64 protein-coding genes and 1 pseudogene (2 of these 65 cut by a window edge) are annotated in these 55,694 nt (G+C 51.5%); 43 read left to right on the forward strand and 22 right to left on the reverse strand.

Annotated features, from left to right (window positions below; all coding sequences use genetic code 11):
- The 7 genes in view from REH51_RS16420 to cobJ are tightly spaced (each overlapping or abutting the next) and all read left to right on the forward strand, a layout consistent with a single transcriptional unit that may run on beyond the window.
- Positions 1–1,044, forward strand: the 3' portion of a protein-coding gene (locus tag REH51_RS16420; protein WP_498936354.1) for a cobyrinic acid a,c-diamide synthase CobB. The gene continues 327 nt to the left of window position 1, outside the view; 1,044 of the gene's 1,371 nt are visible here — the last part of the coding sequence; its start codon lies beyond the left edge, outside the window; the stop codon is at positions 1,042–1,044.
- Positions 1,031–2,152, forward strand: coding sequence for a cobalamin biosynthesis protein CobW (gene cobW, locus REH51_RS16425; RefSeq protein WP_498936355.1), 1,122 nt, complete (start codon positions 1,031–1,033; stop codon positions 2,150–2,152). Before REH51_RS16420 ends, cobW begins: the two co-directional genes overlap by 14 nt.
- Entirely contained in the window at positions 2,152–5,991 is a 3,840-nt protein-coding gene (cobN, locus tag REH51_RS16430; RefSeq protein ID WP_498936357.1) for a cobaltochelatase subunit CobN, read from the forward strand. Before cobW ends, cobN begins: the two co-directional genes overlap by 1 nt.
- Positions 5,969–7,123, forward strand: a complete 1,155-nt coding sequence (locus tag REH51_RS16435) for a ferredoxin-like domain-containing protein (protein ID WP_009723626.1) — start codon at positions 5,969–5,971, stop codon at positions 7,121–7,123. Before cobN ends, REH51_RS16435 begins: the two co-directional genes overlap by 23 nt.
- Positions 7,107–7,736 (forward strand): precorrin-8X methylmutase, encoded by a 630-nt coding sequence (locus tag REH51_RS16440; RefSeq protein WP_498936359.1) that lies wholly within the window; start codon positions 7,107–7,109, stop codon positions 7,734–7,736. Before REH51_RS16435 ends, REH51_RS16440 begins: the two co-directional genes overlap by 17 nt.
- A complete protein-coding gene (cobI, locus tag REH51_RS16445; protein WP_009723624.1) occupies positions 7,733–8,458 on the forward strand; it encodes a precorrin-2 C(20)-methyltransferase in 726 nt (241 codons plus the stop codon). The genes REH51_RS16440 and cobI overlap by 4 nt, the downstream gene beginning before the upstream one ends.
- Positions 8,455–9,204, forward strand: coding sequence for a precorrin-3B C(17)-methyltransferase (cobJ, locus tag REH51_RS16450; protein ID WP_498936361.1), 750 nt, complete (start codon positions 8,455–8,457; stop codon positions 9,202–9,204). The genes cobI and cobJ overlap by 4 nt, the downstream gene beginning before the upstream one ends.
- Before the next feature lie 132 nt (positions 9,205–9,336).
- Here the strand turns inward: cobJ and REH51_RS16455 are convergent, their stop codons facing one another.
- Entirely contained in the window at positions 9,337–10,065 is a 729-nt protein-coding gene (locus REH51_RS16455) for a cobalt-precorrin-6A reductase (protein WP_498936362.1), read from the reverse strand.
- Between REH51_RS16455 and cbiE the strand changes: the two genes are divergently transcribed.
- The 9 genes from cbiE to rho all read left to right on the forward strand — a co-directional run bounded on the left by cbiE (position 10,064) and on the right by rho (position 20,909).
- A complete protein-coding gene (cbiE, locus tag REH51_RS16460; protein ID WP_498936364.1) occupies positions 10,064–11,272 on the forward strand; it encodes a precorrin-6y C5,15-methyltransferase (decarboxylating) subunit CbiE in 1,209 nt (402 codons plus the stop codon). The two genes, REH51_RS16455 and cbiE, sit on opposite strands and share 2 nt — an antisense overlap.
- Complete coding sequence (locus REH51_RS16465) at positions 11,269–11,682, forward strand: cobalamin biosynthesis protein (RefSeq protein ID WP_009723620.1); 414 nt, start codon at positions 11,269–11,271, stop codon at positions 11,680–11,682. Before cbiE ends, REH51_RS16465 begins: the two co-directional genes overlap by 4 nt.
- Positions 11,679–12,482 carry a precorrin-4 C(11)-methyltransferase gene (gene cobM, locus REH51_RS16470; RefSeq protein ID WP_009723619.1) on the forward strand — a complete coding sequence of 268 codons (804 nt, stop codon included), beginning with the start codon at positions 11,679–11,681 and terminating at the stop codon, positions 12,480–12,482. Before REH51_RS16465 ends, cobM begins: the two co-directional genes overlap by 4 nt.
- Positions 12,479–13,258, forward strand: a complete 780-nt coding sequence (gene cobF, locus REH51_RS16475; RefSeq protein WP_009723618.1) for a precorrin-6A synthase (deacetylating) — start codon at positions 12,479–12,481, stop codon at positions 13,256–13,258. Before cobM ends, cobF begins: the two co-directional genes overlap by 4 nt.
- A 75-nt stretch (positions 13,259–13,333) precedes the next feature.
- Entirely contained in the window at positions 13,334–13,774 is a 441-nt protein-coding gene (locus REH51_RS16480) for a YtoQ family protein (RefSeq protein WP_009723617.1), read from the forward strand.
- A gap of 520 nt (positions 13,775–14,294) precedes the next feature.
- Positions 14,295–14,558, forward strand: coding sequence for a hypothetical protein (locus REH51_RS16485; RefSeq protein WP_009723615.1), 264 nt, complete (start codon positions 14,295–14,297; stop codon positions 14,556–14,558).
- A complete protein-coding gene (locus tag REH51_RS16490; RefSeq protein WP_221927891.1) occupies positions 14,549–16,060 on the forward strand; it encodes a hypothetical protein in 1,512 nt (503 codons plus the stop codon). Before REH51_RS16485 ends, REH51_RS16490 begins: the two co-directional genes overlap by 10 nt.
- A 304-nt stretch (positions 16,061–16,364) precedes the next feature.
- Positions 16,365–19,007 (forward strand): AAA family ATPase, encoded by a 2,643-nt coding sequence (locus tag REH51_RS16495; RefSeq protein WP_009723613.1) that lies wholly within the window; start codon positions 16,365–16,367, stop codon positions 19,005–19,007.
- A gap of 948 nt (positions 19,008–19,955) precedes the next feature.
- A complete protein-coding gene (gene rho / locus REH51_RS16500; protein WP_009723612.1) occupies positions 19,956–20,909 on the forward strand; it encodes a transcription termination factor Rho in 954 nt (317 codons plus the stop codon).
- Between the two features lie 117 nt (positions 20,910–21,026).
- On the opposite strand, the gene REH51_RS16505 is transcribed toward rho, so the two are convergent.
- Positions 21,027–22,223, reverse strand: a complete 1,197-nt coding sequence (locus REH51_RS16505; RefSeq protein WP_009723611.1) for a DEAD/DEAH box helicase — start codon at positions 22,221–22,223, stop codon at positions 21,027–21,029.
- Between the two features lie 693 nt (positions 22,224–22,916).
- Here REH51_RS16505 and REH51_RS16510 point away from each other — a divergent pair.
- The 5 genes from REH51_RS16510 (at position 22,917) to REH51_RS16530 (ending at position 25,515) form a co-directional block, all read left to right on the forward strand.
- Complete coding sequence (locus REH51_RS16510) at positions 22,917–23,294, forward strand: DUF4440 domain-containing protein (protein ID WP_009723610.1); 378 nt, start codon at positions 22,917–22,919, stop codon at positions 23,292–23,294.
- A 66-nt stretch (positions 23,295–23,360) separates the two neighbouring features.
- Complete coding sequence (locus REH51_RS16515; protein WP_498936366.1) at positions 23,361–23,708, forward strand: GNAT family N-acetyltransferase; 348 nt, start codon at positions 23,361–23,363, stop codon at positions 23,706–23,708.
- A gap of 214 nt (positions 23,709–23,922) precedes the next feature.
- On the forward strand, positions 23,923–24,420 hold the full coding sequence (locus tag REH51_RS16520) for a nucleotidyltransferase family protein (protein ID WP_039869158.1): 498 nt from the start codon (positions 23,923–23,925) through the stop codon (positions 24,418–24,420).
- A gap of 24 nt (positions 24,421–24,444) precedes the next feature.
- Positions 24,445–24,915 (forward strand): pyridoxamine 5'-phosphate oxidase family protein, encoded by a 471-nt coding sequence (locus REH51_RS16525; protein WP_009723607.1) that lies wholly within the window; start codon positions 24,445–24,447, stop codon positions 24,913–24,915.
- 192 nt (positions 24,916–25,107) lie between these two features.
- A complete protein-coding gene (locus REH51_RS16530; RefSeq protein WP_009723606.1) occupies positions 25,108–25,515 on the forward strand; it encodes a hypothetical protein in 408 nt (135 codons plus the stop codon).
- A 163-nt stretch (positions 25,516–25,678) separates the two neighbouring features.
- On the opposite strand, the gene rlmF is transcribed toward REH51_RS16530, so the two are convergent.
- Positions 25,679–26,611, reverse strand: coding sequence for a 23S rRNA (adenine(1618)-N(6))-methyltransferase RlmF (rlmF, locus tag REH51_RS16535; protein ID WP_039869156.1), 933 nt, complete (start codon positions 26,609–26,611; stop codon positions 25,679–25,681).
- A gap of 123 nt (positions 26,612–26,734) precedes the next feature.
- Positions 26,735–27,211, reverse strand: coding sequence for a redox-sensitive transcriptional activator SoxR (gene soxR, locus REH51_RS16540; protein WP_039869153.1), 477 nt, complete (start codon positions 27,209–27,211; stop codon positions 26,735–26,737).
- A 103-nt stretch (positions 27,212–27,314) separates the two neighbouring features.
- On the opposite strand from soxR, the gene REH51_RS16545 reads away from it, so the two are divergent.
- The 10 genes from REH51_RS16545 (at position 27,315) to REH51_RS16590 (ending at position 32,709) form a co-directional block, all read left to right on the forward strand.
- A complete protein-coding gene (locus tag REH51_RS16545; RefSeq protein WP_009723603.1) occupies positions 27,315–27,737 on the forward strand; it encodes a VOC family protein in 423 nt (140 codons plus the stop codon).
- 145 nt (positions 27,738–27,882) lie between these two features.
- Positions 27,883–28,278, forward strand: coding sequence for a VOC family protein (locus tag REH51_RS16550; RefSeq protein WP_009723602.1), 396 nt, complete (start codon positions 27,883–27,885; stop codon positions 28,276–28,278).
- A gap of 48 nt (positions 28,279–28,326) precedes the next feature.
- Entirely contained in the window at positions 28,327–28,551 is a 225-nt protein-coding gene (locus tag REH51_RS16555) for a flavodoxin family protein (RefSeq protein ID WP_221927889.1), read from the forward strand.
- Positions 28,552–28,658: 107 nt separating this feature from the next.
- Complete coding sequence (locus REH51_RS16560; RefSeq protein ID WP_009723600.1) at positions 28,659–29,159, forward strand: GNAT family N-acetyltransferase; 501 nt, start codon at positions 28,659–28,661, stop codon at positions 29,157–29,159.
- Between the two features lie 131 nt (positions 29,160–29,290).
- Positions 29,291–29,755: an NUDIX hydrolase gene (locus tag REH51_RS16565; RefSeq protein WP_009723599.1), complete on the forward strand. Its 465-nt coding sequence runs from the start codon at positions 29,291–29,293 to the stop codon at positions 29,753–29,755.
- Positions 29,756–29,793: 38 nt separating this feature from the next.
- The gene (locus tag REH51_RS16570; protein ID WP_498936369.1) at positions 29,794–30,219 is read left to right on the forward strand and encodes an N-acetyltransferase; all 426 of its coding nucleotides are present in this window, start codon (positions 29,794–29,796) and stop codon (positions 30,217–30,219) included.
- 54 nt (positions 30,220–30,273) lie between these two features.
- Positions 30,274–30,705 (forward strand): GFA family protein, encoded by a 432-nt coding sequence (locus REH51_RS16575; RefSeq protein ID WP_009723597.1) that lies wholly within the window; start codon positions 30,274–30,276, stop codon positions 30,703–30,705.
- A 57-nt stretch (positions 30,706–30,762) separates the two neighbouring features.
- The gene (locus tag REH51_RS16580) at positions 30,763–31,305 is read left to right on the forward strand and encodes a nucleotidyltransferase family protein (protein ID WP_009723596.1); all 543 of its coding nucleotides are present in this window, start codon (positions 30,763–30,765) and stop codon (positions 31,303–31,305) included.
- A gap of 215 nt (positions 31,306–31,520) precedes the next feature.
- On the forward strand, positions 31,521–32,099 hold the full coding sequence (locus REH51_RS16585; protein ID WP_009723595.1) for a DJ-1/PfpI family protein: 579 nt from the start codon (positions 31,521–31,523) through the stop codon (positions 32,097–32,099).
- A 55-nt stretch (positions 32,100–32,154) separates the two neighbouring features.
- Complete coding sequence (locus REH51_RS16590) at positions 32,155–32,709, forward strand: GNAT family N-acetyltransferase (protein WP_009723594.1); 555 nt, start codon at positions 32,155–32,157, stop codon at positions 32,707–32,709.
- Between the two features lie 190 nt (positions 32,710–32,899).
- On the opposite strand, the gene REH51_RS16595 is transcribed toward REH51_RS16590, so the two are convergent.
- The 9 genes and pseudogenes from REH51_RS16595 to REH51_RS16635 form a co-directional block, all read right to left on the reverse strand.
- Entirely contained in the window at positions 32,900–33,049 is a 150-nt protein-coding gene (locus tag REH51_RS16595; protein WP_009723593.1) for a hypothetical protein, read from the reverse strand.
- A gap of 39 nt (positions 33,050–33,088) precedes the next feature.
- Positions 33,089–33,247: pseudogene (locus REH51_RS16600) on the reverse strand (DUF2931 family protein); the annotation flags it as partial.
- A 307-nt stretch (positions 33,248–33,554) separates the two neighbouring features.
- Positions 33,555–34,097: a DUF2931 family protein gene (locus REH51_RS16605; protein WP_498936371.1), complete on the reverse strand. Its 543-nt coding sequence runs from the start codon at positions 34,095–34,097 to the stop codon at positions 33,555–33,557.
- Positions 34,087–35,763: a type VI secretion system PAAR protein gene (locus REH51_RS16610; RefSeq protein WP_009723590.1), complete on the reverse strand. Its 1,677-nt coding sequence runs from the start codon at positions 35,761–35,763 to the stop codon at positions 34,087–34,089. Before REH51_RS16610 ends, REH51_RS16605 begins: the two co-directional genes overlap by 11 nt.
- A gap of 333 nt (positions 35,764–36,096) precedes the next feature.
- Positions 36,097–36,303 (reverse strand): YrhK family protein, encoded by a 207-nt coding sequence (locus REH51_RS16615; protein WP_009723589.1) that lies wholly within the window; start codon positions 36,301–36,303, stop codon positions 36,097–36,099.
- A 45-nt stretch (positions 36,304–36,348) separates the two neighbouring features.
- Complete coding sequence (locus tag REH51_RS16620) at positions 36,349–36,807, reverse strand: carboxymuconolactone decarboxylase family protein (protein WP_498936373.1); 459 nt, start codon at positions 36,805–36,807, stop codon at positions 36,349–36,351.
- Positions 36,808–36,859: 52 nt separating this feature from the next.
- A complete protein-coding gene (locus tag REH51_RS16625; RefSeq protein WP_234667804.1) occupies positions 36,860–37,663 on the reverse strand; it encodes a helix-turn-helix transcriptional regulator in 804 nt (267 codons plus the stop codon).
- A gap of 45 nt (positions 37,664–37,708) precedes the next feature.
- A complete protein-coding gene (locus REH51_RS16630; RefSeq protein WP_009723585.1) occupies positions 37,709–38,716 on the reverse strand; it encodes a GlxA family transcriptional regulator in 1,008 nt (335 codons plus the stop codon).
- Positions 38,709–39,275: an isochorismatase family protein gene (locus REH51_RS16635; protein WP_009723584.1), complete on the reverse strand. Its 567-nt coding sequence runs from the start codon at positions 39,273–39,275 to the stop codon at positions 38,709–38,711. Before REH51_RS16635 ends, REH51_RS16630 begins: the two co-directional genes overlap by 8 nt.
- A 312-nt stretch (positions 39,276–39,587) precedes the next feature.
- On the opposite strand from REH51_RS16635, the gene REH51_RS16640 reads away from it, so the two are divergent.
- Positions 39,588–40,010, forward strand: coding sequence for a hypothetical protein (locus REH51_RS16640; protein WP_009723582.1), 423 nt, complete (start codon positions 39,588–39,590; stop codon positions 40,008–40,010).
- Positions 40,011–40,020: 10 nt separating this feature from the next.
- Positions 40,021–40,506, forward strand: a complete 486-nt coding sequence (locus REH51_RS16645; RefSeq protein WP_009723581.1) for a YehS family protein — start codon at positions 40,021–40,023, stop codon at positions 40,504–40,506.
- Between the two features lie 84 nt (positions 40,507–40,590).
- Here the strand turns inward: REH51_RS16645 and REH51_RS16650 are convergent, their stop codons facing one another.
- Complete coding sequence (locus REH51_RS16650; RefSeq protein ID WP_009723580.1) at positions 40,591–41,334, reverse strand: class I SAM-dependent DNA methyltransferase; 744 nt, start codon at positions 41,332–41,334, stop codon at positions 40,591–40,593.
- 158 nt (positions 41,335–41,492) lie between these two features.
- Between REH51_RS16650 and REH51_RS16655 the strand changes: the two genes are divergently transcribed.
- Positions 41,493–41,900 (forward strand): DUF4019 domain-containing protein, encoded by a 408-nt coding sequence (locus REH51_RS16655; protein WP_009723579.1) that lies wholly within the window; start codon positions 41,493–41,495, stop codon positions 41,898–41,900.
- Between the two features lie 117 nt (positions 41,901–42,017).
- Entirely contained in the window at positions 42,018–42,335 is a 318-nt protein-coding gene (locus tag REH51_RS16660) for an antibiotic biosynthesis monooxygenase family protein (RefSeq protein ID WP_009723578.1), read from the forward strand.
- 40 nt (positions 42,336–42,375) lie between these two features.
- On the opposite strand, the gene REH51_RS16665 is transcribed toward REH51_RS16660, so the two are convergent.
- Positions 42,376–42,987 carry a LysE family translocator gene (locus tag REH51_RS16665; RefSeq protein WP_009723577.1) on the reverse strand — a complete coding sequence of 204 codons (612 nt, stop codon included), beginning with the start codon at positions 42,985–42,987 and terminating at the stop codon, positions 42,376–42,378.
- A 142-nt stretch (positions 42,988–43,129) separates the two neighbouring features.
- Between REH51_RS16665 and REH51_RS16670 the strand changes: the two genes are divergently transcribed.
- Both REH51_RS16670 and REH51_RS16675 read left to right on the forward strand, forming a co-directional pair.
- On the forward strand, positions 43,130–43,294 hold the full coding sequence (locus tag REH51_RS16670; protein WP_498936375.1) for an Lrp/AsnC family transcriptional regulator: 165 nt from the start codon (positions 43,130–43,132) through the stop codon (positions 43,292–43,294).
- A 42-nt stretch (positions 43,295–43,336) separates the two neighbouring features.
- Positions 43,337–43,615, forward strand: a complete 279-nt coding sequence (locus REH51_RS16675; protein ID WP_498936377.1) for an Lrp/AsnC ligand binding domain-containing protein — start codon at positions 43,337–43,339, stop codon at positions 43,613–43,615.
- 40 nt (positions 43,616–43,655) lie between these two features.
- Here REH51_RS16675 and REH51_RS16680 read toward each other — a convergent pair whose 3' ends face one another.
- Positions 43,656–44,261, reverse strand: a complete 606-nt coding sequence (locus REH51_RS16680; protein WP_498936379.1) for a YqaA family protein — start codon at positions 44,259–44,261, stop codon at positions 43,656–43,658.
- Between the two features lie 9 nt (positions 44,262–44,270).
- Positions 44,271–45,089, reverse strand: a complete 819-nt coding sequence (locus REH51_RS16685; protein ID WP_498936380.1) for a DUF1206 domain-containing protein — start codon at positions 45,087–45,089, stop codon at positions 44,271–44,273.
- Between the two features lie 155 nt (positions 45,090–45,244).
- Between REH51_RS16685 and REH51_RS16690 the strand changes: the two genes are divergently transcribed.
- Entirely contained in the window at positions 45,245–46,174 is a 930-nt protein-coding gene (locus REH51_RS16690) for an AraC family ligand binding domain-containing protein (RefSeq protein ID WP_498936382.1), read from the forward strand.
- Here the strand turns inward: REH51_RS16690 and REH51_RS16695 are convergent.
- Positions 46,139–46,732: a LysE family translocator gene (locus REH51_RS16695; RefSeq protein WP_009723572.1), complete on the reverse strand. Its 594-nt coding sequence runs from the start codon at positions 46,730–46,732 to the stop codon at positions 46,139–46,141. The two genes, REH51_RS16690 and REH51_RS16695, sit on opposite strands and share 36 nt — an antisense overlap.
- 193 nt (positions 46,733–46,925) lie before the next feature.
- On the opposite strand from REH51_RS16695, the gene REH51_RS16700 reads away from it, so the two are divergent.
- A complete protein-coding gene (locus REH51_RS16700; protein WP_009723571.1) occupies positions 46,926–47,786 on the forward strand; it encodes a bifunctional transcriptional activator/DNA repair enzyme AdaA in 861 nt (286 codons plus the stop codon).
- A 7-nt stretch (positions 47,787–47,793) separates the two neighbouring features.
- Here REH51_RS16700 and REH51_RS16705 read toward each other — a convergent pair whose 3' ends face one another.
- The gene (locus tag REH51_RS16705) at positions 47,794–48,714 is read right to left on the reverse strand and encodes a glutaminase (RefSeq protein WP_009723570.1); all 921 of its coding nucleotides are present in this window, start codon (positions 48,712–48,714) and stop codon (positions 47,794–47,796) included.
- 185 nt (positions 48,715–48,899) lie between these two features.
- Between REH51_RS16705 and REH51_RS16710 the strand changes: the two genes are divergently transcribed.
- Both REH51_RS16710 and REH51_RS16715 read left to right on the forward strand, forming a co-directional pair.
- The gene (locus tag REH51_RS16710) at positions 48,900–51,074 is read left to right on the forward strand and encodes a S8 family peptidase (protein ID WP_498936384.1); all 2,175 of its coding nucleotides are present in this window, start codon (positions 48,900–48,902) and stop codon (positions 51,072–51,074) included.
- A gap of 10 nt (positions 51,075–51,084) precedes the next feature.
- Positions 51,085–52,536 carry a cobyric acid synthase gene (locus REH51_RS16715; protein ID WP_498936386.1) on the forward strand — a complete coding sequence of 484 codons (1,452 nt, stop codon included), beginning with the start codon at positions 51,085–51,087 and terminating at the stop codon, positions 52,534–52,536.
- A 20-nt stretch (positions 52,537–52,556) separates the two neighbouring features.
- Here REH51_RS16715 and REH51_RS16720 read toward each other — a convergent pair whose 3' ends face one another.
- On the reverse strand, positions 52,557–52,949 hold the full coding sequence (locus tag REH51_RS16720; protein ID WP_009723567.1) for a RidA family protein: 393 nt from the start codon (positions 52,947–52,949) through the stop codon (positions 52,557–52,559).
- A gap of 170 nt (positions 52,950–53,119) precedes the next feature.
- On the opposite strand from REH51_RS16720, the gene REH51_RS16725 reads away from it, so the two are divergent.
- Both REH51_RS16725 and REH51_RS16730 read left to right on the forward strand, forming a co-directional pair.
- Positions 53,120–53,680: a hypothetical protein gene (locus REH51_RS16725; RefSeq protein WP_498936388.1), complete on the forward strand. Its 561-nt coding sequence runs from the start codon at positions 53,120–53,122 to the stop codon at positions 53,678–53,680.
- Between the two features lie 120 nt (positions 53,681–53,800).
- Positions 53,801–54,331, forward strand: coding sequence for a cytochrome b (locus REH51_RS16730; protein WP_009723565.1), 531 nt, complete (start codon positions 53,801–53,803; stop codon positions 54,329–54,331).
- Positions 54,332–54,443: 112 nt separating this feature from the next.
- Here the strand turns inward: REH51_RS16730 and REH51_RS16735 are convergent, their stop codons facing one another.
- Together REH51_RS16735 and REH51_RS16740 are read right to left on the reverse strand one after the other, a co-directional pair.
- Entirely contained in the window at positions 54,444–55,622 is a 1,179-nt protein-coding gene (locus REH51_RS16735; protein WP_009723564.1) for a vWA domain-containing protein, read from the reverse strand.
- A gap of 3 nt (positions 55,623–55,625) precedes the next feature.
- Positions 55,626–55,694: the 3' portion of an AAA family ATPase gene (locus tag REH51_RS16740; RefSeq protein ID WP_498936390.1), read on the reverse strand. Its footprint extends 786 nt past the window's final position; only the last 69 of its 855 coding nucleotides appear in the window; its start codon lies off the right edge, out of view — the gene reads right to left on this strand; its stop codon occupies positions 55,626–55,628.

Consider the following 55,694-nt stretch of genomic DNA (forward strand, 5'->3'; position numbering starts at 1 on the left):
GCCTTATTTGCTATTCCCATGGCAATTGTTATGGATGTAAAAGGCATGGCGCAGACCGCTGCCGCGCTAGTCTCAGGTTTGGCCAGCTTTCGTGATGATATTCATATCGCTGGATTAGTCGCCAATGCCTGCGGCTCGCAGCGCCACCGCGAGCTGATCGAATCAGCGCTGCCAGCGACGATTCCCCTGCTGGCCGCTGTGCCACGAGACCCTGATTTAGCGCTCCCCGAACGCCATCTTGGGCTGGTGCAAGCAGCGGAGATTCGCGAGGATTTGGAAGCCCGCTTTGAAGCGGGCGCCCAAGCGCTGGAAGCGGCAGGGGTGCTGGGGGCGCTCTCGGCGCTGCCGCCAGTGGCCTTTACCGCACCGCAAGAGCAGCTTGCGGCCGTCAAGCCTGCACTTAAAGGCCGCACTATTGGCGTAGCCCGTGACGCCGCCTTCAGCTTTATCTACCAGGCCAATCTGGATCTGCTGGAGCAGATGGGCGCCACGCTGCGCTTCTTCTCGCCGCTCACTGATAGCCGCCTGCCGGAATGCGATGCGCTGTGGTTGCCGGGAGGCTACCCGGAACTTCACGCCCAGCAACTGGCGAATAACTGCGCCATGCGTTTGGCCATTGAGGCTTTCTATCGCGCCGACCAGCCCATCTTGGCTGAGTGTGGCGGTCTGCTGTACTGCCTGGAAACCCTGACCGACTACGACGATACCATTTACCCCATGCTCGGCCTGTTGCCAGGGCAGGGGGCGATGCGCGGGCGGCGGGGCTGCCAGGGGATGCAAACCGCCGAGTTGCCAGAAGGCCCGGTTCGCGGCCATGCGCACCACCGCTCTATGGCAGAAGGCACCCCCGAGCCGATTGCTCATGGCCGTCGCCAGCGCCACCCCGCACCGGGGGAAGCGATTTACCGTCAGAATCGCTTAACGGCGACCTATTTACATCTGTTTTTCCCCAACAATCCTGACGCTGTGGCGAGGCTTTTTTCTGCCAGCCCGGCGCACTGCGAACTGCAGCACAGCGAGGCATTTACCCATGCAGCCCAGTAAAGTACAGCTGAATAAGATTCCCGCCACGGTCGTCACCGGTTTTCTCGGCAGCGGCAAAACCACGCTGTTGGCCAATATTCTGCGCCAAGTCACCGGCAAGCGGATCGCCGTGATCGTCAATGAGTTCGGCGAGCAGGATATCGACTCTAGCCTTTTGCGCAGCTGTGCGCTGGGGTGTGAAGAGGGTAGCGAAGGCGGGCAGCTAGACGGGGAAGACGGCAGCATCTATGAGCTGGCCAATGGCTGTATCTGCTGCACCGTGGAAGAAGAGTTTCTGCCGGTGATGAAGAAGTTGGTTGCCCGTCGCAATGATATCGACCACATTCTGATCGAAACCAGCGGCCTGGCATTGCCTAAGCCGCTGGTGCAGGCGTTTAACTGGCCCGACGTGCGTCAGCACTGCACTGTCGATGCGATTATTACCGTGATTGATGGCCCCGCGGTACCCGCCGGCCGTTATGCTAGCGATGTGGATAAGGTCGAAGCCCAGCGTCGCGCTGATGAAAGCCTGGATCACGACCCCAGCCTGCGCGAGCTACTGGATGACCAGCTAAGCGCGGCGGATCTGGTACTGGTCAGCAAGGCGGACCTGCTCAGCCCGGAAGAGCGCACGCAGGTTGAAGCGGTGATTCAGTCGCGGGTGAGCGAATCGGTAAAAACACTGTTTATCGATCAGACCCAGATCACCGACACCGCCCAGTTGGAAGCACTGATGGGCATTGGTGCGGCCAGCGAAGCGCATATTGATAGCATCACCAATCACCACGATAAGCACCACGCTGAAGGCGCTCATCACGACCATGCACACGATAACTTTGATTCCTGCGTGATTACCCTGGGTGAAGTGGATGGCGACCCCCTGGCCAATAAGCTGCAGCAGCTGCTGAAAAGCCACGAAATTTATCGCGCCAAAGGCTTTGCCGCGATTCCGGGCAAACCCATGCGCCGGGTTATTCAAGCGGTGGGCGAGCGCTTGGAAGGTTATTTCGACCGGCTTTGGACCCAAGACGAGGCGCGCCAAACCCAGCTGGTGATTATTGGCAAATCGCTGGATAGCGCTGCGCTGCGCGAAGCGCTAGTGGAAGCAGAGGTTCAAACGGCTAGCTAATGCACTTATTTGCCGCCAAGCCCGGGGGCTTTGTCGATGATGAAGGCATTATCGACCTGCAACAGAGCCCCGCCGAGGTCGTGATACTCTCCGCCGCCGATAGTAATCTGTCGGCGCTGGCCCAGGCGGGTGACCGCCTGGGTGAAGCGTACCCCTCGGTACGGCTAGCCAACTGGATGAATTTGGTAAAACCGGCGGCCTATGATCTCTATGAAGATCGGGTGCTGGAAAACGCCCAACTGGTCATCGTTTCGTTGCTGGGCGGCAAGGCCTACTGGCAGTACGGCCATGAACGCCTGTTGGCCTGGGCGGCAGCCAAACCTGAGCGCCAGCTGATTCTAGTGCCGGGCTGCGATGCCCCGGATGATGCGCTGCTGGAAGACTCCAGCATCGCGTTCGATGATGCGTACCGCGTTTGGCGCTACTTAAGAGAGGGCGGTGTGGATAACGCCGAGCAGCTGCTGCGCTTTATCGCCAGCGAATGTTTATCGCTTTCTCTGGCATGGCAGGGGCCGAAAGTTATTCCGGCCGCGGTGATTTATGCGTCGCAAGACCAGCAGGCGTCGAGCCTAAGCGAGTGGCGTGATCGTCAGGTGCCAGGGCGGCCGGGGTGCCTGCTGCTGTTTTATCGCAGCCACTTGCAGGGGGCGAATACCGCTGTCCCAGACGGATTGCTGGCAGCGCTGAGAGAAAAAGGGCTAGAGCCGCTAGCGGTTGCCGTGGCCTCCTTGAAAGAGGGGCCATGCATTGATTTTATCAACCACCTGATTGAGCAAACCGGCGCCATGCTGGTGATCAATACCACCAGCTTTGCGGTCAATCGCAACGCCGACGGTCTGGATGCTCTGGGTGAAACGCTACCCGACAGCCTGTTTGTGGGGCGTCCGGTAGTGCTCCAGGCGATTCTTGCCAGCAGCACCTCGGAAGATTGGCAGGACATGGCCGCCGGGCTGCATAGCCGCGATGTGGCCATGCAGGTGGTGCTCCCCGAAATGGATGGTCGCATTATCACTCGGGCGGTGGGCTTTAAAGCCGAAGCCCACTATAACCCGCGCTGCCAGCTGGCAGTGACCCACCACGTGATTCATCCGGAACGGGCCGCCTTTGTCGCCGAGCTGGCGCGGCGCATTTGTTCGCTACGGCTAACCCCCAATGGGCAGAAGCGTATCGCGCTGATTATGGCTAACTACCCCAATCGCGATGGCCGGATCGGTAATGGCGTCGGGTTGGATACCCCCGCCTCGACGCTGCAGATTCTCAGCGCCCTGAAAGAGGCGGGTTATCCGTTAAGCGAATTGCCGGAAAATGGCGATGGGTTGATCCGCCAGCTTCAAGGCGCGGTGACCAACGATCACGGAAGCCTCGACCAGCGCGCCTGCTGGCAGAGCATCAGCGTTGACGACTACCTTGCTTGGTTTAGAACTTTGCCCAGCGAGCTTCAAGAAACCGTATGGACGCGTTGGGGGACGCCTCACGAAGACCCCAAATGCCGCCAGGGGCGTTTGATGATCGCCGGTATCCGCTTAGGTGAAACCTTCGTGGGTATTCAGCCGGAACGCGACTTTATCGACGATCTCACCCAGTCCTATCACGATATGGAGCTGGCGCCGCCCCACAGTTATCTGGCATTTTACTACTGGCTGCGCGAGCACTATCAAGTCGACGCGGTTATCCATGTGGGTAAGCACGGCAACTTAGAGTGGCTGCCGGGCAAGAGCATCGCCTTGAGTGCTGACTGCTGGCCGGATATTGCCCTGGGGCCGCTGCCGCACTTTTATCCGTTTATTGTGAATGACCCCGGCGAGGGTGCCCAAGCCAAGCGCCGCAGTCAGGCGGTGATTATCGACCACCTGATGCCGCCGCTAGCGCGGGCCGAACTCTACGGCGCTATGGCCGAGCTTGAAGCGCTATGTGATGAGTATTACCAAGCGCTGGATATGGACCCGCGCCGGGAAGCGTTGATACGCAGTCAAATTCTCGCTCACCTGCGAGATACCGGCATCGACCAGGAGCTGGCGCACGCCGTCGACGGTTTTGAAAACAGTGCTGATGATGCCGACATTCTCAACGAGCTGGATACCTTTCTGTGCGATATCAAAGAGTCGCAGATTCGTCATGGCTTTCACATACTCGGCACGCTGCCGCCTGAAGAGAAGCGGGCGGGGACGTTGGTGGCGCTGCTACGACTACCCAGAGGCGAAGCCGTGTCCCAACGCGGTTTGCTGCACAATCTGGCTAGCGACCTGGGTTTAGACTTTGATCCGTTAGCCGCTGGCAACGAGCCCTGGCAGGCGCCTAAACCCGTTGTTCTAAGAGAGCTGCTGGATACCCCTTGGCGCACCGGCGCGGATACCCGCGAGCGCCTTGAACTGCTGGCCGAGCGTTGGGTGGCCGACTACGTATTAGCTCCGGGTTGCCTGGAGGAACTGGCCCGAGATTTCCCCGATACGGCGGAGCAACTTCGCTACGCCCGCGAGCAGCTATGGGTCGCTATGCAGCGTGGCGTGAAAATGGAGATTCAGTCGCTGCTCGACGGCCTAGAAGGCATTTTTGTGCCTGCTGGCCCTAGCGGCGCGCCCAGCCGAGGGCGGCTTGATACGCTGCCCACCGGGCGTAACTTTTTCAGCGTCGATAACCGTTCAATTCCATCGCCCGCCGCCTGGACGCTGGGTGAAAAATCCGCCCAGGCGTTTGTCGAGCGCTATCTGCAGGATAACGGCGACTATCCACGTCGGTTGGGGCTTTCGATTTGGGGAACCGCCACCATGCGCACTGGTGGTGATGATATCGCTCAGGCGCTGGCACTAATGGGCGTGCGTCCTAAGTGGTCGCTGGGCTCCCAGCGGGTGAGTGATTTTGAAGTGATCCCCTCGATGCTGCTTAATCGCCCAAGGGTTGATGTCACGCTGCGGGTCTCTGGGTTCTTCCGCGACGCCTTTCCCAATGTGATCCGCCTATTTGATGCCGCCGTGCAGGCGGTGGCCAGTTATGAAGAGCCGGGTAACAGCAACACCATCCGCGATGCGGTGCTTGCTCGCCAGCAAGCACTGGAAGACCAAGGGCTAAGCCCAGAGATGGCCGCCCAAGAGGCAAGTTACCGTATCTTCGGCAGCAAACCCGGCGAATATGGTGCGGGCTTAAACCGGCTGATTGAAAACCGCTCTTGGGACAGCGCCGACGATTTAGCTGAAGCCTATCTAGACGCGGGTGCCTACGCCTACGGCCAGTTTAAGGCTTCCGGCACTGCTGCGCGGGCGGCGTTCGAGCAGCAGCTCCAAGGGCTGGATGCGGTGATGCAGAACCAGGATAACCGCGAGCACGATATTCTTGATTCCAACAGCTATTACGCTTTTCAGGGTGGCATGGCCAACGCCACGCGCTCGCTAAGCGGAAAAGCACCGACCATTTATCACGCCGACCACGCCAATCCTGCGGTGCCCAAGATCCGTACTTTGAAAGAGGAGCTGGCGCGGGTGATCCGCTCGCGCGTGTTGAATCCCAAGTGGATCAATGCCATGCGCGAGCACGGCTATAAAGGCGCTTTTGAGATGGCTGCTACGGTGGACTACCTGTTTGCTTACGATGCCACCACCGATCTAGTCGCCGACTACCAGTACGCCCAGGTGAGTGATGCCCTGGTGCTCGACGCCGCTAATCAACAGTTTCTGCGTGAGCACAACCCCGCAGCTTTAGAAGAAATGGCGGAACGCTTACTTGAAGCCGCCCAGCGAGGCATGTGGCAAGCCCCCGGCGAACATGGCCAGGCGCTACAAGACTTGCTGCTGGAAATGGATGAAGCCAAAGAGGCGGGGCATTATGACCACCATCCCGCGCATTAAAGGCTGGTGCCCCGGCGCGTGGCGGCCCATGGCTACTGGCGATGGCCTGTTGGTGCGTGTACGCCCACCGCTGGGCCAGCTTTCACGGCAACAGGTAGTGGCACTGTGTGAAGCCGCTGAGACCTTCGGTAGCGGTTTAATCGAGCTAACCAGCCGAGCCAATATTCAGCTGCGCGGGGTCACCGACGCGAGCTGGCCGCCGCTGATGGCGTTTCTGGTTGAGCATCAGCTGGTGAGCGACGACCCGCAGGTAGAGCGCCAGCCGCAACTGATGCTGGCACCTGCTTGGCAAGTGGGCGATGACACTCATACCATTGCCCGCCTGCTGCAAACGCGGGGCAGCGAATTAGCCACCATGCCCGGCAAGATCGGCATCGCGATTGATACGGGAAAAGCACCGGTGCTTTGCGATAGCGCCGCTGATTTTCGTATTGAGCGCTCGGTGGAAGGTGGTTTGATAGTACGCGCCGATGGCTATGAGTGTGGCACGGCGGTGAACGAGCCCGAAGCCGCCGTTGAGCTGTTAATACGCCTGACCCACTGGTTTGTGGACAGTGGCGGTTGGGAGTCTGGGCGCATGCGGCGGCACACAGCGCCGCTGCCCGACTGGGCACCTGCGGATACTGCCCCCGCATCCCCTGGCGAGAAGCTAGCGCTGGGCAAACATAGCGAAGGCCGGGTGGTGGGGCTTCCCTTTGGGCGGGTAGCGGTTAATACGTTGCGCGCTGCGGTATCGCCAATAAATGTCAGTGCCTTGCAGGTCACGCCTTGGCGGCGCTTGCTGGTGAAGGGCGGCGATACACTACCAGCGGTTGACGGCTTAATCCGTCATAATAGCGACCCACGGCTAGCGATGGATGCCTGCCCCGGTGCACCCTTTTGCGAACAGGCGAGTGTTTCCACCCAGCCGCTTGCCGAACGGCTAAGTGGCTGGGTGGAAGCAAGCGTACACATATCCGGGTGTGCCAAAGGCTGTGCCCGCCAACGGCCAGCAGCGCTGTGCCTAACCGGCCGCGAAGGGCGCTTTGACGTGATTGTTAACGGTCGCGCCGATAGCACACCGAAGGCCACCGGCCTTAGTGAATCTGACGTTTTACACTATTTGGAGAGTTTGGGTGCCTCACGTTTATGAAACACACGGACCGGCGATTTACCGGCAATCGTTTGCGATTATTCGCAATGAAGCTGAGCTTGATCGCTTTTCAGCGGAAGAAGAAACGGTTGCGGTACGCATGATTCACGCTGCTGGGCTGGTGGAGCTGGCGGCGCATATTCATTTTCAGAATGACGTGGTCAATCGAGCGCGTTCAGCGTTAGAGCAGGGCGCACCGATTCTTTGCGATGCTCGGATGGTCTCCGAAGGCATTACCCGCAAACGGCTGCCCGCTAATAACGACATTATCTGCACCCTTAATGATGAACGCACCCCTGGCCTTGCCCAGGAAATGGCCAATACCCGTTCAGCGGCAGCGCTAGAGCTGGGGCGGGCGCACCTGGAAGGCGCGGTCGTCGCCATTGGCAACGCGCCCACCGCGCTGTTTCATCTGCTCAATATGCTCGAAGATCCAGACTGCCCGCGCCCGGCGGCCATTATTGGCTGCCCAGTCGGCTTTGTCGGCGCGGCGGAATCCAAAGAAGCGCTGTTGGCTAACCCCGCGCTGCCCAGCTGTATCGTCCGTGGTCGCTTGGGCGGCAGCGCCGTCACGGTAGCGGCCATCAACGCCATGGCGGATCGTATCGAATGACCCAAGGAACCATTTACGGGGTTGGCTTAGGGCCAGGTAGCCAAGACCTAATGAGCGTGCGCGCTGACCGTCTGATACGCGGCGCGACCCATGTGGCGTATTTTCGTAAAAAGGGCCGCTGCGGGCATGCGCGTACCATTGTGGAAGGCTTGATCGGCACAGGCGCAACCGAGCTGCCCATGGAGTATCCGGTCACCACGGAAATTCCGTTTGATGACCCTCGCTACAATGAGCTGCTGTCGGCTTTTTACGAACGCAGCGTGGCCCAACTGATCGAGATGGCAGAGGCCGGGTGCAATGTAGTGGTGCTCTGTGAAGGCGACCCGTTTTTCTACGGCTCCTTTATGCACCTCTACACGCGGCTGCTGAATCGCGTGCCGGTCTCAGTGGTGCCGGGGATTACCGGCATGTCGGCGGCCTGGACGGCCACCGGGCAACCGATCACCTGGGGCGATGACATCATGACGGTGCTGATGGCCACGCTGCCGGAAGAGACGCTGGCCGAGCGCATCGCCCAAACCGATGCACTGGTGGTGATGAAAATTGGCCGCAACCTGGCCAAGCTGCGCAGAGCGCTGACGCATGCTGGCCGTGAAGGCGAAGCGTGGCTGATCGAGTACGCCGCCATGACCCAGCAGCGTGTGCTGCCACTGAGTGAGGTTGGCGAAAGCGTGCCTTACTTCTCGATTGTGCTGATCCATGGCAACGGGAGGCGGCCATGAGCGGTTGGCTGAAAATCGTCGGCCTAGGGCCGGGTGCCGACGCCATGATTACCCCGGAGGTTTCGGCTGCGCTGCTGGAAGCCACCGATGTGGTGGGCTATGTCCCCTACGTTAATCGCGTGGCACCTAGGGCTGGATTAGTCCGCCATGGTTCTGATAACCGCGAAGAGATTCGCCGGGCGGAGCAGGCGCTACAGCTGGCGCTTGAGGGCCAGCGGGTAGTGGTTGTCTCCTCTGGCGACCCTGGCGTATTCGCCATGGCCGCCGCGGTGTTCGAAGCCTTGGAGGCGGGTGATGCCCAGTGGCGTACGCTGGATATTCAGGTACTACCGGGCATTTCTGCGATGCTGGCCGCCAGCGCAAGCGTCGGCGCACCGCTGGGGCACGACTTCTGCTGCATTAATCTATCCGACAACCTCAAACCCTGGGCGCTGATTGAGAAGCGCCTGCGTCTGGCTGCCGAGGCCGACTTCGCCATGGCGTTTTACAACCCGCGTTCCAAGGCACGGCCGGCGGGTTTTGAACGAACGCTAGAGGTACTGCGGGAAGCCTGCGGGCCGGACCGGTTGATAATCTTCGCCCGCGCGGTTTCCACTCCGGAAGAAGCAATTCGCGTCACCACACTAGAGCAAGCGACGCCGGATATGGCGGGTATGCGCACATTGGTGATTGTCGGTTCCCAGCAAACGCGCTTGATTGAACGCAGTGGCGTGCCGCTGGTTTATACGCCGCGTTCCTCCCAGTGAGTATGAAAGGGGCGAGGGCAGGTTGATGCGAGGGTCTTTTCCCATGGATGGGAAAAGTAGCGCCCAAGGACGGGGTTACAGCGCCCTCGCAGGAGCCTGCCCTCGCTACCAAGATGTGCCGCTGATGTAGGGTTAAGTTAGCCAGTTGATAACCTCATCAACAGTATGAGCTTCAAGACGAGATGGCAGGTGAGGCCGTTCTATCATCACCACGGGTAGGCCGAGCCTTCTTGCCGCGGTGAGTTTGGAAGACGCACCTTCGCCGCCAGCGTTTTTGCACACGATGCGTTGGATCCGCTGATTTTCCAGCAGGGCGAGATCGCCTTCCAGCGTAAACGGGCCTCTATCAATCACACTGCTAACATCCGGCAGTGGCAACGGGCTGGTCGGCGGGTCAACTAAACGCAGCACATAATGGTGCTGAGGCTGGTCGGCAAAGGCGTTAAGGTGCATTCGCCCAATCGCAAGCAGCACCCGTTGGGGCGGGCCAGCCAAGGCGTTAACTGCTTCATCAATACTTGCCACGCTTTGCCATTGGTCGCCGGTAACAGGCTGCCAGGCAGGCCGGGTAAAAGCGGTGGCCTTTACACCGCACTGTGCCGCCGCGGCTAACACGTTGCTGCTCATCTGTGCGGCAAAGGGGTGGGTGGCATCAACAATATGGGTAATGCGCTCCTGGGCTAAAAACGTGACCAGCCCATTAACGCCGCCAAAGCCACCAATGCGGGTCGGCAGTGGCTGGGGGTTAGGCGTGTTAACGCGCCCTGCATAGCTAAAAATGGCGGGAATACCTCGCTTGGCAACAGCGCTGGCCAGGGCGCTGGCCTCGCTGGTTCCCCCGAGAATTAGGATTTTGATCATGGCTGAGGTTAACAACGCTCCCTGGCTTACCCTTTTAGGCTGGGGAGAGGGTGGCACACAGGGGCTGACAGCGGCAAGCCGACAGGCATTGGAAAGTGCCGAGGTAGTGTTCGGCGCACGCCGCCACCTGCGCCTTTTACCGCCGCTAAACGCCGAGGTGATTGAGTGGCCAGTGCCCTTTGCCGATGGCATTCCTGGGCTGCTAAATCAGCGCGGCCGCCGGGTGGTGATGCTGGTCTCAAACGACCCATTCTGGTTCGGGGCGGGTACCTCATTCGCGCAGCATCTCAGCGCAAACGAGTGGCAGGCACTGCCAGCCCCTTCCACCTTTAACTTGGCGGCTGCACGTTTGGGCTGGCCGTTGGAGCGTTGCACTTGCCTGGGGTTGCACGCCAAACCGCTGAGCCGTATTCGGCCCTCCCTGTATGCCGGTAGACGTTTGCTGGTGTTGGTAAGAGACGGCGCGGCGGTGACCGAGCTGGCGGCGCTGGTAACTAGGCTTGGCTTTGGAGACACCCAGCTAACGCTGCTGGAATCTTTGGGCGGCGATAACGAGCGTATTCGCCATTGCCGTAGCGACGCCAGCTTGCCCGATGACATTGCCCACCCGGTGGCGGTAGGGCTGGAAGTCGCTGGTAACGGCCCCGCCTTGCCGCAGACGCCCGGCCTGCCGGATCATTTTTTTGACCACGACGGCCAGATTACCAAGCAGACCATTCGCGCCATTACCCTGGCGGCGCTGGCCCCCATGCCCGGCGAGCGGCTGTGGGATATCGGCACCGGCTCAGGCTCCGTTGCCATTGAGTGGCTGCTCGCCCATACGGATAATCAGGCGGTGGGCTTTGAGCAAAACGCTGAACGGGCGGCGCGAGCGCGCAGCAATGCAAACAACCTGGGCGTTGACTGGCTAGAAGTAAAACAGGGCCGCGCCCCTGACGTACTAAACGATACGCCGCTGCCCGATGCGGTATTTATCGGCGGTGGGTTATCCCAAGCACTGCTAGACGATTTATGGCAACGCCTGCCCAAGGGAGTGCGTATCGTCGCCAATGCCGTCACTCTGGAATCCGAAGCGCTGCTGGCGCACTGGCACCAGCAGGCAGGCGGCGAACTGCTGCGTCTAGAGCTTGCCAACGCCGCCCCCCTCGGCACACGACGGGGCTGGAAAGCCAGCTATCCGATTGTTCAGTGGCGGGGCATTCGATGAAGCCATCGGCATTGAGAATTGCAGGGTTTGGTTTTCGCCGCGAAGCCACGCTTGAATCACTTATTCAAGCGTTAGATCAGCTTATTGATCAGTACGCTGCTGTCTACAAGTACGGCCTTATCAACCGGCTGGCGGCGGCGCGTTCTATGTTGCCGTTGGTAGAAGAGCTAGGCCGGCTGCGCAATATTGAAGTCATCGCCGTAGCGGATGCCGAGCTATCAACAGTGACAACGCTTACCCATTCAAACCAGAGTATGCAGGCGCGCGGCACAGGCAGCGTTGCCGAGGCCGTGGCGCTATTAGCCGCAGGCCCAGGGGCAACGCTGCTAGGGCCTCGGATAATTTCAGCGGATCGCAAGGCCACCGCCGCGCTGGCGTTGTCAGAAGTACCAGAAGGAGCCACCGAATGACCGTACACTTTATAGGCGCAGGCCCCGGCGCGCCGGATCTGCTTACCCTGCGCGGGCGCGACTTAATCGCCGCTTGCCCGGTGTGCCTGTATGCGGGCTCTTTAGTGCCGGAGCAGATTCTGGAACACTGCCCGGCTGGGGCAAGGGTGATTAACACTGCGCCGCTCTCGCTGGATGAGATTATGCAGGAGATCAGCCGCGCCCACGCTGAAGGCCTGGATGTGGCCCGCCTGCATTCGGGGGATCTCTCGGTATGGTCGGCCATGGGCGAGCAACTGCGTCGCCTGCGCGAGCTTAAAATTCCCTACAGCATTACCCCTGGCGTGCCATCCTTTGCGGCAGCGGCGGCAACTCTAGGTCAAGAGTTAACGCTGCCCGGCGTGGCCCAGTCGGTGGTGCTTACTCGCACGCCGGGGCGTGCCAGTGCCATGCCTAGGAACGAGACGCTTGCCAACTTTGCCCGCACCGGGGCAACGCTGGCTATTCATCTCTCCATCCATAACCTTTCCCAAGTAGTCGAAAGCCTGACGCCTTACTATGGCGCGCAGTGCCCGGTGGCGATTGTGTGGCGGGCAAGCTGGCCCGATGAGCGAGTGGTGCGTGGGCGGTTGGCGACTATAGAAGAGCTGATCGATGATTCCATGCAGCGTACCGCGCTAATCCTGGTGGGGCCGGTGCTTGAAAGCGATGACTTCCAGGAAAGCAGCCTCTACGCGGTGGGCTACGACCGCCGCTTTCGCCCCCAATCAGCGGATTCGCCTTTTGCCATGGTAAACCAAGATCAAGAGAGCGAATCATGATCACGCTTTCGCTAATAGGCATCGGCACCGGCAACCTTGATCACGTCACCCTGGCCGCCGTGCGCGCCCTCAATAGCGCCGACCTGATTCTGCTGCCCCGCAAGGGCGAGGCTAAGTCGGATTTGATCGACCTACGCCGCTTACTCTGCGAACGGCTGCTGGAAGCGCCGGTGACCTCCAAGATCGTCGAGTTCGATCTCCCCAGCCGTGATAGCCGTAATGACCGCTTAAGTTATAACTACTTGGGCGCGGTAGACGACTGGCACGCTGCCATTGCCAGCGTTTGGGCGCAATTGATGGATGAACATCTCCCCAATGGCGGTCGGGTCGGCATGCTGGTGTGGGGCGACCCTTCGCTTTACGACAGCAGCCTGCGCATTACCCAGCGCTTAAGCGCTGCGGGCAAGCAGGTAGATGTAGAGGTCGTGCCAGGCATCACCAGCCTGCAGGTGCTTACCGCTGAACATAAAATTCCCCTCAACGCGCTCGCCGAGCCAGTACAAATCACCACCGGCCGCCGCCTACGCGAGCGTGGCTGGCCGAACGATGCCGCCACGGTAGCGGTGATGCTGGACAGCGGCGGGGCGTTTACCACGCTGCCGTTTGACGACACCTACATCTGGTGGGGCGCCTACCTAGGCATGGATAAACAGTGCTTAATCAAAGGATGGCTAAGCGAGGTTAGCGACCAAATCATCCAACACCGCGCAGAACTACGCGAAACCCACGGCTGGATTATGGATATTTACCTGCTCGCCAAAAAGCCGGAAAAATAAACCCAGGTATCAATATGGAATATTTTTCCATAAAATAATCCTGCCTATTAAATAACCAAGTTATCAGGAGCGACTATGAGCTTTTACGTCTATCTTTCTGGCGAAATCCACACCGATTGGCGCGAAGAGATTCAGCGCGGCGCTGATGCAGCGGGCCTGGATATCGTGTTCACCGCACCGGTCACCGACCACGACGCCAGTGACGCCGCAGGCGATCACCTGGGAAAGCCGGAAAATGGCTTCTGGCGCGATCATCAGTCTTCCAAGGTCAACGCCATCCGCACTCGTACCATGATCGAGCAAGCGGATCTGGTGGTTGTGCGCTTTGGTGACAAATACAAACAGTGGAACGCCGCGTTTGATGCAGGCTACTGTGCCGCACTCGCCAAGCCTTACATCACCCTGCACAGCGAAGACATCGTTCACCCGCTGAAAGAAGTCGACGCCCAAGCCCAGGCCTGGTGCACCACTACTGATCAAGTCGTCGAAACGCTGCGCTACGTCCTAAAAGCCTAAGCCCCAGCGCCTCCCGCTCCGTCACTGCATTAGTGATGTTGTGGGAGGGCGCTTTAGCGCGCGACCATCCCACTCCATAAACAACCCCGCCACTGAATCGATACTCTGCTCTGGTGTTGTGGGAGGGAGCTTCAGCTCGCGAAGACCCAGCCACATAAGCAATCTAGCCACCCCGTAGCGCGGCGTAACGCTTGGCGAGGAACGAGCCAAAAGGCACCCGCGATGGCAGCGTCAGCTGCCCAAAACATGCTCCAGCTCAATTTTTCTACAAAGGCACGTGACCTAAGCCAATTTTATGAATAGAGTATGATTAAATCGTAAAAACGAGCCGGTACGCGAATTTTGGATATGTTGCCATGCTGGGTAAATAAAACTATAAAAACAGTGGTTTATGATTTTTTGAACGGCTAGATAACACCAATAAACGTGCTGACATGTTCAAGGGTGTTATGCAGCAGGCTATATAATCACTTTTAGGGCTATTTGCGAGTTTAGTCGTACATGAAGGGATTAGAATAAAATGATTGGTAATTTAAGTCTAAGCAAGAATGTGCAGTTTTATGAGCTGAATAAAGCACTTACGAAGAAGTCTATTGAAGATACATTCAAAGAGATCTCTAAAGAACGTGTAGGTAACTACCTTCTAAACGAGTCTAAAAGAAACTATACAACAGCTTCTGGTAATCAAGTTGTATACTCTATTGTTGCATACAAGATAGAAGCAGAGCCTTCATTTTTAGCAGGAACTTCTGTTAAAGAAAAAAGTATGCCTATTTGCTATTAATAGAATGTGATGATGCCTTAGCTATTTTGAAGAAATATGTTGATTCACCAGAAAAGCATTTTTCTTCTTTTATAGATGAATTTGATTACCAAAAATTCTGTCATTTTCATGGTGATAAAAGCCCAGAATATGAAAGGGTCACCATGAAAAATATGAGCATATCAAATGCTGTTATCAGATCCCGTTCATTAGAAGCTAAAAGCTTGAACGGTATTGTCTCATCTAATTCGTCTAGTCGATCAATCCCAAGCAACTTCAGAATGAAAATAGGCGAAGACTTATATACTCTAACTCCAAGTACTTCGAGAGTAAGCCATAGAGATAAAAAGTCAGAATTTGATGGACTAATCGACTGGGCTATTGGAATTAAAGATGAAATTAAGGTAACTACAAACCAAAGTGAGTTTCTTAGTAATTTTGCCTCTCCTATTTGTTTGAAAGATATTATAGATTTGGGGCATAAAGTTGTGGCGATTCTTATTGATTTGAGTGAAATAGAAACTAAGTTTCTGGGTGGGCAAGTTGTCTTAAGTAAGGTTGATGGTAGTCAGTTAAGTTCAGGTGAGATAAATAAGATTTTTAATCAATTAAAATCCCCTGTTTTGGTTGACGGTGATGTATTGAAAGTTAAAGGTAAAGCTTTATCCGGTAAGGTTTCATATTCAAAGAACTTAATTATAATTAGAAATAAGGTTCTCGATAATATTTTAGTTACTGAAAATGGCACGAATAATTATACGCTTGGTAAATATATAAATAAAGAAAAACCATTTTCTGCTGTGTTCGACTCTCCGAATTACTCATATTATTCGAAGTCATGCTTTGAAGATAAGCATTTATTGAATAATGTTCATTCGATACTTAATATATTTGATGATAGTTATAATTTTAATGATGTTTTCAGTGAAAAAGAAAAACCACATGTAATAGATTTAACTAGATTCCCTGTTAACTCTCTATTTCGGAAAGTTGAAGATCAATATTGTGCTCCTCATAATATTGTTATCTGTGATGACATGAATGATGAATGGGCCGATCATATTGCTATAGATAGTAATAGTAATATTCCGTCTATCTCATTTATACATTCAAAATTTACTAATAAAGATACTTATGGTGCTAGTGCTTTCCACGACGTAGTTGCTCAAGCACTAAAAAACATTGGTCGAACTCAAGCTGAAAAGCAACTATTTAAAAATAAATATTATAATGAGTGGCACAAGAATTATGAAAGTACCAATATTAGTAGGGTCACAGGGGCCCAGAATTGGCAAGATTTAGAAGTAGCTCTCGATGCTGTAAATCGAAACCCTAACTCTATAAAGAAAATTGTACTTGCAACACCTTTTTTGAGTAAGGCAAAATTGACAGTAGAATTAAACAAATTGGCGTTAGGTCAAAAATGTAAGCCACACTATGTACAGTTAATCTGGCTAATAAATACGTTTATAAGTTCATGTAAAGATTTTGGGGTGCAAGCTCACATATTGTGTAAACCATAGCCCTAACAAAAAAATTAAGGGTGATTCGGCACGCGTGGCATTTTTACTATGCGTTGGTTTTAGTGGTTAAGGTAGTATGCGGAAGCAACGGTATTGCGTGCCTCACACCTTAATTGGGCGTTATATGCCAAAGCATGAAAAATGGAGTGCCCAACAAGTGATCAGAAAATATCGCCCTTAGAGCAAAATATGACCCATTTCCGACCCAAGATACTCTACATATTGAGCTAGTATTTAAAAGTCTCTAGAGAGAACCATCGGCCTTTGCTAACAGGTGCCAGAATCTAAAATCTAAGGAAGTATTATGATTGAGCCTGAATATCTACGATTTTTGCGAACTCTGGATTCAGACGAAGTCCTTCCGGGAGTGCGCAAGTTAGCGAACCTTGTCCTGGCAAACGTTGATGAGCTTGCTTCTCTCGGCACCTATCAAGGCCAGCGGGTTAAGAAAATGGTTGCCTTGGCCCAGGCTAACTGGGATGCCTTAAGCATAGATATTCAGTCTTTACCCGAGATGACCGCCGAGAAAACTTCCCCCATTACTCAGATAAAAAGTATGGAAGTGGGGCCGTTTCGTGGTTTCTCTAGGCAAGAGGTTTTTGATTTAGAAAGCCATTTAGTCCTCATATACGGACCGAATGGTACTGGCAAGTCTAGCTTCTGCGAAGCCCTTGAATATAGCCTTCTGGGTAACGTAGCTGAAGCGGAGAGCAAGCGTTTTCGAGATCAGGGTAATTATCTGAAAAACGCACATGTTAATCATTTTTCGACGCCAGTTGTTATAGGCTTAAACGAGCAGGGCGCTGAGGTTGAAATTGAAGCAAATGAGGAACTATTTAGATTTTGTTTCGTTGAAAAAAATCGTATTGATAACTTTTCTAGAATTGCCGCCCAGGCGCCCGCCAAGCAAACTGAGCTTATATCAACGTTATTTGGCTTAGACTCTTTCAACGAGTTTGTACGCAATTTTACTTCTGAATTTGACCCGAAATATATTGACCTTACTGGTTTTAAAGCAGCTCAGTTAGCGCAAAAAAGGCAGGCACTTTCTGGTTCTCAACAGCAGATAGCGACTAACAATGCAGAGCTACAAAGGCTAAATATTGAGGAGCAAACACTAGCTACCCAGTACCGTGACGGAACAACCTTTGGCCAATTGGTCTTTGAACTAAACGGTGATGATGAAAATGCAGGAGCAATCCACCGAATAGAAACCGATTTGCAACAGCCCCAAGCAAGTAAAAACAACTTGACAATTAACGCATTGCAGACACTTGGCGGCTCCATTAGCAGCGGCCTCAGCGAGCTGGAGTTGAAGCAAAAAGACCTGGAAAATGCAAGTCAGGAAGTATCATATAAGAATCTATACGAAGCCGTTGTTCAGCTACAATCGAGTAGTCCAGAGCATTGCCCAGCGTGTAAAACGCCGCTCACCCAAGTATCCGTAAACCCTTACGGTAACGCTAATGAAGAACTTCAAAAGCTGCAACACTTGGCAGAGCTTCAGAAAACGGCACAACAGCTTCAACAAAATGTTAGTAGATGGTTGCTGGACCTCTCGCAAATATTGAATGCTTGTTTGACGTTTCTGCCACAAAACAACGCTATCCGAAATTTCCATATTTCACCTGGCTCACAAATCGATATCGGGTGGTGGTACTCCTTGCAGCAACAGTTAGCGGATGGGTTTACTCCATGGCGGCACCTGGAATCTCAGATAAAGTATCTCGAGGAAGCCGACAAAAAGACTGATCAGGAAGCTCAGATACGTTCAACTAAGCAAGCTGATCTAAATCGTTTGCGCTGGTTTAAAGAGCAAATCACTGTCTTAGAAACACGCAGAAACACAGCTAAACAAGCAATTATTGCTGCGCAAAAGGCAATCACTAGTTTTGATACGGAGAATGCGCAACTTATAGCTGATGTGGAAGCTGAACATACCAAAGTGCAAAGAAATCAAGAGATTGCAGTATCTTATAAGAGCTTTGTTGAAAGGTTGAATGCATATAAGAATCGATTGCCGAGCCAGTTGATTGCTGACCTTGGCGACCTAGTTGTGAGACTTTACAATGCTTTTAATCGTTACGATTCCGAAGCAGATAAATTAGCTTCTGTTCAACTTCCGTTATCTCAAAATCAACGGTTGGGCATTACATTTTTGAAAGACCCTTCTGCTTTATTTGATGCTCTCCATATTCTGAGTGAGGGTCATATCCGTTGCCTTGGGCTAGCAATACTGCTAGCTAAGAACGTAAAAGAGCGTTGCTCGGTGCTTATTTTTGATGACCCAGTGAACGCAATTGATGATGAGCATCGTCGTGCAATCAGGGAAACGCTATTTGTTGATGATTTTTTCAAGGGTTGTCAGATCATTTTGGCAGTGCATGGTGAGGAGTTCTTTAATAACACACATCAACTGCTAGGTAAGAGTCAGTCACTTGCGTCTCAGTCATATATTTTCTTATCAAGCGCTGGTGAAGGCCATATTCAGGTTGACTCATTAAGGCGACCCAAAAATTATGTATTAGCTGCACGCGAACTGTATGCACAAGGGGAGTATCGCGACGCCTTGATGTCGGCAAGAAGAGCGCTAGAGAACCTATGTGAAAAAACTTGGTTTCATTACGGAAAGCATAGTGATAAGAAGGACAGCCTAATTAGTGTCTCTCGTCGTTCTCCTTCAGCGCCATGGGATCTAAGGGCATTAGCTGAAAATCTAAGATCTAAGCTGAATCGTTCCCAGTCAAATATACCTAATAAAGAGCTGATAGTGTCTGCACTCACTGCTGTGCTAGGTCAAGATGGAAGAAATGCATATTGGTCGTACTTGAACAAAGGTACACATGACGAGACTGACTTGCCTGAGTTCGATCAGCATACAGTCAACGAGGTGATTTCTGCTTTAGAAAGCTTGGACTCTGCCCTAAGTGGCGGTTCCGGCATATAACAAGTTGCTGCACACGGATAAATTACTCGCTGCGCTCGCAATTTACCGGTGAGCAAAGCGTTGTGGCTGAAGTAAAAGCCGCTAATACTTAGTTTTTGGCATAGTCGGATAACAGACAGAAAATAGTCATTAATCGGCGGCTACAACCTACATCCTGATGTAAGTATCGCGGCTATCGCACACACTCAGCTACTGAGAGGAATCACGGAAGATTTAATAGGCAACGAGCAGATAGGGCCAGTAATTGCCCGCTGCTAACACTGGGCTTTCAGCGTTGCCTGATGAGGCACGGTGCCTAATAAGGCGACAGGAATGAATGCTTCTCTCCAGCTGCCATTCCCGCATGCCTTTAGCGGGAATCTATTTTGATTTAAGTACCTTGGCTTCGGCTGAAAAGGTCAAATTGGATTCCCGATAACCCCACTCGGGAATGACGGGGCTGAGATGGGGCGGAAATAATAGGGCTGAGGAGGATCGGTTCATACTCCTCGGAGCGAGCATTCGAGCGCGAAAATCTCTCACAAGCAGATAGAAATGCGCTTTCGAAGTTGGTCAATATGCTTGTTAATGCCGCATTGGAGAAGCATCATGGCTAGTCCCTAGAGAGTATTGCCTAGAACTTGCAAGAAGCCATTGACCTTAATCACGGGCGCAACGTTGCGGCTAAAACGCATCGGCCAGAGCTGGTTGATTTAGCTACTTTGTGTAAGAAATTGGGCATGACCCAGATGGAATTTGTAGCTAAATTTTGTATTAGCGTCGCCACGTTAAGGAATTGGGAACGTGGTGATGGCCAGTCTTGGCGCTGTTGCATGTCGTCGCCAAAGAGCTAACAAGCCGTCTTAAGAGCCTTATCGTAACCCACCACCCAATGCGCCATTCAGTGAAGAAGCGCTCAGATGCAATTATTCTATTAATCCAGGCTATTCAAGGCGATCCACCGATATTATGGCGAGAAAAACACTCAGTTTGAAAACGAAAAGGCAGACAGATTCCAAGCCCGCCGACGAAGTTGAAGATCCATTTTCTGATGATCCCGAAAAACGTTTTTTAAATGGCGTGGCTATTCATCCTTCCCCACGCATTGTTTTAGAGCTTGGCTCTACGCAGCGTAGTGTGCGGGCGATGGATTTGATTACGCCTATTGGGATGGGGCAGCGCGGGTTGATTGTTGCGCCGCCGGGCTCTGGCAAAACGACGCTGTTAAAACATATCTGTCAGGCCGTGGCAGAAGCTCATCCTGACATAAAGCTGTATGCCTTGCTGATTGATGAGCGCCCTGAAGAAGTGACCGATTTTAAGCGCAGCGTTTCGGCAGACGTGCATGCATCGTCTTCAGACGAAAGCTACTCACACCATGTGCATTTGGCAAATAAGCTCCTTGAGACGGCGCGTAAGCAAGCAGGCGAGGGGCATAATGTGATGATTGTGATCGATTCGCTTACCAGACTGTCGCGGGTTCATAATGCTGAGCAGCGCGGCAATGGTCGCACCATGTCGGGTGGGTTGGATAGCCGTGCGATGGAAATACCACGCAAACTGTTTGGTGCTGCGAGAAAGATCGAAAACGGTGGATCGCTCACCATTCTGGCCACCGTGCTTGTGGATACCGGTAGCCGTATGGATCAGGTGATTTTCGAGGAGTTCAAAGGCACGGGCAATATGGAAATCGTGCTATCGCGGGAAGTGGCAAGTCAACGGATTTTCCCGGCGATAGATATTGCCAAAAGCAGTACCCGTCGAGAAGAGCTATTGATTGATGCTAAAGACATTGAAAAAGTACGCGCATTGCGTCGAGCGTTGACACATCTTAAGCCAGCAGAAGGCGCGCAGAAGTTGTTTGAGTTATTGGATAAATATCCAACCAATGCCGAGCTGTTAGATGCGTTTTCACCCGCCTAGCGGTAGAAAAGATCTTTGACGACCGCAAGTTTTTTAAAAGCGACGTTGATTCCAGAAGTATTTAACAGTGAAGCCCACCTTTATATTTATCTAAAAGGTGAGCTTCTTTGTTACGGCTTAACGACTGCTTTTTTTAACGTGGTTCAAGTTGGAAGCGGGTACCGCTTTTTTAACCGGAAAACCTGCGACTTCTTTGCGCTCAATCGTGTTTTTCAGCCGCTTTTCAATCGCACAAAGGTTCCTAAAGTCACTGATGTCGACAAGAGAGATGGCTTCACCTGAGGCTCCCGCACGGCCGGTTCGGCCAATACGGTGGATGTACTCTTCTGGCTGAAATGGTAGATCGTAATTCACCACACGGCTCAGTTCTCCGATATCCAACCCCCGAGCGGCTACACCCGTGGCAACTAGGTACTTCAGTTCGCCAGTTTTGAACTGATCTAACACCTTCTCGCGCATGGCCTGGCTTCTGCCGCCATGAATGGAGTCCGCTTGAATGCCGCGTTTTTCCAGTTGAGCAACAAGCTTGGCAGCACTGTGTTTTTTCTCGACAAAAATAAGCGCCTGATCCCACGCTTGCTCGTTGATCAAGTGGCTCAACAGGGCGGACTTGGTGTCTTTGTCTACCGTGATTAGCCACTGTTTGATATTGGCGGCGGCGCGGATGTTGGGAGAGATGGAGATGTCAGCCGCCAGGTCGGTCATCTTACTATCTGAAAAACCGTAGGCGAGGGCGCGAACGTCGCCGGTCATAGTGGCTGAAAACAGTAGGTTCTGACGGTTTTCAGGCAGGCGTACTAAGATTTTGTGGATATCATCGACAAAACCCATGTCGACCATTCTGTCCGCTTCGTCCAACACCATGACTTGAAGTTCATCAAAGTGCAGCGCACGCTGATGTGCCAAATCCAGCAATCTACCCGGCGTGGCGACCAGAATATCCACTCCTTCGATTAGCCGCTCTTTTTGAGGCGCAGTATCCACACCGCCATACACCGCCATAGAGGTTAACTGCGTGTGTTTAGCGTATTGAGCCACATTGGCTTCGACCTGAACCGCTAACTCGCGAGTCGGCACCAGAATCAGCGCACGTATGCGTTTGCCGCGTAACGCTTCCGCGTTGCTGAATCGCTCTAGCAGAGGCAGAACAAAGGCAGCGGTTTTGCCTGTGCCTGTTTGTGCGGTGGCGATTAAGTCTTTGCCCGAAAGAATGGCAGGGATCGCTTGTTCCTGGATGGGCGTTGGCGTTTTGTAACCTAGTTCGGTAATCGCTTGAACAAGAGGACGGGATAAGCCTAGTTTTGAAAATGGCATGAGGTGCTCAGACAGATGGTCGTAAGGTGTGTCGAAAATTAAAGATGAGGCAGTATAGCGTAAAAGCAGCCGTTCATTGCTCGAATAGTGCAATTAGCTTCATAGCGCCGAATGGCGACTTTTTTGATGAAATTAAAGGTGTTAATTAAATGAATTATAAGTGATTTTTTTATAGCACGTTTTGATTTTTATGGTCTGATTTTTAATTTCGAATACTGTCTCTTTGAATTATGATTCGGTTTTACTAAGCAGTCGACTACTGAAGCGGAGCCGCTTCAGCCCTCGCATATTTTCGAGCGCACAATTGCGGGTGCGCTTCGCTTACCACGCACTACAAAACTATTAAAACCCAACGTTTACACATTTTTAGCGCGGCGTAACGCTTGGTGAGGAACGAGCCAAAAGGCACCCGCGATGGTGGCGCAGTCGCCCAAAATAGCCACAGCGCAATTTTAAGCAAAGCTGCGTGACTTAAGCTAATTATTATTAATAAAGTATGATTAGACCAGCGGGAGCGAGCGTTTGGGAAAATTTTGGTTATATACTGCCGAATTATTATCAATTAAATGATATATCAAATGCTTAGGGATTTTTTACGCGCACGATAAGCGTGTTGGAGAGCGCAGTACGTTCATTCAATATCAGAATGCGCTGTCTAATACGCTGTTAATTTCTAAAGACAGGGAGCAGTCCATGAATCGAGAAGATCTGAAACAAGCACGAGAACACTGGTACGCCGCCTATTTCGCTGGTGACATTGAGTACCTTGTCCGAGTTCAGGCAGACAGTTTTACGGTTGCCACTGAGCGTGGTGTCCAATCCAAGAAATCCCAAATTGATGCTATCGCTTCAGCCAAACGGAACGGGAGCTGGTTTCCTCAAGGCGGGGAAAAACAGGATACTGAGCTAAGCTTTCAGGAATCTAATGGCAGCATCACCACAGTAACCGGTAAGGGGGTTACTCTCACTGGTGAATCCAAAGGGCCGGTGGTAGCGTTTATAGAAACCTGGGAGTGGAAGGGTAGTGCTTGGCAGGTTGTCAGTCTGAGCTACGGTGCTGCCCGAAATTAAAATTAACAAGTCGCTGCAGTAAGCGGCCGGTGGTCGCCGCTGGGCTCCGCGTTATAAGAAGGGAATATGAATTACGAGCTAATAGAGGTTCCCTCTGAAAAGGAAAGCTTTGAACTTTCCCAAAAGTTTCAGGAGTTTGTAAATTCCAATACTCCTTTGCCAGATGAGTCAGCAGATAAGAAATTCATAATAAACGTGAGAGACAGCGGCAAAGGGTTAATTGCTGGGATATTGGCTAACGCATACTGGGACGGTCTTGAGATTGATATCTTGTGGGTAGATCGAAGCCACAGGGGTACAGGTCTGGGCGCTGAGCTGCTCGGAAAAGCTGAGCAATATGGAAAGGAGCAAGGTGCGGTCATCTCGTTTCTAAAGACTGTAGAAGCCAAAGGCTTTTACGAAAAGTACGGCTAACAAGTTTTTGGTATTTTGGAGGATCGACCAATAGGTACTTTTCTCTACCATATGAAGAAGCGATTGGACTGAAATCTTATAACCACTAGCGTCAGTCGGACCGATTTTTTTCGCTTCCTATCCATAAAAGCGGCCTCTACGTTGAGTCTGTAGATAAGCCCCTTTGATGTCTAAGTCTTGGTAGGATCAGCTTAGTTATATGACAGGAGAAGATGTGCATCATTTAGCAGCCCAATGGATAGTGGGATTACTGAGAGAAAGGAGTATTCCTTTTTTGATCTGCGGGGGACTCGCAGCAAAGGGGTATGGTTCTGAGCGTGATCTAAATGACATTGACCTTTTTGTCCCCGGCGAGCACTTTGCGTCAGTGGTTCAGGCCGGTCAGGAGTTGGTATCCAAAACTGCCGCTCACCGTCAAGAAGAGGGTTGGGATCTAACCTACGTCCAGTTTAAGTATGAAGGCGTTAAAGTGGAGGTAGGTAGCGCCGACGGCCCGCAAATTTTCGATGCAAGTAACGAGACCTGGGTACCGCTCAACATAGATTTTTCTCGCTATGTGATCGTGCATTTGTTGGGTCTTGAGCTTCCCTTTATGCTGAAGGACGATCTGGTTCGGTATAAATCTGCACTCGCACGGCCGGTGGATATTGAGGATATCTGCGCCATCCGTAAGAGCGCGGAGCTAGAAAATTCATCGAGTGGCGGGCGCTAGGCATTCGAGGAGGGGGCGTCAGAAATGCTAACTAAAGAAGTGTGTGCCTCTGCGGAGCAGAGTGTTCTCTGTTGGCTAGCCACAAGTGATGAAAGTGGCCAGCCGAATGTATCGCCAAAGGAAGTCTTTGCTGTTTTGGATAGCCAGCACATCGTAGTGGCAAATATTGCATCACCAAAGTCAGCTAAAAATATCAGAATAAATCAGAAGGTATGCCTTAGCTTTATTGATATCTTTGTCCAGAAGGGCTTTAAGATTATTGGTACTGCCACTGAGCTAAAGCCAACAGCACAAGAGTATTCCCATTGGGTTGCACCACTTCTGGCTATGGCGGGGGATCGCTACCCAATTCATAGTGTGCTCGTTATAAAAGCGACTGCTGTGGAACCGATTGTTGCGCCTAGTTATCGACTTTATCCCGCGGAGACCTCGGAAGAATCACAAACTCAGGCAGCACTGCGTACTTACGGTGTGAATCGAGGCAAAAGGCCTTGATAGTGTTATTTTAAAATGACTTTGTGAAAGGGGGCATCAGCCTACGATGATATCCGACAAGCCACCTTGCCACTAAACGAGTGTTCTGCACTGGTTCTTTGGGAGGCAGCTAGTGAGGGGTGAGCTAGCCAAATAATACAGTGAATTCGCTCATTGCGATCACCGCACGCTCAAGCGTTAATCGGAAACTAAATGAATCCCGTCATTCAAGAAGAAATATCCGGCTGTGGCATTGCAGCATGCGCAGTGCTTGCGGGCATTACCTATGCGCAGGCCAAAGAGACAGCCAACGCCTTGGGTATTTATGCCGAAGATACAGCGCTTTGGTCAGATACGGAGTACGTCCGTAAACTCTTGCGTGCTTTGGGTATCATGGCTGCGCCAACAGAGATGCCATTCGACACCTGGGTGACTCTTCCAGACAAGGCGTTGTTGGCCATCAAATGGCGCACAGAGCAGGGCAGGCCTTTCTGGCACTGGGTGGTGTTTGTCAGAACCAAGCAAGATGCCGTGGTGCTGGATTCCAAGAAAGCCTTGAAATCCAATATCCGTCGAGACTTTGGGCGTATCAAACCCAAGTGGTTTATTCATGTAGATTAAACATAAGGGCTACTATCCTTAATGCTCAAGGGGAGCGTGGATATCGCGTTGTACCGGAGTCTGCCCGTGGAGTAGTCAATTAGCGTTTGGCTTCGGTGTTTATTGGTTATGTGTTTGGCGCCGACTTCAGTGTTTGCCTGCAGGCGTAAACCTCCTAAGTGGCTCAGATGAATGTCCAGGACAACACTCTCGTGATCTTATTTCCCTGCTTCATCTCTATTTCCCGTACATCAACGGCACCGAGCTTATGAATCAACTTCTTGGCAGGCTTAACATTGTCGGTTTTTGAAACCAGGCTGGTAAACCAGCGACACTGAGTTGAATACACCTTACTTTCTCTTATCAGCTTTTTAAGAAACAGCTGTTCGCCTCCCTTACACCAAAGCTCGGCTCCCAGCCCGCCAAAATTCAGAGTAGGAGATTGGTTTTTTGGTTGTTGTTCACCGCGACTGCGAGCAAGGTTATTGAGTTTAAGCTGGCTACCTTTAAGTGCTTCATCAAGCGAGGCGTGGAAGGGCGGGTTGCATACGCTGACGTCAAAAAACTCGCCAGCTTGAATAATCCCTTCAAAAATGTGGTTTTTATCGTGCTGCATGCGCAGCGTGAAGCGTTCTTTGAGTGTGGGGTTGTTGGCGATAATCGTGGCTACGTTTTCAAGCGACTGAGGGTTAATGTCACTACCGACACACTGCCAGCCGTAAATTTGGCAGGCCAGTAGTGGGTAGATTCCATTGGCTCCAGTCCCTATATCGAGCAGCTTGATACTGCGCTGTTCACGCCCCAACAAGTCAGCTATGTAATGGATATAGTCGGCTCTGCCTGGGATTGGAGGGCACAGCGCGCCCTCAGGAATATCCCAATCGACAATGTTGTAGTGCCGGTTTAATAACGCGGCATTAAGCGTTTTTACTGCCAATGGGTCTGCGAAATCGATGGAAAGGTCGCCATGCGCGTTCGGTTTCACATGGGGGGCTAATGCTGGGTGGCTTTTTACGAGGGCCGGGAAGTCATAGCCTTGGTTGTGTCGATTCCTCGGGTGCAGGCCTTTGCGAACAGGCTTGGCTCGACTTTTTTCACTTCGATGGAGGGTGTTCACAGTAATAGGCCTGAGGCTTGGCGCTCAATAGTAGAGTGGGTTTGGCTTAGCCAGTGATTATAATCTCAATGGCTGTGACGTGCATGCTTGGCAGTTCGAGGGGAGCGAGAGGCCTCCTGTTCATTACACGTTTGTTTCTTGTCGGGTTCTGGCTTTTTGCTCTGCCTGATCGAGAAGTACGGGGCCGCTACCTGATTCTGCCAGCTTGTCGTCGGGGTTATAGAGTGGGCAATTAGTCATGCTCAGGCAACCACAGCCGATACATCCCGCTAGGTTATCGCGCAGTTTTTGCAGGTAAGCAATTCGGCCATCAAGCATCTGCTGCCAGTTTTTTGAAAGCTGCTGCCAGTCTTCCACTGTTGGTGTGCGGTTATTCGGTAATGATTCAAAGGCCTGCTTGATTTCCTCCAGACTGACGCCAACTCTCTGTGCTGCTTTTATTACCGAAATTCGCCTTAGCACTTCTGGTTTATAACGCCGCTGATTGCCCGCATTGCGCCAGCTGTGGATCAGCCCTTGCTGCTCGTAGTAGTGCAAGGTACTAACCTTAATCCCGCAGCGCTTCGCTACCATTCCGACACTCCAAATAGCCTCTGCCATCACTCACCCCAGACTTTTTTTGCCATTCTTTCCCATAAACCACTTTACCTCAACTTAAGTTGAGGTTTTATCCTGCCATCTCACTTAACGCAAGGAGACTCTTATGTACTTAGAACACGTTAATCTGGTGGTTGCGGATATGGATGCCATGCTGGATTTTTACCGGGCAGTCTTTCCACACTGGCGGGTGCGGGATGAAGGCCATGGCGAGTGGTATGGCAAACCGCGTAAATGGGTGCACTTTGGTGACGATGAAAATTACTTGGCGTTAAGCGATCACGGTGAAGGGGCGAATCGCGATTTGAAAGGTCACAGCGTTGGACTGGCCCATTTTGCGTACGTGGTCGATAACCTCGATGCCGTTGTTGCTAGGCTCAATAACGCGGGCTATGCCATTGCCAAACCTGGCGCTGTAGAGCCGTTTCGGAAAAATGTCTATTTTGTTGATCCGGCGGGTTTTGAAGTGGAGTTTGTCGAGTACCTGAGCGACATCCCAGCCGAGCGAAATTTAAACCGTGATGCTTAGCAACCAGCAGTACAGCAACGGAAAGGGTCAGTGTAATGAACGTTGCCGTTGTGTTTCATTCTGCTTTGGGCAGTACTAAGCAACTCGCGCAGGCTGTCGCTGCTGGAGCGGCAGCACAGCATAGCGCTATGTAAGAGGAGGGTTCATGAAGGCGAATGTGATGCGTTACGGAGTAATTCTTAATACTGAACACTACTTGGAGTGTGTCGCTTTCTATCGGGAACTATTTGGCTTGCATCAGCTGTTTGAGAGAGACGAAGGCGGCTTTAAGCTAACCTGTTTAGAGTTTGGTCATGGTTATTTGATGGTCGAACAGGGTGGTAAGGCAAAGAAAGGCGTCAAATCGCCAGAAGAAAGTAGTTTTAAATTGCGATTCAACGTTGATGACTTGGAAGAGGCACTAAGGGTAATCAGGTCTTGGGGTATTCAAACCACCATTATCGAGAATGCTTGGGGTAGAACTATCAATATCGCCGACCCCGATGGCAACCGCGTTGGTATAAGGGATGATGCTGGTTTCGCAAACCAGATCAATACTTAAAATATTGCCGCTGGTTTTATTATTGGTGCCAGCTTAAGCGGAGGCCAGTTGAATACCCTTCAGTACATGCAAGTGTTCGCGAATCAGCATGGCATGTGCTGGGTCGGCTTGGATATACCGGGTAACTACGATCCAGAAATGTGTAATCGGCTGGGGGCACCGTCTGGGCTTATCGCTCATTCAACAGATGGCGTGCTAAATGAAACAGACTTGCTCGCTGCGCGTTATTTAGGCCAACGGGTGGCGCAAGTCAGCAAGAAGTTTACGGTTTGAGGGCTGTTCACCTGGGCGTGCAGCAGGTGCTGACTAGTGATAGATTTACATTAAATTAGTAAAAAATAATGTAAATTACATTAGCTGCTGAAATTCAGGAGATTTTGATGAGAGTTGAAACTCAAAAAGGGATATTGGAAAGCGAGTGGCACTACTTAACTCAATGGAAAGAGAGAGTATTTCCTGAAGAGGGGCGTAGCAAAGAGTGGTCGCCTGTTTCCTGGCATAGCATCGCCTACTCGGAAGCGAATGATCCTATTGGTCACATTGGTTTTGATCGTTTTGAAGTGCTAATTGATGCCGAGCCACGCTTTGTAATTGGTATTGGTGGGGTTGTTGTGCGGCCAGAACATCAAGGGCAAGGCATACCGGCTTTACTGTTTAATGAAGTGCATCATCAGGCGAGTAAGCGTTTGGGAGCTGATGTATTTACGCTTTTTTGTCCGTCTCGACTAGTTTCGTACTATGCAAAACAGGGTTATCAGCGGCATCGTGGTGGCGTTTATTTCCTACAGCAAGGTGAGAAAGTACTTTCTACTTTCGAGTTCATGCATTGTGGCGAGTTAACCGCGGATGGAGAGGTGGTGCTACAAAGCGAGCCCTGGTGAGTGTTGGTTTTCGTCTAGGCGCATTAGGATACCGCCACGCAGTTTAAACAAGTTTTGTAAGCTCTATTGCGTATATCTCAGCCGTCACGTGTGCCGGTGTCAATGTCTAAAGGAGTTATGGAGCTTTATAAATGGAGATAAGAAAATCATCCAGGCTAATAATTGTCGATGAAGAGGGGCGTTTACTCCTGTTTTTATATCACGATGAGCATCATGCGCCATTTTGGGCGACCGTTGGCGGCGAGCTGAAGTCCGGTGAGGGCTATGTTGAGGCTGCTGAACGTGAGTTGTATGAGGAAACAGGCTTAATACAAAACGTTGGTGAAATGATTAGAGAGCGAAATGACGTCTATGCCGTTGCGAGATCGGTGCCAGCACGGTGGCTTGAACAGTACTTCTTAGTTGAATGGCCTGCTAATAGAGACGTATTTGCTGCAGAGTGGACCGATGAAGAAAAGAGTACGATTCAAAAGTGGAAATGGTGGAGCTTAGACGAGTTGCTCGATAACGACCCTGCTCTTTTCAAGCCCAAATGGCTTCCTGATTTACTTCGCTCTGTGCTGCACAAACAACGGTTATCAAACGAGTCTCTGTAGTGCATTGGTTCAGCTGACCATCAGTAAGGAATATTTAAATGATTCGCAAATACCGAGAGGCGGATATTGACCAGATTTTGGATATCTGGCTTTCAGCATCGATTAAAGCGCACGCTTTTGTTGAGGCGGAATTTTGGGCGTCAAAGGTTAACGAAATGCGAGATGTTTATATCCCCGCATCGGAGACGTTTGTTTTTGAATCTGACAATCAGGTAGCAGGATTCTACAGTTTGTACGGAAATACACTGGCTGGCATTTTTGTATCCCCAAAATTACAGGGCGAAGGTGTGGGGTCAGCGATGCTTGATGATGCCAAGAGCAGAAGGGAGTGCTTGCAACTGACGGTTTATCAGGAAAATACTCCCAGTATCAACTTTTATAAAAAGCAGGGATTTATTTCATTAGGTGAGCAAGTTGATGAGCGAACTGGCCATCCAGAGTTAGTTATGGAGTATTATTGCTAACACAATGTAGCGTTAGTGTTAGCTTTTTGATGTGAAGAATTATTGGGGTGTTAAATGAAAGGTGAGTGTCTCTGCGGAGAGGTTAGGTTCAGTGTCAAAGGTGAACTACCAAATTTCTATCAATGCCACTGTTCTTTGTGTCGGAAAACGACAGGTTCTTCAGCGAATGCCGCCACGTTTGTAAGCGAAGAGTGCTTCCAGTGGGTTTCTGGTCAAGACAATATTCGCTCTTTTCAAAAACCAACTGGCTATCGGAATGACTTTTGTTCGACCTGTGGTAGCTCAGTACCAAATAAATTGAGAGACACTGACCTGATATGGGTCCCTGCTGGACTGATCGATGGGGAGACGGGATCACGCGTTGCTGTGCATCTTCATTTGTCTTCATCGGCGACATGGGAACAAGCGTCCAGCAGCAGTATTCGGTTAGATGATGGCCCTGATAGTTTAAAATCGCTTCATGAAGCATTACAGCGCACAAGCTGATGAATACACTGTTTTATATTCGATAACCATGATAAAACGCCATGGTAAGGTGTTGCGATGGATCATGAAGCGCTGATCAAGCAATGGATAATGAGTGATCCTGATCGTATGGAGGCGCTGACTATCGCGGCTGCGCAGAAGCTGCCGGGTTGGTGTCTCGCTGCTGGGTTCGTTAGAAATTTGGTGTGGGACAAGCTGCATGACTTTTCAGCGAGTACGCCATTGAACGACATTGATTTAATTTACTTCGATTCGAACGACATAAGCGTTTCTCGTGATCGTGAGATTGAGCAAGGGTTAAGAGGCGTCTCAACCTTTCCCTGGTCAGTAAAGAATCAAGCAAGAATGCATGAGCGAAATAGGGACTATCCGTATACCTCAACTGAAGATGCGATGAGCTTCTGGGTCGAAGTGGAAACTGCTGTAGGCGCTGCTTTGGATGATGGAGAAGTCACTATTGTGGCTCCCTTTGGCGTTAAGCCACTGTTTGACTATACCGTTACATTAAATGCTAAACGGCCAAAACGAACGGATTTTGAAGCTCGGGTATACAACAAGCGGTGGCTGCAAACTTGGCCAAAGTTGGTGGTAAATGCTTAGCAAGGTAGCAGCCGATTGTGCCGTAACCCGGCACCGCTGCGGGCTGCTTTTGCGCCGGGCCGCCGCTGCGGGTGCGCTTCGCTTACCACGCACTACAACACCTGTTAATTTAATGAGTTGCCGAATCGTGGTGCGTTGTAAAGCATGGCGAGGAGGAGCAGCTTCATTCTTACATGTTGGAAGGAAGCTAATTGATATTCTAAGGACGTCCCCAAATGAATATTGGCATCTATATCTATGACCAAGCTGAGGTGCTCGATTTCTCGGGCCCCTTTGAAGTTTTTACCACGGCCAGCCGCGTCAGTGATGAAGACGCGCCGTTTTCAGTATTTTTGATTGCTGAAAAAGACGGCCCGGTAACTGCTAGGGCGGGATACCAGGTCTTGCCAAATGCCACCATTGATAATCACCCCCCTTTGGATGTATTGATTATTGTCGGTGGTGTACACACGGGTGAAATGGCAAACGAAAAGGTAAAGGCCTGGATTGCAGAACAAACTGCTAAAGTGCAGCAAGTAGCCACAGTGTGTACCGGTATCTTCCTATTTGCTAATGCTCATCCTGGCTTGAAAGGAAGAGTGACTACCCATTGGGACGATCAGCGTGATTTGCGAACTCAGTTTCCGCAGCTTGATGTGGTGGAAGACCTGCGTTGGGTAGACGATGGCGGCGTCATTAGTTCAGGTGGTATCTCGGCGGGGATCGATATGTGCCTACACTTGGTCGCCAAGTTACGCAGCACCGAGCTTGCGGAGAAAACAGCGCGACAAATGGAGTATCGCTGGAACCGTTAGGATTACGCCTTCCTTTGCGTAAGCAGCGGCTTTGAGCATCGTGCACAAGGAGGAAATGGTGCAAATTTGTGAAACGGAGCGTCTGGTTATACGAACGTTGACCTTAAATGATGTGCCTGAATTGACCAAGATCCTCAGTGATCCTGACGTCATGAAGCACTCGATCCGAGGCGTTTGCGACGAAGCTGCAACGCGGCGATTTATCGACTGGTGTTTGGAGTGCTATGCGTCTCACCGTATTGGGCCGTGGGCTTTGGTTGAGAAGGGATCTGATAAGCTTGTTGGCTTTTGCGGTGTTAGCCCCGAAGAGGTTAATGGTGTGGAAGAAATCGGGCTAGGTTATCGGTTGGCTAAACAATACTGGGGCATGGGCTTGGCGACTGAAGCAGTGCAAGCGGTACTCAGCGTTGCCTTTAGTCAAAAGCAACTCACTTCCGTGGTCGTTCTTATTGAACCTGAGAATGGTGCGTCGCTTAAGGTCGCAGCGAAAGCTGGGTTTTCTGAGTTCGATACCCTTGAGTTCCATGGCTGCTCAGTGAGGTTGTACCGGTTAGCGCTGCAGCAATGGTATGCATTACAAAGCAATGCTATGCACGCGGCAAGTATTTGATGGTTATGCCGAATACTGAGAACTGGAAGTGTTAGCGAGCCATGTATAGGGGGCTCGTCACATGGCCTTTTATAAGCCGCATTGCAGTGCTATTTCCGCTAGGGGGAGTGTGGTTTCAAGCAACCTGCGGTGGTCAATGTTAGGCACAGGGCCACAAGCAAGGCTCGAAGCATTGAAGTTTTAGCTGTCATTACTCACCAGGGCTGGGAAAGAGCCCCTCGTTAATAAATTGCTCGGTTTGGCTCCGGTATCGACTTGGGTCGCCTTCCACTACGTTCGTTTGCGCATTTTCAACAATGGGGGTGCTAAAATCCTCACTGCGATCATAGCCACAATCCATGCATCTTGCCCGCCACCACACAAGAGCTTCGCCTTTTCCGGAAAAACCTACAATGAAGTAGTGGTTATATTTGGGTTCGGGGTATTTTTGGTACCATTCATCAACACGGTCACTAAAATTTTCTGGAAGAGAAAGGTCAAGCTGGTAAAAGGTCTGGGTTCTGTGTGAAAACCAGCGGGCTTGTACCGAGCTTGGCACCGCCGTTGGCGCGAATAGCCCTACGAGCCCCCCCCCGGTGGGTCGTGGTCAAACCCGCCTTCTTTAATGCCTGCCGGTACACTCCAGACATTATCAAATGTTAGCTTTTCCACCCAGATGGGCCAACCGGTAGGGCCTCCAGCCACTGAAACAACAAAATCATATTTATTGGGTTCGCTGGAACAGGCGGTAGTTAAGGTTAGGCACAGGGCGGCTAGTAAAGCTCGAAGCATCGAAGGTTTAGCTGTCATTACTCACCAGGGCTGGGAAAGAGTCCCTCGTTGATAAATTGTTCGGTTTGGCTTCGTTATCGACTTGGGTCGCCTTCCACTACGTTCGCTTGCGCATTTTCAACGATGGGGGTGCTGAAATCCTCACTGCGATCATAATCGCATAATGAACAGAAGGCTTCCCACCACACAAGGGCTTCGCCTTTTCCGGAAAAACCTACAATGAAGTAGTGCCGATATTTGGGTTCAGGGTATTTTTGGTACCACTCATCAACACGGTCACTAAATTCTTCTGGAAGCGCTAGGTCAATCTGGTAAAACGTTTGGGTTCTGTGCGAAAACCAGCGAGCTTGTACTGAGCCTGGCACCGCCGTTGGCGCGAATAGCCCCACGAGCCCCCCCCCCGGTGGATCGTGGTCAAAACCGCCTTCTTTAATGCCTGCCGGTACACTCCAGACATTATCAAATGTTAGCTTTTCCACCCAGATGGGCCAGCCGATAGGGCCACCAGCGACTGAAATGCCAAAATCATATTTATTGGGTTCGCTGGAACAGGCGGTAGTTAAGGTTAGGCACAGGGCGGCTAGTAAAGCTCGAAGCATCGAAGGGTTAGTCGTCATTGTTTATTATGCTCCTGGGCTGTGCTGCACGCTGGGTATTGCTTAGGAAAACGCGCCGTACTCGATTCGGCTCTGGCCTATGGGCAATAGACTCAAAACTGGTAATAGGTCCATCGCGGTGAGAGGTATGAATATAGTCATAAAGGTAATCACGTGCGTAAGCTAGGCCGCCGCCATTGACTTGCCACTGATCAAGGGCCTCTAGCAACTTATTGGGTATATTATAAGAGTCATTCATGGGCCTAAAAGGTACGCCTGCATTAACTGCGTGGTCGTACATTTTATGTAAAGAATAGTAAGACAGCTCTTTGCGGGTAGGGCGTCGCTCCTCGGCGATTACATCGGAGCCTTCAACCCGAGGTTGAATATTGCGTGGGTCTGCGGCGTTAAGTTCCGCAATCTTCTGCTGAGCAGACCGGAGGGTTCGAGGGTTATGGCCATGCCCTTGATACCGTCTTACTTCAAATCGCTCGTAGTTCTGGAAGTCGGTTTCAGGGTTCTCATAGCCCCCACCCACGTCGGAATGTACGCCCGGCAAGACTTCTTCTATAAAGTTGCCGGGCAGGCCGTTACCCCCGCTTATTTTTGACAGTGGAAAGTTTGTGCGAATTTCATGAAAGGCGGTTAGATGAACAACCTGCTCGGCGCTATGGGCACCCAGATGCAGGTTGAAATCAAGGTTCTGCTCGTTACCAGGAAAGTAAAAACTGCCCACCGTATCAAACAGCCCGACAAACCCAACGCGAGCGTTAACGCCTTGAGGAAAAGCAGCCACTTCCCGAAACTCTATGACCGGGCGCCGCCACCAGTTAAGTTGAGGTACCTGGATGGTCGCAGGCCAGGAATTGATAAGATTGACGAAATGCCTGGCCAGGGCAGCGCCACGGCTAAAGCCAAATACATCAATAATCACGTCGGAAGCTGCTTCACGCTGAACAATAGTCCGTACATCTGTCAGAGCCATCTCGATTCTTGCATGCCCTCCCGTGGCTCCTATTCCCAATGCCAGCCCCCATTTATCTTCTGGGGCATCAAAGCCGTCATCGGTCTCTTCACCGTCCACGGTGCCTGGGCCTTCAACATATATTCTTTGCTCGGTTCCTCCAGAGCCTAGGTCACGGTAAAGGTCGTACAATCGAGCCACATTGGTAATATCCCGATCTGTTAGCCGTAGATCGTTCTGCATATGGTTGCCCGTACCATCGAAAAACACCCCAAGGCGAAGGGTTTTGGGTGAGCTTTCTTCTTCCGCCATCGCCTGGGAAGGGGCTCCCGTACTGGTCAAGCTTTTCTGGCCATTGTGCAGTGCGCTGGTTCCCGGCTGCCGGGCAGTACGGGGAAGCACGGGATTGTTTGGTGCAGCCGCTGCCTTTCGATCATCGCCGATGATGACACTGCCACTGCCTATAGTGACGCCACCACAATCGATTGAACTGCCGGTGAGGGCGGCGGGCCTGCCGTTGATAAATACGGTGCTTGAGCCACTGGCAATAGTGCGCGGGTGAGGAGGGTGCTTGGGCTTAGCGTGGGGTTCCAAAGGGTCGCCAACCCGTGCAACAGGTTTGCCGTCCACCAATACATCCGGCGAGCCGGAGGTGACGGGTGTTGGTGGAAAGCCATCGTGATCGGTGCCTATATCACCTACTACTACAATTTTTTTACTCACTCCCTGTCTCCCTTCATTTCCTTTTTAAATGCGTAACATCTTTACTTATTGTTAATTATCATTAGTTAAATGCGGATTATCACAATATAAAAGTATGTCTATAAGGATTGCAAGAATAGTTAATCCGAGATTTATTAACTAGAATGACCCATAACAGCGTATGGCAAGCAAATAATGTGCACGTGGCAAGTATTTGATGGTTATGCCGAATACTGAGAACTGAAAGTGCTAGTGATAGTAAGCCATGCATAGGGGGGGCTCGTCACATGGCCTTTTATAAGCCGCTAGGTAGCTAAACCCCTAGCGGCTATAGCAATTCGAGTATTGGCTCAACTAGACGTGCTTTTTACCCGTATTTTTAATACTCATTGCGTAAATAATAAACATGATCAGTGAACCCATCACAAAACACCATACGCCTACGGTTGCATAGAAAGCGCCGGACGGTAGGAATAAAAGACTGCCAAAGAAAAAACATAAACTGGATAAGAGACCCAGAATATTAGGTAGCTGTTGACGTTGTTTCGTCACACTGTTCATTTCATTTACCCATCTGAAATTTTAGTTTCAAGTGTCTAAGATAGCTTAGATACTGATGTCGGGTGAAAACTGAAAGCCCACCGATATCCGATTCCAGCTGTTGATTTGAACAATAATGGCAGGTAGGTCAATTAGCCCCTGCTCACCAAAGGCAGTTAATGCGTTTTGATAAGTGTCGTCGCTGATAGAGGGCTGTTGGCTGATGAGTGTGAGTGCTTCGGCCCATGCGAGTGCGGCGCGTTCTTGTGTGCTAAAGCAGGGTGCTTCCCGCCAGGCAGGCAATACGTCTAGGCGAACCTGATGCTCACCATCGTCTCTGGCTTCTTGGGAATGCATATGCTGGCAAAAGCAGCAGTGATTAATTTGCGAAACACGCAGGTTGACTAAGTGAACGATGGTGCGATCAAGTGTTGAATCTACAGCAAGGTTGCCCAATGCAGTCAGGTGTTTCGCTAGGCGTGGGACAAGGCGGTACACCGACTGCTGAGATAGACGAGTAGACATGTGAGTGACCTCGGTGAGTAAGTTGAGAACTCAGCTTAACGTCGAGGTTTTTTTACGCCTTGTAAATTTGCGACAGTTTGCGCTTGCGATAGGCGGCGGGTGTTTCATAGGCGAGAGATTGGAAGGCGTGGGTGAAGTGAGCCTGGTCATAGTAACCGCATTGCAGCGCTATTTCCGCTAGGGACAGTGTGGTTTCAAGCAGCCCGTGGCGGGCACGGTTTAGTCGGGCATAGGCGACTAATTGGCCTGGAGTAACGCCCACCTCGCGTTTTAATTTGCGCTCCAGGGTACGTCTGGTAAATCCTAGCGCGGCGCCTAACTGTTGGGGTGGAAGCTGTAGTTTTCCAATGGCTTGAACCATCGTGGTGATACGACTACTGGCGGGTGGCTGGCTCTCGAGCCGATGTAACAACCATGTTTCTAGCAGGCGTAAACCCTGTTGTGAATCCAAATGATAGAGGTGCTCTACCACGGGCATTAACCCTTGCAACCCATGTGTTTCAAGTTCGTCACCTAAGCGCTGAGGTTTATCTGTGAATGCTTCGGGTAGCAAGCCCAACAGGCAGTGAACGCCTGCTGCTTTAAAGCGAATCCCCAGGCAGGGAGTGTAGGCGTCGAGTGTTTCTATTAATGTGCGCCTGTTAAAACAGAGCGTGATGATGGGGTGAGAACTAGCAAGTTTGATACTGAGACTAGCGCCGGCATCGGGATAGAATTTTTCGGTTCTGGGTTCAGTAACATCCCCTGAGCCACCCATTGACCAAAAGCACTGTACCCACGGGGCTAAACGCTTATCAGGTAGGCGATGCCGAAAATTGAGATAGTTAGCGTTGCTTGGCAGGATAAGATCGGTCATGGGGTCAACCTGCGATATGTTTTCCTAATGGTAGCTCGTATTGTCTCAATCCAGCAGCTTTTGAGAACTGGCCCGGCGCCATACACTCGGTGGTACTTTCTCGTGGCGAGCCCAGATACGCCTTAGTTGCCGTTCATCACCGAAGCCGGATGCTTCGGCAACCCTTGCTAGGGTCCATGTCGTCTCGGTCATTAATGTTTTAGCGCGTTGCAAGCGCAACCCCATAATGTATTCGCCTACCAGCATACCGGTGAGACTTTTGAACTGGCGCCGAAAATGGCGCTCACTCATGGCTGCTTGGGTCGCTAATGTTTCAATACGCCAGGTTTGCGAGGGGGCGGCACATATTGCATCTTGAACGCGATGCAGTCGTTCATCCACATGATTTCGGCCTTCAAGCCAAGCACCCAGCTGTGGTTCCTGGCCGCTGCGGCGAAGATACAGCACCATTTCTCGGGCAACTGCCAGGGCCAGCGAGTGGCCACAAACGCGGGTGAGCCAGTACAGCATGGTATCTATACCGGTTGAAATCCCAGCGCTGGTTAAATAGCGGCCATCTTCAATAAAAATACAATCGCTTTGCACCTTAGCCTTTGGCGCTTTGGCCTGTAACTGTTCGATTAACGTGTGATGCGTGGTGCAACGTCGCCCCTCCAACAAGCCTGCGTCAGCCAGTAACAGCGTACCGGAGCAAACCGTCATCAATGTGTCCGCATAGCATGCGTTTGCCTTAAGCCAACTAACACACTCTTGCTGCGCCAATGGCTCCACGCTATTGCGATACTGACCTGGAATTAGCAGTAGGTGTTGAGGGGTAAGCTGTTCCGGTAACGGGTCAATGCCGCTAAGCGTCAGAGGGCCTAACCATGGCATAGCGGCGTTGGGGCCGACATAGCAAATCTCAACATCTATTGACAGCCGGTCGGCACACTGCAAGACCTGTAGGGGCCCGACCAAGTCAAGCGGCACTTGGCCAGGCATCATCAATACCGCAATCCGCAAGGTGTTGGCTCTGTGAGAGGGCGGTTGGCTATTATGTTGCTCTTCATTCACACGTGTTTTGCCATTCGTTGATCAAGTCTTGTGTACTGATAATACGCGCAAAACGGTCTTCAAGTACCAGTTCGGTACGTGCCTTAATATCATCTGCTGACCAGGTGATGCCGTTGCGCGTCATGGGAAACGTTAGGGTTGCATCGCTGACAAAATCGACACTAAACCCCAAATCTGACGCCACCCGTGCGGTTGTTTCGCAGCATTGCTCCGTGCGAATACCGCTAATTGCAAGCTGAGTAATATCTCGTTCGCGTAACCAGCTTTCAAGCTCCGTATCGCTGAACGCATTATGAACACGTTTATGAAATGTCACCGCCGTTTTATCGTCAAAACCATCAAGCGGGCGAATTAGGCCAACAGCAGGATCAAAAGGTCCTTGACTGCCTGGTTCTTCATGCAAAATGCGCACAACCGGTATATCGCTTGCTTGCGCTGCATTTAACAACGCACGCTGTTTGGGGCGCCATGCTTGCGCCAGAGATTCTAGCCAGTAATCGCGGGAGGGGAAGGAGGCTTGAACGTCGATTAATAGCAGTGCGGTTTTAGACTGGGTCATGGCTAATCTCATCGTGTTGAAGTGAGGCTACAGATTAGCTATTCCTATTTCAGCCAACGATACATTGGTCGGCCTAAAAGCGGTCATTTTCGGCCAGATATGAAAAGCCACCTAGCTGATTACGAAAGCTGTAAAATGATCACCCGATGGTGCGCTATCAAAGGCTATAATAGTGTGATTATGGTGGAAAGCCGCTACCGTGACTTTTATCTATCGGGTTGGCTTTTATAGTTTTTTATCGAAATTACGTCGATAAGTCGGCCTGTTGGGTAATTTTTGTTGTTTGTTTTAATGAAAGGAAGGTGGTTGGTAATGATTAACACCAAAATATATAAAGCGGTTTATGAGCTGGCGGAACGGCTAATGAAAGCCGCGGCTAAAGATGACAGAGAGGCGTTTGCTCCGCTCTATGCCGAGTTGCAGGCGATTTGCACCGATAACGAGAACACTGATAAAGACCACCCAGAGCAGTGGGAAACCTTGGCTGACTTTACCGAAGAGCTAGAGGATGCGCTGCCGATTTACCAAAAGGCGCTTGATAAAGCCATTGCTAAGCACTCGAAAGACCACATGGCCTCTATTGGTTTTTCCATGGCAACGTTGCAAGTACAGTTAGGTCAGACGGATGACGCTATCGAAAGATTGCAACATGCGAAAGCCAGCGCTGATGGCATTGAAGATGACGAGCTGAAAGCAGAAATCGACCAGTTGCTTGAAACGCTAACGACCAACTAGGAACCCTATTTTGACGAATAATGATATTTTTCGCCGCATTCGCTACACCTTTGATTTAAAAGACAGCACCATCGTGGATATCTTCTCACTAGCTGACGTCAGCGTGAGCCAAGCGCAGGTCACTGCTTGGCTGAAAAAGGATGAAGATGACGCTTTTGTGTCGATGAAAAATAGAGAGCTGGCGGCGTTTCTGAATGGTTTTATCAGCTTTAAACGTGGAAAGCGTGAAGGCCCACAGCCTGCGCCTGAAGCGCAATTAAACAATAATATGGTGTTCCAGAAGCTGCGAATTGCGCTGAATCTGAAAGCAGACGATATCTTGGCAGTGTTTGAACTGGTGGGCTTACCGCTAAGTCATCATGAGCTCAGCGCTTTCTTCCGTAAGCCAAGTCATAAGAATTACCGTGAGTGTAAAGATCAAATGCTGCGTAATTTCTTGCTCGGTATTCAACGCCAGCTACGGCCTGGCTCGAACGACGCAGGGTCTGAGTCTTAAGTTCAAGTTCAGCGCTTTACACCTCGCTTTATGTCACACGGTAACGGCAAGAGAGGCAACATAAGCCTCTCTGCCTTATCGACGCTAACGCTTCACACAGACGAAAATCGCATTGCCCGACAGGTTATCCCAAGGGGTGATGGTCTGGTAGTTGTGCTCAAATACATGCACCTCAAAATAAGGCGCCAGTAGGTCGGTTAATTCCGTAAAGCTGACCGCTACCATCGGATGCTCATCGTTCCATATCTGCGTGGCGTCTGCGATGGTTTTTTCAATACTTAGTCTAAGCGATTGCTTTTCGCCGTGCCCAGCGTAGTGCCAACCCGAGCGGAATGTGAAGACACTGTCTTCTTGTTTGGCACTGTGTTTAACCCATAAATCGTTATTGATTTTGTTTTTATCCACCGCGTTAAAATAGAAAACGCCGCCCTGTTTTAGCGTGCGATGGGCTCTGGAAATACACCCTTTTAGCTTTTCAATCCCATCGTTGTAGTGGATCGAGTACAGAAAGCAGGTGATCAAATCGAGGGGCTCGCTGGCTTCGAATGCACTCATGTCTTGCAGCGAAAAGAGCGCTTCTGGGCAACGTATGGCGGCGATATCCAGCATGGGTTGGTTAATATCAAGACCACTGCTGAGATAACCGAAATCAATAAAATGGCGAACATGAGGGCCCGTGCCACAGGCTAAATCAAGGTGCGTATGCCCGCCGTTGCCGAAGATCTGATGGAGCCGATGAATGGCGTTGCTTTGCGCTTGATAGTCGATATCGACACACATCAAATCGTAGTAGCCAGATAGGTCGGTATAGAGTGCGTTGGCGGACATGGTAGCCTAATGGTGGGCGCTGAAATATTGGGTGGCGCATAGTAAACGAGCTGAGAAGGTTTTAGAAGCGGGGAAAATATTGCTGTTAAAGAAGTCCTGTCATTATCCGATAATTACGTAAGAGGTATGAAAATACCAAACCGCCACAAGAGTCTGCCATGTCAAAATCACCTGCTTTTCTTCTCGCCGCGATACTGCTTAGCCTGACCACCTATGCTCAGGCCTCTGTTCAGACAGCAGAGGCAGCGGCGCTGGCGTGGCTAGAATCAATTGATAATGGTGAGGTTGAACAAGCCTGGGAAGCCTCATCGCCGCTACTCAAAACGCCGCTATCGCCTAGAATGCTCAGACGTATTATTGAATTAGCACGCCATGAGTTTGGCCCGGTAGAATCACGTCAGCGAGTGCAAGTCTCCCATTATCAATCTATGCCCGGTGCGCCGGATGGCGACTACATGGTTTTTATCTTCCATACTCGATTTGAAAATAAAACGAGAGGGATCGAAACCGTAACGCCTCATTTGGAAAATGGAGAGTGGCGAGTCAGTGGTTATTATGTGCAATAGCTCTGTGTAATAGCTCTGTGTAATAGCTCTGTGTAATAGCTCTGTGTAGTGCTTCTTTGTAATAGGTTTTTGTAAATGACTGATGCCGTAACCAATACGAATCAAGGTGGTGCTGCTATGCCTAGTATTGCTAATACGCCCGAGCCGCCTTACTACGCGGTTATTTTTACCTCACAACGCACCGAGATCGATAATGGCTATGACGCAATGGCGACAAGAATGGTTGAACTTGCAGCACAGCAGCCGGGATTCTTGGGGGTAGAGTCTGCCCGAAATGAGGTGGGAGTGACGGTGTCATACTGGGCTGATTTGGCCTCAATAAAAGCGTGGAAAGCCCACGCTGAGCATCAGGAAGCTCAGCGACTAGGCCATCAGCAGTGGTACCAGCACTTTAAGACGCGCATTGCCAAAGTCGAACGAGATTATGGTATTTAAACTATCAACGCAGCCTAGGCAGGCTTTTTGCTGATTAAGTTTAAGAGGCTAACCTTAGGGCAAAGCCAATAATGAGTGTTCCAAATACCCAGCGTTGCAGGGTTTGCCTTTTTTGATGGCTGGCAAACCAGCGTTGCATCCGCGCTCCCAAGCAGGCATATAGCGCATCGTACACAAGCCCCACGCCCACTAGCACAGCCCCCAATAGAGTAAATTGGAGCGCAACGTCACCCTGTTGGGTGTGAACGAACTGGGGTAATAACACCGAACAAAACAGCAGCGATTTCGGGTTCAGCAGGTTCGTTAAAAGACCCCGTCTCCAGGCTAGGTAATAGCTACCGGTGAGCGATGCTTGCGGGTGGTTAGTATCGGTGCTCCGTTTAGTACGAATCAGCTGTACGCCCACCCAAATCAAGTAGGCAGCACCGAGATAACGAACAGCATCAAAAAGCCACGGAGCGGCGACAAATAGGGCGGCCAGGCCCAAACCGGCTAACGCCACATGCAGCCCTCGGGCGATGGCTAACCCTAGCGCTGTGGCTAATCCATGCCCACGGCCCAGCGTACTGCTGGTATGTAGCACCAACAGCATATCTGGGCCTGGAATCAGGTAAACAATGGCTAATGCACTAATAAAAAGACCGATTTCCATGGCCGCTCCCTCAAAATTGCACGTAGTGACTTCATAAAGGGCATGGTACCGTTAAACTGATGAGTGATTTCTTGCCATTTGCGCTCATGGAACATCAGTTATTGGTATTTTGTGCCAAATAAGAGTGGAGAAATGCTTACTTATGCCAGTTGGTCAGTTAGATGCTATCGATCGACGCATTCTTGCGTTGCTACAGGGGGATGCTCGCTTAACCAATGTGGAGCTCGCAGAGAAAGTAAATTTGTCGCCGTCTCCCTGTTTACGCCGAGTGCGACGCTTGGAAGCAAGCGGCATTATTCGTGGCTAACACGCGGAGCTTGATCGTCGAAGCGTCGGGCTGGAGTTAACGGTGTTTGTGGGCATTAAGGTAGAACGCCACCATGAAGAGCAAGCTAATGCCTTTCGAGAAGCCGTGGTTAAACTGCCGGAAGTGGTCACTGCGCATTTGGTATCTGGTGAATCGGATTTTCTGCTACAGGTGGTAGTGCCTAGCTTGGCTGCGTACGAGGCGTTTTTAACGGGGACGTTGCTGCGCTTACCTGGAGTGAGCGATATTCGCAGCAACTTTGCTATTCAGCCGGTGAAAGAGTACGGCACATTACCGCTGGATAATAGCGATAAGGCCTAGTCTGGCAGTTGAGGGATGAAGAAGGCCTACGGTTTAGCGATTAACGCGATATTACTAACCCAGCCAGCGACTGTAATCCGACGACCACCACCAGTACCACCATACCTAGCGCGAGGCTGGTTTTAAGCGCGTGACGCTTCCACATAAGTTCTACGCGGTTGCCAAAGCGGTGTCCCAGCCAAGCAAGGCCGAAATAGCGAAGCCCACGGGCTAGCAGGGCAGCCAGCACAAATAACATAATCGGATAGCCGGAAAGCCCAGCGGTAATCATGGCCACCTGAAACGGGATCGGCAGTATGCCAATAGCCAAAATCGCTGCAAAACCGTACTGCTCGAAGAATGTTTGGAACGACTGATAACTCTGCTCCATACCCATAAATTCGATAAACCATGTGCCTATAGATTGGTACAGCACCATGCCGACGGTATAGCCCACAATGGAAGCTATCAGGCAGCCAAGGGTCGTCGCGGTGGCCATTGCCCAAATGCGCTGCTGGTTAATCGCCATGAGCGGGATCAACACCAGCTCAATGGGAATTGGCAAAATAATGGTTTCTAAAAAAGACAGGGTGCCGAGTAACCACAGCATGTTTTTCGAACCATTAATACGCTCAAACCACTGTTTAGTCCGTGTTGTTGAAAGCATCTTATGTCTCTACATTTCAGTATTAATGCGACGATAGACGGCCGCTAAAAGGCTGTAGAGACCAAACGCAAAGAGTCCAAGTGCGACAAAGGCAAGCAACCACTGACCGAAAGGTTGGCTTCGCAGCGTGCTGAACACTTCTCCCATACCACCTGCTTGATTAGGGTTAATTTGGTAGGCTGCGATGATAAAAAAGCTGCCCACGATCACGAAGACGAGACCGCGAATCACTAAGCCGAATCGACAGATGGGGTAGGCCCATTGTTGAGTTTGTGGTGGCATCGCAAAGTGTTTATCGAATTTTGCTTTGTAGCCTTTGATTGCATGGGCAATACCAACACCTATCAAAATTAAACCAACCCCGCCAACTAACCATCGCCCGAAAGGCTGCTGCATCAGCCAACCTGCTACGCCTTGCGAGCCGCCGCTGGAATCCCCAGAAGAGCCTGCAAATTGGAAGATGAGCGTTGCGGCAAAAAATGCCAGAAGAATATGCGTAATGGCACTCGCTAATAAACCTGCGCGAATAGTTAAGCTTTTAGCACCATTACCATGATGGTCGGTGTCTTTGACAGCTTGGATTGTGCGCCACATAGCGTAGCCGACCAAACCGACAGCAATAAGACCTAGCATGATTTTACCAAAGGGAGCAGTTAACACTCTTGCTAGAGCACCGCGGCTGCCTTCCGTTTGGCCGCCTTGTTCAAAGGCTGCCAGGGTGGCTAGGCCTCCCACTAATACATAAACGATGCCGCGAGAAGCGTAGCCCATTCGGGCGAAAAGGGTAATCACATCACGATGATCTGGGTTATTCATTCGATTGGCCATGGTGTCCTCCTGACGTTTATGGCATTGCGAATTCCTACGCAATCTGGCTTATATAGAGCTTGTCTGGCGGCCCATACTGTGCGTGCGTTGTGCTATTGTCTAGCGTAGGCCAAGCCATCAGGCTATTCGCTATTTTTTGATGATGCGAGCAGAAGATGAGCCATAAGTCTCCAAGTGCTAAGTCTTTACATGCTAAGTCTCTACAGGCTGGGTCTCTACAGGCTGGGTCTCCACGTGTTGGGTCGCCGCCTGTTTTTTGGCGCGACTCACGGCTGCCTTATGTCGAACTGCGTAAAATCAGTGATGCGAGGCAAGTGTGCTACGCCCCTCATAGCCATGTTCACTGGTCGGTAGGGGCTATTACGTCAGGCAGCAGTACGTTTTTCTATCGGGAATCGACTTACCCGATTAGCGCCGGTGACTTGGTTATGATGAACCCTGACTGGGTGCATGCCTGTAACCCCATCGAGAACGAACCTTGGGCATATTTGATGCTCTATGTGGATGCACAATGGCTAGCGGATTTACGCTATCAAATAGGCACGCTTGGTTCCCCAACCTGGAGTGATATTGATACGGCGGTGGTCTCACAGCCAGCGCTGTATGCCCACTATTGTGAAATGGCGGCTTGTTTATTGGATAAGCAATGCACTCTCTCTATGAAGCACGCGTCGGTTACCGGGTTTCTTACCGCATTGATGCTGGCATTAGCGCACGAGACAACCGTCTCTAGGCCGCAGCCGCCGGATGGCTTGCAGGCTGCGGCTGCCTATTGTGACGTGAATGCGGCTTTTGATGTGTCATTGGAAACGCTATGTCAGTTAACCGGCTATAGCGCTGGTCATCTTATCCGTGCGTTTAAGCAGCACTATGGGCTTACCCCTCATGCTTATCTGATTAATCGCCGTGTTCAGCTTGGCCAGCGGGCGCTTAGGCAGGGGGAGTCGATCGTTAATGCGGCTTTATTAGCCGGCTTTAACGACCAACCCCACTTCCAGAGAACATTTAAGCGGTTAGTGGCGGGAACACCCAACCAGTATCGCTATCCGCTACTCAAACAGCAGGAAAATAGCGCTGGCAGCTAGGCCAGCAGCCAGCGTGCGGTTAATGGTAAGCAGAACGAACGGACGGTGAATATAGCGTCTAAGAAAAGCGCCTGCATAAACCCAGCTTGCCAGTGACAACCAACAAATGGGTAGATAGAGAGCTGCGAACAGCCATAGCTGATAGGGGTCACTACTGCTGGTGTAAGCCCCGATGCCAGCGGCAGACGCCAACCACGCCTTAGGATTTAGCCACTGCATCATCGCGCCGGTCATAAAACCTGGTGGTTTGTCTGTGCCCTGGCCATGAACCGAGCCATCATGTTGGAAAAGTTGGTAGCTTAAGTAAAGTAAGAAAAGCAGCCCTGCCCAGCGTAGTACTTCTTCCAGTAATGGCACTACGTTTAGCAGTGAATAAAGCCCTGCTCCAATCGCCAGGAAAAGGGCCAGAAACCCTAATGTCGCACCCGTGACGAAGATAAGCCCTTTGGCGATAGGGTAGTGGGTGCCGCTACTCAGGCAAATAAGGTTGACTGGGCCTGGGGAAATAGATGCGGCAAGGGCAAATGCAGACATCGGTAACAGTAGTGAAACGCTCATTGTCATTCTCCTGAATAGAGCCAAGAGTTTGGAATGACGCGTAAAAGGTGTATTGAACAAAATTGAGATGCCACGATATTGCGCAAGATTCGGGTAGGCCTAGTGACATGGGGTGGTTACGCTTGTTCTGTGTTATGAACCTTATGTTTCGGCTCTGTGCTTTTCCTCGTTTAGCTCCGATGAGAACGTCTTTATGAATGACTATGCCCGTATCGAAAAAGCGATGGCCTATATGGTGGCCAATGCCGCCAGCCAGCCAAGTTTGGAAACAGTGGCGGCGCAGGTGCATTTGAGTGCTTACCATTTCCAGCGGCTGTTTTGTCGTTATGCGGGTATCAGTCCTAAGCGTTTTTTACAGGCGCTGACCTTGGAGCGGGGCAAACAACTGATCGCATCGTCAGAAAGTCTTACCAACACCGTGCATGCGCTAGGACTAAGCGGTGGCTCGCGGCTTTATGATCACTTTGTGCAGCTAGAAGCGGTCACGCCGGGTGAATTTAAGCGCCAAGGGGAGGGGGTTGAGATTGCCTATGGCGTGCACCCTACACCTTTCGGCGAGATATTGGTGGCGATGACGCCGAGAGGAATTTGTCGGATGGCCTTTGTGGCATCTACCAGCCAGGAAGCGTTGCTGGCAGAACTCGTAAAACAGTGGCCACGCAGTACGCTATGCCATCGCCCTGATGCCACCCGTTATGCGGTAGAGGCACTGTTTACAACATCTGCAGAAACGACCACAAAAGCGACCCCTGCCACGCTATCGCTCCACGTGAGTGGTACTAATTTCCAGATTGCTGTATGGCGCGCGCTGCTCACTATTCCTGAAGGGCAGTTGGCGAGCTACTCGCAAATTGCCCAGGCACTTGGCATGCCGAAATCATCTCGAGCAGTCGGAAATGCGGTGGGTGCTAACCCCATTGCACTGTGGATTCCTTGCCATCGGGTAATCCAACAAAGCGGTGCGCTAGGTGGCTATCGCTGGGGGATTGAAACAAAGCAGCAGGTGCAAGCGTGGGAAGCGGCTCAGCACTCCCCCTTGCTTGAGCCGCATTAACCCTGAATTAGTGTCCAAATACCGACCAGCCAGTGTCCTGGACAAACATTTCCAGCGCACGTGTACCCAGTAGGCTATTGCCGTATTTATCCAGCCCCGGTGACCATACGGCAAGCGAACCACGCCCAGGAGCAATAGCTAAAATTCCTCCGCCTACGCCGCTTTTGCCAGGTAAGCCGACGCGGAAAGCGAACTCCCCCGACGCATCGTAGTGGCCGCACATCATCATCAGTGAATTAATCCGCCGTGCTCGCTGTGGCGATACCACGCGTAAATCGCTCGGTTGATTGACACCGTCCGATGCCAAAAACAGCCCGGCGTGAGCAAGTTGGTCGCAGCTCATGGCAATCGCGCACTGGTGAAAGTAGGTGCCGAGCACCTTGTCGACATCATGACGCAGGCGGCCAAAGGCTTTCATAAAATGAGCCAGCGATGCGTTGCGATCTTTGTGCTGCATTTCGGAAGCCGCTACCTGATGATCAAAACAGATACTGTTATCGTCGGCGATGTAGCGCACAAAGCTAAGAATTTCCGCAAGTGTCTCTTTAGGCTCGTGACCCATCATGATGGCGTCAACAATTGCAATCGCCCCGGCATTAATAAACGGATTGCGCGGTTTACCGCTTTCGTGCTCAAGCTGCACAATTGAATTGAACGGGTCGCCAGAAGGCTCTCGCCCGACCCTCGACCACAATCCGTCACCCCATTTTCCCAGCGCAATGGTTAGCGTGAAAACTTTGGAAATGCTCTGGATTGAGAACGGCGTGGTGGCGCAGCCCGCAGAGAATCGTTGGCCGTCTACCGTGGCCAAACTGATAGCGAATTGGCTGGGGTCCACATGGGCAAGCTGGGGAATGTAGTCGGCCACTTTGCCTCGTTCGGTTTCAAGGGCTAGTTCGGCGACAATATTATTGAGTAATTCTTGCATCTAATACGAATTCGTTTGGCAGCGTGAGGCGCTACCCTAGCGGAAATTAGCATGCTTGTCTGCTGGAAACCCCATCCCTTGCGTACGGAGTTCTCTCAGTATTAAATGCCTACGCAGTTTCTCTTTTCGTATACCGCCTGTAGGGGGCATGTACGTAAAGCCTCATATTGATATAAAAGGTGGCCATGATGCCTAAACAGCGGCCTCTCTTCCTGACAGTGGGGATAGCGATTGGGCTGTCTTTATCAGGATGTAGCTCAAGCGGCGGTGGCGGTGGCCAGCACGCTTCAGGCGGTTCGCCATCTCGTGCAAGTCCTGCCCCTCTCGAGCCTGGGCTGGTTCGTGTTGCAGTGGCTGACAGCGCTTTTGATATCGCCACTATTACCAACGCTGAGCGAGTAATAGATAGCTTAGATATCTATACCAACACGACAAATGTCAGCGGTGTTGATGAATGGCACGGTAATGCGGTGGCATCGACGATTACTGGGGGCACGTTGGGAAACTCTCGCCTTGATCTGCTCAAAGTAGAAGATAGCCAGGGTGCTACCTTAAACAACGCTCTTGATTATGCCATTGGTGAAGCTGCAGCAAGGGGCGCGCGAGTTATAAACGCAAGTTTCTCCCGTCGCTTGGAGGCCAGCGACCCTCGGCTTTCATTTAATGGCGTGTCATCTGCCGCGTCTTTTCAACGCGTGGTAAATGCCAACGATGGTAAAGGGGCTGTTTATGTGGTTAGCGCTGGCAACAGTGGAAGCGCTATCGATACCAAGGGCAACGCTATTTATGATCGGTACCCCGATTTGTATCGCATGATGCTCATTGCGGTAGGTACGACAGAAGATGGCTCGATTCATCCACTCAGTAGCTATCCTGGTGACGATAATCGCCTACAAGAGCGCACGTTAGGCGCTGAATATGCCAATCGTCAGAAAGGTGCTCAAGGTACTTCTATTTCTGCAGCGCGTGTCTCCGAGTACGCGGCGGGAATTGTTGCTCAATGGCCTCACCTGACGGCCCGAGAAGCAAGCCAGCGACTGTTGGATACCGCTCGACAGGATAATGAGCTATTCCGGCATAATAGTTGTGGCGAAACAGGCACCTTGAATTGCGGTGCTTTTTATCTAGGCCAGGGCGAAGCAGATATCGATGCGGCACTAGCACCAGAAGGTGAGCTGGTGGTAAGCCAAAGCCAGCGTATATCGGAAGGCGGCGAGTCGGCGGATGGTTCGTTTATGCAGCTGTCTGGTGCTTATGGCAATGCGGTAGCGGCGTCTGGTGTGCTTGATAATGTAGCGGTATTCGATACGCTCGGGCGAGATTACCAACTCAACCTTGGTTTGCATGCTCAGCCGCGCACACGGCGTGCTATACAGCTCCGTGATCAAATGGAGCAGCTGTCTCAGGCATCTGCCTATGCGAAACAGACGCAATCCATCGAGCAGGGGAATTACCGTTTTACGTCTAGCAATAACAGTATGGGTGATGTCTTGGGTAGTCGTTTCGACGGTACTTTTGGTGACGTACAGTTGAGCGCATTTAGCTTTGCTGGTGACCAGCCTGACCCCATGAGTGGCTATATGGAGTCGGCCATGATGCCGATGATCTCCTTTCAAGCAGGGTCTGAATTGACCCAGGCATTTGAGTCAGTCAATGGTGTAAAAACCCGTTATCCGCTGGGCGAGCAGCTAAGCTTGACGGCCTCCCACTGGGTCGGTGGTGTAAACAGCACGGAAAGTCACAGCGACTACCGTGCAAACCGTTCAGACGTAGGACTGGCACTTCAGGTGTCACCCGCCCTTAGTGTTAGTGGTTATGTAGGCCAATTAGATGAGCAGCAAGGCCTGTTGGGGGCCAGTGGCAGCGGGGCCTTGGGGGTGGGCGAGCAAAACCAAATGGCGTTTGCAGGCGTTGGCTTACAGGCAGCATTCAATAATGGCTTTAGTGGTTTTGCAGAGTTTGAACAGGGGCGAGGCAACGCTGTCGGCAGCGGGCTGTTGACCCGTATCGATGATATAAGGGCGCAGCAAATGGCGCTGGGCTTACAGTGGTCTGGGAGCGGTCAGCGTGCTGATGAACGCGCTGCATTTACCCTCCGCCAGCCACTACGAATCGCAAGTGCAAATGCACTCTTCGATGTACCAGTAGGACGTCGCTTAGATGGTAGCGTCGTACGCGAGACTCGCAGTGCCTCGCTTGAGCCTTCAGGACGTCAACTGGATATCGAACTGGGGTACACATTCCCTACTAGCGACAGCAGCTTGTGGCAATTTAATCTCTTGCATACGCTTGAACCAGGCCATGATGCTAATGCTCCAAGCGATTCCGCTGCGATGGTAAATTACACTTACGCTTGGTGATTGGCAGACTATGACCACATTGATGATTCAGGGCACCACCTCGGATGCGGGAAAAAGCACGGTGGGTGCCGGGCTTTGCCGCGTGTTAAAGCGCCGTGGTATCTCAGTCGCGCCATTTAAACCGCAAAACATGGCACTCAATAGTGCGGTCACCAGCGACGGCGGTGAAATTGGCCGCTCCACTGCGCTACAAGCTCAGGCGGCAGGGGTGGTTCCCCATAGTGATATGAACCCGGTGCTGTTAAAGCCGGAAACTGATCGTGGTGCCCAGGTGATTTTGCGCGGCAAGGTGCATGGCCATATGGATGCACTGGATTACCATGCGTTCAAGCACACGGCGAAAGAGAGCGTCATGGCAGCGTGGCAGGCCTTGGAAAACCGCTTTGATGTGATCATTGCTGAAGGTGCGGGTAGCCCGGCGGAAATCAATCTGCGTAAAGGCGATATCGCCAATATGGGCTTTGCCGAAGCTGCCGACTGCCCGGTATTGTTAGTGGGTGATATTGACCGTGGCGGTGTGTTTGCTCAGCTTGTAGGCACGCTGGCACTAGTAAGCGACAGCGAACAGGCACGCACGAAAGGATTTATTGTTAATCGCTTCCGGGGTGATATTGCCTTGCTTGAACCAGGCCTTGAATGGTTAGAGGCCCGTACCGGAAAGCCGGTACTGGGAACCTTGCCTTACCTGCAAGGCCTGCTGCTGGACGCTGAAGATAGCATTGGCCTAGTTCACGCTGAAAAAGCCAATCACACCCTGAAGGTCATTGTTCCCGCGCTGCCTCGTATCAGCAATCATACGGATTTTGACCCGCTGCGCTTACACCCCCAGGTATCGCTAACCTTTGTAGGGCCAGACCAACCGATTCCACCTGCTGATGTGATTATATTGCCCGGTAGTAAAAGCACCGCCAGCGATTTGGCATGGCTAACACGCCAGGGCTGGAGAGACGCCATAGTCCGTCATCTGCGCTACGGCGGAAAGGTACTGGGAATTTGCGGTGGTTTTCAAATGCTGGGCGAGTGGGTTGATGACCCAGACGGCCTGGAAGGCGCGCCAGGAAAGGTAGCAGGCTTGAGGCTATTGCAGATGGCCACGCGTATGGTATCGGGCAAACAGTTGCGTAATGTCAGTGGCACCATGGTAGGGCAAGAGGCGGCAGTGACGGGTTACGAAATTCACAATGGTGTGAGTAGCGGGGCTGCACTCAATCGGCCGCTGTTTGATTTAGGTAGCCACGTGGATGGGGCTATCAGCATCGATGGCCAAGTGATGGGGACTTATCTGCATGGGTTGTTTGATCACCCCGATGCCTGCCAAGCGCTGCTTACTCAGTTAGGCCTAGAAAGTGCGACACCCGTCGATTATCGCGCCCATCGTGAGCAAGCGCTGGAGCGACTGGCTGATACGCTGGAAGCGCACTTGGATATTGAGGCCATCTTGGCAATGGTAAGGGCGCATTAAGCGCCCAGAATGCTTGAGGATTATTCTTGCGGTGGACGCTTTGCCATCAAGGTGATTTCGACGGTGCTACCCCCGCAAATATTTGGTGACTCTGTACAGGTGCGTGCTGGGTAGCGTCCAGGTTCAAAAAACTCCGCGTAGATACTGTCTAATGCATTGATCTGCCTTAAGTCAGCAAGGTGGATGTCTACCCGTACAATATCCGCTAGGCTGCCACCTTCTTGCTCTAGCATGCGTTCAAGTTCGCGCATGACGAGGCGAGTTTCTTCTTTGACATCTCCACGGGTGGCTTTGCCGTTAGAAAGATCAGTAACGGTCAGCCCTGAAATAAACACATAGTGATCATCGATCACCATGTGGCTGCCTGGGAAACTTGGCTTGGGTAACGTGGGATCGTCGATATACTGTGGCATTGGCTCTCCTTAGCGACAAATAAGCGAGTCGCGCTTAGTGCGACTCTGCCACTAGAGTGTAGTTCCTTTGGGAGCAGAGGGTGGTGCTAGCGAAAGCTTTGCTCTAGGCTGGCGAACTTTTAAAGTTTTTCCGTTGTTGATGTGATTTTAAATTCTCATGAGAGAGCGTAATGAAGGTAGTTCATATTAGTCAGAGCGCCCCGCGTAATGCGTGTTTGGCAACCTTGTGTGCCAAGGTATACGGTCAGCAAGCTGGGTTAACGCCATTGGTAATTTTTACTGGCACTAAAAATGTGTTGTTTGACCAAGAGGCAGCCCGTTTGTTAGCGGGTGTCGATGGCGATGGTAAACCCCTGGCGCTAGCATTGCTGGTGTTGGATGAGGCTGGCGAGGGGATGACGGTAACTCACGCTTGCGAGTTTGTTGATGGTGCTAAAGCGCGTCTAATTAGCGAGTTAAGTCTTAAGGCCCCGCTGCGCGTTGAGGTAAATGATGCCACCCAAGAAGCGTTCTATCAGCAGTGCGGGTTTAAGCGCTGGTTTGATGGTGCACAGGGGCAGCGCATTGGTTTAGGCGCCCGACATCCTGCTAAGCATAGTAATGACCTGACGCCCACCTTGAGTCTTGATGAGGCGTTAATACTACGCCGATTTAAGCATGACCCCCCTGCATTTAATGAGGCCAAAGAGGCTTTTTTGTCAGGTTTGAACAACTTTCCTGCCACGCTGTAGGCTAAAAAACAACGAAGCGTTCCATTTTATGCAACGAACTTGCACGCTGATGTCATGATGTTGTCTGTTTTCCTGGGTAAAATAGAGGCAAGTTTTATCTTTAATTAAAGGGAAAAGCGTATGGCGCTAGCAATAATGGATACTACCACCCGCTATGGTGTCGTCAGTAAGGCGTTACACTGGGGAATGGCACTACTATTTGTATGGCAATTCAGCAGTGCTGCGGCGCGTGTGTTTTTTGAGGACACTCCGCTTGAGTCTTTTTTATGGGGTACTCACAGCCAAGTGGGCGTGGTGCTCCTGGTGCTTGTTGTCATGCGAGGTGCCTGGGCGCTAATGAACGCACCTCGCCGCCCGCCCTCGGTTAGTGTGATGGCAAAGCTGGGGCACTTGGCACTGTATGGTTTGATGATCGCAGTACCCACGATTGCACTGATTCGCCAGTACGGTTCAGGCCGTGCGCTGGATGTATTCGGGTTCAACCTAATGCCAGGCTTTGATGGTGAAAAAATTGCCTGGATGACAGAGCTTGGCGGTTTGCTGCATGGTGAACTTGGTTGGACATTGCTGGCGCTGATTGTAGGCCATGTAGTGATGGCAATTTTGCACCGTAAATTGACCAACCATGATGTGCTGTCACGCATGGCCTAGTGAGAATAGTTAGTCGATTAGGTTTGCAAAAAGCGGCGCGTTCCATCGAACGCGCCGCTTTTTTAATTAAAATTTCAGATGAGATAGTAATACTGTCCCTTCCGATAAATTGCTACTTAGCTAACTCGCGCATCGCTGTTTCCAGTCCTTCCATGGTCATGGGATACATACGGTCATCGATAACGTCACGAATTAACTGGGTCGAATAGGTGTACTCCCAGGCACGGGGTGGCATGGGGTTTAACCACGCCAAGCGTGGAAACGTATCAGCCAAGCGTTTTAGCCACACGCCACCGGGTTCATCATTGAAGTGTTCCACGCTGCCACCTGAGTGAGTGACTTCGTAAGGCGACATGGCGGCATCACCGACAATCACCACCTGATAGTCTGCCCCGTAAGTGTGCAACACATCCATGGTTGGGATGCGTTCGTTACGGCGCCGCATGTTATTGCGCCAAACCCCTTCGTAGAGGCAGTTGTGGAAGTAATAATGTTCTAAATGCTTGAATTCGGAACGTGCCGCTGAGAATAACTCTTCGCAGACACGAATATGATCATCCATCGACCCACCGACGTCTAAAAACAGCAGCACTTTAACCGCATTATGACGTTCTGGACGCATTTGGATATTAAGCAGCCCCGCGTCCCGTGCGGTTTCGCGGATAGTGCTGTCTACATCAAACTCGTCCAATGCCCCTTGGCGAGCAAATTTGCGCAGCCGCCGCAAGGCCATTTTGATATTGCGGGTGCCCAGTTCAAGCGAGTCATCGTAATCGCGAAAACGCCGCTCGTCCCATACCTTTGTGGCGCGTCGATGGCGCGAGCCATCTTGGCCAATACGTATGCCTTCAGGGTTGTAACCATACGCTCCAAAAGGGCTGGTGCCACCCGTGCCAATCCACTTATTGCCCCCCGCATGGCGCTCTTTTTGCTCTTCCAGGCGCTTTTTAAACGTCTCGATCAGCTCTTCAAGACCACCCAGGGATTCAATTTTGGCTTTCTCTTCGTCGCTGAGCTGTTTTTCAAATTCGCGTCGCAGCCATTCATCCGGAATGAGTGCCTCAATTGCCGAATCCATGTCTTCCAGGCCTTTAAACCAGGCAGCAAAGGCGCGATCAAAGCGGTCAAAGTAGCGCTCGTCTTTGACCATGACAGTACGCGCCACTTGATAAAACGCTTCCATATCGGCAAATACGACGCCACGTTCGACCACGGCGTGAAGATCAAGTAATTCGCGCAGAGAAACGGGCACACCGGCACGTTTGAGGGCATCAAACAGACCAATAAACATGGCTTAGCGCCCCGTACTCTTTTGGCGACGCATCATAAACGCCAGGCGTTCTAGCAGGTGAGTATCCTGCTC

Source organism: Halomonas bluephagenesis, from assembly GCF_054790765.1.

Excerpts from the sequence above, each read along its gene's own strand:
- REH51_RS16625 (WP_234667804.1), bottom strand. The coding sequence starts at position 37,663 with ATGACCGATCTTATCCTGCCAAGCAACGCTAACTATCTCAATTTTCGG.
- REH51_RS16640 (WP_009723582.1), top strand. The coding sequence starts at position 39,588 with ATGATTAACACCAAAATATATAAAGCGGTTTATGAGCTGGCGGAACGG.
- cobN (WP_498936357.1), top strand. The coding sequence starts at position 2,152 with ATGCACTTATTTGCCGCCAAGCCCGGGGGCTTTGTCGATGATGAAGGC.
- REH51_RS16505 (WP_009723611.1), bottom strand. The coding sequence starts at position 22,223 with ATGCCATTTTCAAAACTAGGCTTATCCCGTCCTCTTGTTCAAGCGATT.
- REH51_RS16435 (WP_009723626.1), top strand. The coding sequence starts at position 5,969 with ATGACCACCATCCCGCGCATTAAAGGCTGGTGCCCCGGCGCGTGGCGG.
- REH51_RS16655 (WP_009723579.1), top strand. The coding sequence starts at position 41,493 with ATGTCAAAATCACCTGCTTTTCTTCTCGCCGCGATACTGCTTAGCCTG.
- REH51_RS16735 (WP_009723564.1), bottom strand. The coding sequence starts at position 55,622 with ATGTTTATTGGTCTGTTTGATGCCCTCAAACGTGCCGGTGTGCCCGTT.
- cobM (WP_009723619.1), top strand. The coding sequence starts at position 11,679 with ATGACCGTACACTTTATAGGCGCAGGCCCCGGCGCGCCGGATCTGCTT.
- REH51_RS16720 (WP_009723567.1), bottom strand. The coding sequence starts at position 52,949 with ATGCCACAGTATATCGACGATCCCACGTTACCCAAGCCAAGTTTCCCA.
- REH51_RS16455 (WP_498936362.1), bottom strand. The coding sequence starts at position 10,065 with ATGATCAAAATCCTAATTCTCGGGGGAACCAGCGAGGCCAGCGCCCTG.
- cobI (WP_009723624.1), top strand. The coding sequence starts at position 7,733 with ATGACCCAAGGAACCATTTACGGGGTTGGCTTAGGGCCAGGTAGCCAA.
- REH51_RS16730 (WP_009723565.1), top strand. The coding sequence starts at position 53,801 with ATGGCGCTAGCAATAATGGATACTACCACCCGCTATGGTGTCGTCAGT.
- REH51_RS16590 (WP_009723594.1), top strand. The coding sequence starts at position 32,155 with ATGGTGCAAATTTGTGAAACGGAGCGTCTGGTTATACGAACGTTGACC.
- rho (WP_009723612.1), top strand. The coding sequence starts at position 19,956 with ATGGCGAGAAAAACACTCAGTTTGAAAACGAAAAGGCAGACAGATTCC.
- REH51_RS16650 (WP_009723580.1), bottom strand. The coding sequence starts at position 41,334 with ATGTCCGCCAACGCACTCTATACCGACCTATCTGGCTACTACGATTTG.
- REH51_RS16565 (WP_009723599.1), top strand. The coding sequence starts at position 29,291 with ATGGAGATAAGAAAATCATCCAGGCTAATAATTGTCGATGAAGAGGGG.
- REH51_RS16560 (WP_009723600.1), top strand. The coding sequence starts at position 28,659 with ATGAGAGTTGAAACTCAAAAAGGGATATTGGAAAGCGAGTGGCACTAC.
- REH51_RS16715 (WP_498936386.1), top strand. The coding sequence starts at position 51,085 with ATGACCACATTGATGATTCAGGGCACCACCTCGGATGCGGGAAAAAGC.
- REH51_RS16680 (WP_498936379.1), bottom strand. The coding sequence starts at position 44,261 with ATGCTTTCAACAACACGGACTAAACAGTGGTTTGAGCGTATTAATGGT.
- REH51_RS16605 (WP_498936371.1), bottom strand. The coding sequence starts at position 34,097 with ATGACGACTAACCCTTCGATGCTTCGAGCTTTACTAGCCGCCCTGTGC.
- REH51_RS16580 (WP_009723596.1), top strand. The coding sequence starts at position 30,763 with ATGGATCATGAAGCGCTGATCAAGCAATGGATAATGAGTGATCCTGAT.
- cobF (WP_009723618.1), top strand. The coding sequence starts at position 12,479 with ATGATCACGCTTTCGCTAATAGGCATCGGCACCGGCAACCTTGATCAC.
- REH51_RS16705 (WP_009723570.1), bottom strand. The coding sequence starts at position 48,714 with ATGCAAGAATTACTCAATAATATTGTCGCCGAACTAGCCCTTGAAACC.
- REH51_RS16725 (WP_498936388.1), top strand. The coding sequence starts at position 53,120 with ATGAAGGTAGTTCATATTAGTCAGAGCGCCCCGCGTAATGCGTGTTTG.
- REH51_RS16585 (WP_009723595.1), top strand. The coding sequence starts at position 31,521 with ATGAATATTGGCATCTATATCTATGACCAAGCTGAGGTGCTCGATTTC.
- REH51_RS16480 (WP_009723617.1), top strand. The coding sequence starts at position 13,334 with ATGAGCTTTTACGTCTATCTTTCTGGCGAAATCCACACCGATTGGCGC.
- REH51_RS16595 (WP_009723593.1), bottom strand. The coding sequence starts at position 33,049 with ATGGATTGTGGCTATGATCGCAGTGAGGATTTTAGCACCCCCATTGTT.
- cobJ (WP_498936361.1), top strand. The coding sequence starts at position 8,455 with ATGAGCGGTTGGCTGAAAATCGTCGGCCTAGGGCCGGGTGCCGACGCC.
- REH51_RS16465 (WP_009723620.1), top strand. The coding sequence starts at position 11,269 with ATGAAGCCATCGGCATTGAGAATTGCAGGGTTTGGTTTTCGCCGCGAA.
- REH51_RS16695 (WP_009723572.1), bottom strand. The coding sequence starts at position 46,732 with ATGAGCGTTTCACTACTGTTACCGATGTCTGCATTTGCCCTTGCCGCA.
- REH51_RS16530 (WP_009723606.1), top strand. The coding sequence starts at position 25,108 with ATGAATCCCGTCATTCAAGAAGAAATATCCGGCTGTGGCATTGCAGCA.
- cobW (WP_498936355.1), top strand. The coding sequence starts at position 1,031 with ATGCAGCCCAGTAAAGTACAGCTGAATAAGATTCCCGCCACGGTCGTC.
- REH51_RS16620 (WP_498936373.1), bottom strand. The coding sequence starts at position 36,807 with ATGTCTACTCGTCTATCTCAGCAGTCGGTGTACCGCCTTGTCCCACGC.
- REH51_RS16685 (WP_498936380.1), bottom strand. The coding sequence starts at position 45,089 with ATGGCCAATCGAATGAATAACCCAGATCATCGTGATGTGATTACCCTT.
- REH51_RS16660 (WP_009723578.1), top strand. The coding sequence starts at position 42,018 with ATGCCTAGTATTGCTAATACGCCCGAGCCGCCTTACTACGCGGTTATT.
- cbiE (WP_498936364.1), top strand. The coding sequence starts at position 10,064 with ATGGCTGAGGTTAACAACGCTCCCTGGCTTACCCTTTTAGGCTGGGGA.
- REH51_RS16510 (WP_009723610.1), top strand. The coding sequence starts at position 22,917 with ATGAATCGAGAAGATCTGAAACAAGCACGAGAACACTGGTACGCCGCC.
- REH51_RS16575 (WP_009723597.1), top strand. The coding sequence starts at position 30,274 with ATGAAAGGTGAGTGTCTCTGCGGAGAGGTTAGGTTCAGTGTCAAAGGT.
- REH51_RS16485 (WP_009723615.1), top strand. The coding sequence starts at position 14,295 with ATGATTGGTAATTTAAGTCTAAGCAAGAATGTGCAGTTTTATGAGCTG.
- REH51_RS16545 (WP_009723603.1), top strand. The coding sequence starts at position 27,315 with ATGTACTTAGAACACGTTAATCTGGTGGTTGCGGATATGGATGCCATG.
- REH51_RS16515 (WP_498936366.1), top strand. The coding sequence starts at position 23,361 with ATGAATTACGAGCTAATAGAGGTTCCCTCTGAAAAGGAAAGCTTTGAA.
- REH51_RS16570 (WP_498936369.1), top strand. The coding sequence starts at position 29,794 with ATGATTCGCAAATACCGAGAGGCGGATATTGACCAGATTTTGGATATC.
- REH51_RS16710 (WP_498936384.1), top strand. The coding sequence starts at position 48,900 with ATGATGCCTAAACAGCGGCCTCTCTTCCTGACAGTGGGGATAGCGATT.
- REH51_RS16615 (WP_009723589.1), bottom strand. The coding sequence starts at position 36,303 with ATGAACAGTGTGACGAAACAACGTCAACAGCTACCTAATATTCTGGGT.
- REH51_RS16700 (WP_009723571.1), top strand. The coding sequence starts at position 46,926 with ATGAATGACTATGCCCGTATCGAAAAAGCGATGGCCTATATGGTGGCC.
- REH51_RS16670 (WP_498936375.1), top strand. The coding sequence starts at position 43,130 with ATGCCAGTTGGTCAGTTAGATGCTATCGATCGACGCATTCTTGCGTTG.
- REH51_RS16495 (WP_009723613.1), top strand. The coding sequence starts at position 16,365 with ATGATTGAGCCTGAATATCTACGATTTTTGCGAACTCTGGATTCAGAC.
- REH51_RS16525 (WP_009723607.1), top strand. The coding sequence starts at position 24,445 with ATGCTAACTAAAGAAGTGTGTGCCTCTGCGGAGCAGAGTGTTCTCTGT.
- REH51_RS16550 (WP_009723602.1), top strand. The coding sequence starts at position 27,883 with ATGAAGGCGAATGTGATGCGTTACGGAGTAATTCTTAATACTGAACAC.
- REH51_RS16665 (WP_009723577.1), bottom strand. The coding sequence starts at position 42,987 with ATGGAAATCGGTCTTTTTATTAGTGCATTAGCCATTGTTTACCTGATT.
- soxR (WP_039869153.1), bottom strand. The coding sequence starts at position 27,211 with ATGGCAGAGGCTATTTGGAGTGTCGGAATGGTAGCGAAGCGCTGCGGG.
- REH51_RS16690 (WP_498936382.1), top strand. The coding sequence starts at position 45,245 with ATGAGCCATAAGTCTCCAAGTGCTAAGTCTTTACATGCTAAGTCTCTA.
- REH51_RS16635 (WP_009723584.1), bottom strand. The coding sequence starts at position 39,275 with ATGACCCAGTCTAAAACCGCACTGCTATTAATCGACGTTCAAGCCTCC.